A 47,774-nucleotide genomic window follows, 5' to 3' on the forward strand; every position below is an offset into this window, starting at 1 on the left:
GCTCCGTCTCGTGGGTTCGGAGATGTGTATAAGAGACGGGGGTGAGGGTGGCTCACAGGTGTCCTGTCGGGTCGTGGGTGCTGCCGAGGCAGCCGGTACCCCGCCGCAGCCGGCGTGACCGGTGCAGCGGGCAGGGGCTTCAGGGGGTCGTCATCGGGCGACCGCCGCGAGCGCCTCGCGCAGCAGCGTGGTCTGCTCCTCGTCGGCCGCGACGAGCGGCAGGCGGACGGTGGGTGTCTCGATGACGCCCTGCAGGGCCAGGGCGGCCTTGGCCATGATGGCGCCCTGCGTGACGTTCATGACGGCGTCGACGAGGGGGGTCAGGCGCCGGTGGACGCGGCGGGCGTCGTCCCAGCGCCCGTCCACGACGGCGTCGGCCAGCTCCCGGTAGGCCGCGGGCGCCACCTGCGAGGTGACGCCGACGAAGCCGACGGCACCGTTGAGGAAGTGGAACAGGTCCATCCCGTCGTCGCCGGAGTACCAGGCCAGCCCGGTGCGCTCGATGAGGTCGCCGGCGAACCACAGGTCGGCGCGGGCGTCCTTGACCGCGACGATGCGCTCGTGCTCGGCGATGCGCAGGTAGGTGTCGCGGGCGATCGAGACGATGGACCGGCCCGGGATGTCGTAGAGCATGACCGGCAGGTCGCTCGCGTCGGCGAGGGCCGTGAAGTGTGCGACGAGCCCGGCCTGCGGCGGCTTGTTGTAGTACGGGGTCACGGCGAGCACGGCGTCGGCGCCCGCCTTCGCCGCCGCCTGCACCGACTCGATGCTCTTGGCCGTGTCGTTGCTGCCCGCCCCGGCGATGACGACGGCGCGGTCACCGACCGCGTCGATGACCGCGCGCAGGAGCTCGTCCTTCTCGGCGGCGGAGGTGGTGGGCGACTCGCCGGTGGTGCCCGAGATGACGAGGCCGTCGTGTCCGGCGTCGACCAGGTGGGTGGCGAGACGCTGCGCCGCGTCGAGGTCGACGGAACCGTCGGCCCGCATGGGCGTGACCATCGCCGAGAGAACACGTCCGAGTGGGGGTGCGGCAGCCATGGGCCAAGGTTAGCGCCCGCTCCCGCGGGCGACCGACCGGCGCCCACCCGGGAGCCCCGGGCACGAGGCGAGGCGCTACTCGCTCGGGGGTCCGAGTAGCGCCTCGCACCCGGTACATCGCAGCCGCTCCCCCGCCGTTACAGCGGGCCGGCCGGGATCCGGGGCGGAACACCGTGGCGGTGAGGAGCGCCTGGTGTCAGGACGTGGCAGCGGCGCCGCGCCCGGAGCCGCGACGCTCGTAGGTCACCCACGCGAACCCGTCGTGGGGCTCGCGCGTGGTCTCGGCCCAGTCGGTGCGGTCGACCTCGGGGAAGGTGACTGCTCCCTCGGGCGCCTGGTCGACCTCGGTGACGAGCAGCCGCTGCGCGAACGGCATCGCGAGCCGGTAGACCTCTCCCCCGCCGACGACGAACACCTCGTCGGCCGGCCCGGCGAGCGCGAGCGCCTCCTCGAGCGAGTGCGCCACCTCGACGCCGGGATGGCTCCAGTCCTCCTGCCGGGTGACGACGATGCTGCGACGGCCCGGTAGGACGCCCATGGACTCGAAGGTGCGCCGTCCCATGACCATGGGGTGGCCCATCGTCATGCGCTTGAAGTACTTGAGGTCCTCGCCGATGTGCCAGGGCATCGTGCGGCCGTCACCGATGACCCCGTTGCGCCCCACGGCGACGATCATCGTCACGTTCGTCATGGCTCCAGCGTCGCAGACGCCGCCCCACGGAGGCTGCTGCGGCACGCACGCCGTTCAGACGGCGATGGGGGCCCTGATGCCCGGCTCGGCCACGTAGTCGACGAGCTCGAAGTCGTCGAGGTCGAACTCGTCGATCGAGGTCTTGCCGGGCGTGATGCGCATCGTCGGCAGCGCGTGCGGTGTGCGGGTCAGCTGCAGCCGCGCCTGCTCGAGGTGGTTGAGGTAGAGGTGGGCATCGCCGAGCGTGTGGACGAACTCGCCGGGCTCGAGGTCGGTCAGCTGCGCGACCATCTGGGTCAGGAGGGCGTAGGACGCGATGTTGAACGGCACGCCGAGGAAGATGTCGGCGCTGCGCTGGTAGAGCTGGCAGGAGAGGCGGCGCCGGCCGTCCGGGCCGGGCGGCGCGACGTAGAACTGGAACATCGTGTGGCACGGCGGCAGGGCCATGTCGTCGACGTCGGCGACGTTCCACGCGGACACGAGGAGGCGACGGCTGTCGGGGTTGGTGCGGATCTGCTCGATGACCTTGGCGACCTGGTCGACGCGTCGGCCGTCGGGCGTGGGCCACGAGCGCCACTGGTAGCCGTAGATCGGGCCGAGGTCGCCGTTCTGGTCGGCCCACTCGTCCCAGATGCTGATGCCTCGCTCCTGCAGCCAGCGCACGTTGGTGTCGCCGCGCAGGAACCAGAGCAGCTCGCCGATGATGGAGCGCAGGTGCAGCCTCTTGGTCGTCATCGCCGGGAAGCCCTCGGCGAGGTCGAACCGCATCTGGTACCCGAACGTGCTGAGGGTGCCCGTCCCGGTCCGGTCGGCCTTCTCCTGGCCGTGGGTGAGGACGTGGTCGAGGAGGTCGAGGTACTGCCGCACGCCCGCAGCCTAACCCCGGCGTGCGACAGTCCCGCGTGGACACGCAGCGGCCTGGCGCGGGGCCGGGCCGACCCGTGCATCTCGTCCGCTGGTCCGTGCGGACGACTCCGGTCCGGCGGCCCTAGTCTCGGTCGCATGTCGACCGTGCCCGACGAGGCTGGCAGCGAGGCTGCCGGCGCGCCAGGCGATGCCGGCGCGACAGGGGCGGCAGGGGCTGCAGGGACTGCGGGGGCTCCGGGGACCTCCGGGGCGGAGCACCTGCGTGAGGTCCTTCGCGCCCCGGTCTACGAAGCCGCCGTGGTGACGCCGCTGGAGGTCATGGAGTCGCTGTCGAGGCGTCTGGACAACACGGTCGAGGTCAAGCGCGAGGACCGCCAGCCGGTCCACTCGTTCAAGGTGCGCGGCGCCTACACCTTCATGCGGCAGCTGGACGAGGCGCAGCGCGCCCGTGGCGTCGTGGCCGCCTCGGCCGGCAACCACGCCCAGGGCGTCGCGCTCTCGGCCGCGATCCTCCACATCGAGGCCGACGTGGTCATGCCGAAGACGACCGCTCCGATCAAGGTCGACGCGGTCCGTGCCCACGGGGCCCGGGTGGTCCTCCACGGCGACACGTTCGACGACGCCAAGGCCGAGGCGATGCGGCTCGCCGCCGAGCGCGGACGCGTCTACGTCGCCCCCTTCGACGACCCGCTCGTCATCGCCGGCCAGGGCACGCTCGGGCTCGAGCTGCTCCAGCAGGACGCCCACCTCGACCGCATCTTCGTCCCCGTGGGCGGCGGCGGCCTCGCCGCGGGCGTGGCCACGCTCGTCAAGTACCTCATGCCGGCCGTTCAGGTCATCGGGGTCGAGCCCGACGACGCCGCCTGCCTCACGGCGGCCCTCGCCGCCGGGCGACCGGTCGAGCTGCCGGAGGTGAGCAGGTTCGCGGAGGGCGTCGCGGTCAAGCGCATCGGCGACCGCACGTTCGAGCTGTGCCGCGAGCACCTCGACGACGTCGTCACGGTCAGCTCGGACGAGATCTGCGCGGCGATCAAGGACATCTTCGAGGACGTCCGAGCCGTCGCCGAACCCGCCGGAGCCGTCGCCCTCGCCGGGCTCAAGAAGTACGTCGAGGAGCACCGCCTTCGGGGCGAGCGCCTCGCGCACGTGCTCTCCGGCGCGAACGTCAACTTCCACACGCTGCGCTACATCTCCGAACGCGCCGAGGTCGGTGAGCACCGTGAGGCCCTGCTCGGGGTGACGATCCCCGAGCGGCAGGGGTCCTTCCTCACCTTCGTCGAGGCCCTGGCGGGGCGGGCCGTGACGGAGTTCAACTACCGTCTCGACGACACCTTCGAGGCACGGATCTTCGTCGGCGTGCGGCTGGCCCGTGGGCTGGCCGAGCGCGCGGAGATCATCGCCGCGATCGCCCTGGCCGGCTACGAGGTCGTCGACCTGTCCGACGACGACACGGCCAAGACCCACGTGCGCTACATGATTGGCGGGCACCCGCCGCAGTGCCGCGAGCGCGTCTACTCGTTCGAGTTCCCCGAGCACCCGGGCGCCCTCCTGCGCTTCCTCACCGAGCTCGGCACCCGCTGGAACATCACGATGTTCCACTACCGCAGCCACGGCGCCGACTCGGGCCGCGTGCTCTGCGCCTTCGAGGGGGTGGACGACCCCGCCGACGCGGAGGACTTCCAGCGGCACGTCGAGGACCTCGGCTACCCGTGCAAGGACGTCACCGCGAGCCCGGCGCTCTCCTACTTCCTGCTGTCGCGCCCGCGCCGGCCGTCGGCCTAGGCGACGGACTCCCGGTTCCGCGTCAGCTGCTGCCGCACGGCACGCGCGGCGGCACGTCCGGCCCGGTTGGCGCCGATGGTCGATGCCGACGGTCCGTACCCGACGAAGTGCACGCGCGGGTCGGCGGTCGACGTCGTGAACGTGTGCTCGTCGAACGGGGCGACGAGGCGGATGCCGCCGTGCTCGCTCCGGAGCCGGAGGGGTCCCAGGTGCCGCACCGTCGGCCGGAAACCGGTGGCCCAGAGGATGACGTCGGCAGGCTCGAACGACCCGTCCGCCCACCGCACGCCGTCCGGCTCGATGCCCTCGAACATCGGCCGGCGTGCGTACGCGCCGAGCTCGGCAGCCCGCTGCTCCTGCGGACGCAGCAGCAGGCCGGTGACGCTGACGACGCTGCTTGGGGGCAGGCCCCGAGCCACCCGCTCCTCGACGAGAGACACGGCCCGACGCCCTGCGTCCTCGGTGAACGGCCCGGTGCGCCAGACCGGTTCACGTCGGGTCACCCAGATGGTGTGTGCGAGGGGGGCGAGCTCCCCGAGCAGCTGCACCGCCGATGCGCCCCCACCCACGACGACGACGCGCTGACCCGCGAGCTCGTCGGGGCCTCGGTAGTCGACGGTGTGCAGCTGCCGTCCGCGGAAGGTCTCGATGCCCGGGTAGTGCGGCAGGAACGGGGTCTGCCAGGTGCCGGTCGCGTTGACGACCGAGCGCGTGAGCCAGCGCCCCTGCGTCGTCTCGACCCGCAGGAGGCCGTCCGGGTCGCCGTCGAGGGGTGCGACGGACGTGACGCGCACGGGCCGCAGGACGGGACGCTCGAGGTGCTGCTCGTACTCGCCGAAGTACCGGGGGACGACGACGTTGGCCGGGTCGGCCGCATCGTGCTCGGGCACGGGCATGCCGGGCAGCTCGGCGATGCCGTGGACGTCCGACATCGTGAGGCTGTCCCAACGATGCTGCCACGCGCCGCCCGGGCGGTCGTTGGCGTCGAGCACGACGAACGGCCCGACACCGAGGCGTCCGAGGTGGTGGGCCGCCGACAGGCCGGCCTGACCGGCACCGATGACGACGACCTCCACGCGTTCCACGTCCGTTGAACGCGCCAGGGGCCGGTGCTCTTCCCCGCGCCACGCACCGGGCCGGCGCCGCCGGGCCGGAGGTCAGGCGTCGTAGTCGAGCGACACCTCGTCGGTGACGGGGTGGCTCTGACAGGCGAGGACGATGCCGGCCTCGACCTCCTCCGGCTCGAGCGCGTAGTTGCGGTCCATCCGCACCTGCCCGGAGACGAGGCGCGCCCGGCAGGTGCCGCACACACCGTTGGTGCACGAGAAAGGCGCGTCCGGCCGTGCCCGCAGGGTCGCGTCGAGGATGGACTCCTCCCTGCTCGGCATGGGGATGACGGTGGTGCGGCCGTCGAGGTTGACGGTCACCGTGGCCTCGGGCGGCGCGCCCTCCTCGACGACGACCCTGCGCCTCGGCTCGGTGCCGTCGTCGACGTGGAAGATCTCGTGGTGCACGTGGTGGACGTCGACGCCGTGCTCGCGCAGCAGCGCCTCCGCACCGGTGACCATGCCGAACGGCCCGCACAGGTACCACTCGTCGACGGTCTCGACGGGCACGAGCCGCTCGAAGATCGCCGCGAGGCGCACGGCGTCGAGCCGACCGTGGAACAGCTCGACGTCCTGGGCCTCGCGCGACAGGACGTTGACGAGGTGGAACCGGCCGGGGAAGCGGTTCTTGAGGTCCTCGAGCTCCTCGAGGAACATGATCGAGCTGGTGCGGCGGTTGCCGAACAGGAGCGTCGCCCGCGACAGCGGCTCCTCCTCGAGCGCCGTCGTCAGGAGCGACAGAACCGGGGTGATGCCCGACCCCGCCGCGATGGCGACGTGGTGGCGGGCGAGGTCCGGACGCGTCGGGCACGTGAACGAGCCCAGCGGCGTCATGACGTCGAGGACGTCCCCGGGAGCGACGACCTCGTTCATCCACGTCGACATCCGGCCCTCGGGCACGCGCGCGACCGCGACGCGGCGCAGGTGCTCCATGCCGGCAGCCCCGCGCGACTGGCAGATCGAGTACGACTGGCGCACCTCCTCGCCGTTGATGGTCGCGCGCACGGTGAGGTGCTGGCCGGCCTCGAACGCGAACTCGTCCGCAAGGTGCGGGGGCACCTCGAAGGCGACCGCGACGGCGTCGTCGGTGAGCCGCTCGACCGACGCGACACGCAGCGGGTGGAAGCGGGCCCGGTGGCGGCTGCCGGCGGGCACGGTCGAGGGCGAGGTGGTCAGGTCGGTCATTCAGAGGGCCTTGAACTCGTCGAACGGCTCGAGGCACGCGTTGCAGCGGCGCAGGGCCTTGCACGCGGTCGAGCCGAAGTGGGCGATCTCGGTCGTGTCGTCGGAGCCGCACCGCGGGCAGGCCACGACGTGCCGGCCGAGGCTCACGGGGACCGGGCCCGAGACGGTGGTACCGGAGGCCGGGCCCGGCGGCGCGATGCCGAAGCGGTGCAGCGCCTCGCGTCCCTCCTCGGTGATCCAGTCGGTGGTCCACGGGGGCGACAGTCGCGTCCGCACCGTCGCGGCGTACCCGTGTGCGTGCGCGGCGAAGACGATGCGGTCGGCGATCGCCTCCATGGCCGGGCATCCGCTGTACGTCGGGGTGACGGTGACGACGACCGCACGGGCCGACTCGTCGACCTCCACGCCGCGCAGGATGCCGAGGTCGAAGATCGTGACGACCGGCACCTCGGGGTCCGGGATCCGTGAGATCGCCTGCGCCACAGCGCTTTCGGGGAACCGGGCGGCGCCTCCGGCAGCACCGCGGTCCGTCGCCCGGTCGGTGGCCACGGCCGTCACCACGTGGCCCCGGGATGGGACCGGGCGATGTGCTGGAGCTCGGCGAGCAGGTAGCCCATCGGCCGCGAGTGGACGCCGCTGCGCCCACCGCGCGCGCGCCAGCCCGGAGCGGCCGGCACCGTCAGCCTCGCCGCGGCGAGGACCTCGTGCACGCGACGCGTCACCGGCTCCTCCAGGCCCGACGGCAGCACGCCGAAACCGGACTCCGCGACGAGGACGGCGGCGTCGTCGTCGGCGAACAGCTCAGGTACGTACGGGGCGCTGCGCTCGAGGGCGGCCTGCATCCGTTCGTGCGACTCGTCCGTGCCGTCGCCGAGGCGGCAGACCCACAGCGTGGCGTGGTCGAGGTGGTAGCGGACCTCCTTGACCGCCTTGGCCGCGACGCCGGCGACGACGTCGTCCGTGGATCCGGCCAGCCGCGTGTGCAGCTCGACCTGGCGGGCGGAGAACCACAGGAGGCGGGCCATCTCGTCGGCGAAGTCGCCGCGCTCCTGCTCGACGAGGTGGACGTTGCGCCACTGCCGCTCGTCGCGGGACATCGCGAAGTCGTCCTCGAGGCGACCGGTGCCGTCGAGGGAGCCCGCGTAGGGGTAGAGCGCGCGGGCCTGGCCGAGGAGGTCGAGCGCGATGTTGCCGAGCGCCATGTCCTCCTCGATCTGCGGCGCGTTGGTCATCCACTCGGCGAGGCGCTGGGCGTAGACGAGGGCGTCGTCGGCGAGGCCGACGAGGTAGGTGGCCCGCGGGTCGTCGGACCCGAGGGCGCGCGGGGCGGCCATGGCGTCGGTGCGGGTCACGTCGCTCACAGGTACTCGACGTCCTCGGGCACGTCGTAGAACGTCGGGTGCCGGTAGATCTTGTCGGCGGCGGGGTCGAAGAACGAGTCCTTCTCCGTCGGGCTGCTCGCCGTGATGTCCTCGGCACGCACGACCCAGATCGACACGCCCTCCTGGCGGCGCGTGTAGAGGTCGCGTCCGTTGCGCAGGGCCAGCTCGGCGTCCGGCGCGTGCAGCGACCCCACGTGCACGTGGGACAGGCCACGCTTGCCCCGCACGAAGACCTCCCAGAGCGGCCAGCTCCTCTCCGTCGAGGGTGCGACGGCGTCCGAACCTCCGCTCACGCGGCACTCTCCTTCGTCCTCGCGGCCTGCTTGGCGGCGTACGCGTTGGCGGCCTCACGGACCCAGGCGCCGTCCTCGTGCGCGCGACGGCGGTGCGCGATGCGCTCGGCGTTGCACGGGCCGTCGCCGCGCAGCACCTGCCAGAACTCGTCCCAGTCGACCTGGCCGAAGTCCCAGTGACCGCGCTCCTCGTTCCAGCGCAGCTCGGGGTCGGGCAGCGTCAGGCCGAGCTTCTGGGCCTGGGGCACCGTCATGTCGACGAACTTCTGGCGCAGGTCGTCGTTGCTGAAGCGCTTGATGCCCCACGCCATCGACTCCTCGGTGTGGCCACCCTTGACGCTCTCACCGGTGTCGGGCGGTCCGAACATCGCCAGCGCCGGCCACCACCAGCGGTTCGCGGCGTCCTGGGCCATCTCGCGCTGCGCGTCGGTGCCACGCATGAGGGTCCACAGGATCTCGAAGCCCTGCCGCTGGTGGAAGCTCTCCTCCTTGCAGACCCGGATCATGGCCCGCGCGTACGGCCCGTACGAGCAGCGGCACAGCGGCACCTGGTTCATGATCGCCGCGCCGTCCACGAGCCAGCCGATGGCGCCGCAGTCGGCCCACGTCAGCGTCGGGTAGTTGAAGATCGAGGAGTACTTCTGGGTGCCGTTGTGGAGCCGGTCGAGCAGCTCCTGGCGGTCGACGCCGAGGGTCTCGGCGGCGCTGTAGAGGTAGAGCCCGTGGCCGGCCTCGTCCTGGACCTTGGCGATGAGGATCGCCTTGCGCCGCAGGCTCGGCGCGCGGGTGATCCAGTTGCCTTCCGGCTGCATGCCGATGATCTCCGAGTGGGCGTGCTGGGCGATCTGGCGGATGAGCGTCTGGCGGTACTTGTCCGGCATCGCGTCCCGCGGCTCGATGCGCTGGTCCGCCGCGATGAGGGCCTCGAAGTCGCCGCCGTCCCCCGGACGCTGCTCGGCCTGCCGGCCCTGCTCGACCGTCGCGTCGTAGTCGGCGGTCTCGGCCGCGTTGAGCGGCTCGTTCGGGTCGATGACGTCGTTGCCATACATGTGTCCAGTATGCGAGAAGGGCGCCACCGGCGACAAAGTGGCCCCTCCGGGCGTTCCCGGCCGGCTGAGAGGATGCGGGGGTGACGCACCCGCACGACGCCGACCTTCCCGAGACGACGCCGGACCCGACGCGGCACGGGCACGGACACGGGCACGGGCACGGACACGACCACGACGCCGCGCGTGGCCCGGTGGCGGACGCGAGCGTCCGCGTGGCGCGCAGCTCGGACGCGCCCGCCGTCGGGTTCGTGCAGGCCGTCGTCTTCCGCGAGGCGTACGCCGCTGTCCTGGCGCCCGAGGTGCTCGAGCAGCTCGAGCCGAAGGTCTTCGCCGGCGCCTGGCGCGACAGCCTCGAGGGCGAGGCCGCCGGCGACGGCGTCCTGCTCGTGGCCTGCGCCGGCGACCAGGTCGTCGGCTTCGCGGCGGTCGGCGCCTCGAGCGACCCCGACGCGGGCGAGGCGACCGCCGAGCTGCTCGTGCTCGCGGTCCACCCGGACGCCCGTCGGCAGGGCCACGGGTCCCGGCTGCTCCACGCGGTCGTCGACACCGCCCGGGCCCGAGGCCGCGACCACCTCACCGCGTGGTTGCTCGCCTCGGACGACACCGTGCGGACCTTCCTCACGGCGTCGGGGCTCGAGCCCGACGGGGCGCACCGCGAGCGCGTCGTCGACGCCGACGGGCGCACCGTCCGCGAGCTGCGTCTCGCCGCGTCCGTCGCGCCGGAGCCGTCGTGACCGGTCCCGCCGCGGGGGACCGTCGGCGTCCCGCCGCGAACAGCGCCGACGCCTCTGCGGCGGAGCGGGCCGCACCGGGGGCCCTCGGCGCGCCGTCGGCCGGTCCGCTGCCACGCGCGGAGCGACGGGTCGTCGTCCGTGAGGCGCTGTCGGTCGGGCTCGCGACCGGCGCGTACGGCATCAGCTTCGGCGCGCTCGCCGTCGCCGCGGGGCTCGACGTCTGGCAGGCGATGGCGCTGTCGCTGCTCATGTTCACCGGTGGGTCGCAGTTCGCCTTCGTGGGCATCGTCGCCAACGGACTGCACGCGGCACCGGCCGCCATCGCGGCGTCGTCGCTGCTCGGCGTCCGCAACGGGCTCTACGCCCTCGAGCTGACCCAGCTGCTCACGCCCCGCGGGGTGCGACGCCTCGCGGCCGCCCACCTGACCATCGACGAGTCGACCGCCGTGGCGGTGTCCCAGGAGGACGTCCGCGCGTCGCGCGTCGGCTTCTGGCTGACCGGCGCGGCCGTCTTCTCGCTGTGGAACCTCACGACGCTCGTCGGCGCGCTCCTCGGCGACGCCCTCGGCGACCCGCGCCGGTACGGGCTCGATGCCGCGGCCTGTGCCGCCTTCACGGCGCTGCTGTGGCCGCGCCTGCGCAACCGGGACGCCGTCGCGACAGCGGGTGTGGCGGCGGTCGGGGCCGTCGTCCTCGCTCCGAGCCTGCCGGCCGGGGTGCCGGTGCTCGTGGCCGCGCTGGCCGCCCTGCTCGCCTGGCGGGCGCCCCGCAGCGACGCGGGGTCCGACCCGGGGCCGGAGGACGCAGCGGCGGACGCGGGCCGGAGCACCGACCTGCGCGAGGGGCGCGTCGCACGGGACGGGGGCCGGTGATGAGCCTGTGGGTGGCGATCCTCCTGGCAGCCGGGTTGGCGTTCGGGCTGAAGCTCGCCGGCTACCTCGTGCCCTCGAGCGTCCTCGCCGAACCGCGCGTCAAGCGTGTGACGGCCGCGCTGCCCATCGCTCTCCTCGCCGCGCTCATCGCGACGCAGACGTTCACCCTGGCCGGCGGCGCCCTGACGGTCGACGCCCGGCTCGCGGCGGTCGGCGTCGCGGTCGTGGCGCTCCTGCTGCGGGCGCCGTTCATCGTCGTCGTCGTGCTGGGGGCCTGCACGGCAGCCCTGCTGCGCGCCCTCGGCTGGGGCTGACGGCCCGGCGCCCGGGACCGCAACCGGGACCGCGACCCCGACGACGACGCCATTGGCGGCACGGCTCGGGCCCGGCGGCCGTGGGTCGGTCTGCTCAGTCCAGGCCGAGGTAGTGCTCGAGGCCGACGGTGAGGCCGGGGTGATCGGCGACGGCGCGCACGGCCGCGACGACGCCCGGCATGAAGGAGGCGCGGTCGAACGAGTCGTGGCGGAGCGTCAGCTGCTCCCCCGCGTTGCCGAGCAGCACCTCCTGGTGCGCGGTGAGCCCCCGCAGGCGGACCGAGTGCACGGGGACGCCGTCGACGCGGGCGCCGCGGGCTCCGTCGGGGTCGTGGGTCGTCGCGTCGGGACCGGGCGCCACACCCGCCCCCGCACGTGCTGCGGCGATCATCGCCGCCGTCCGGGCGGCCGTGCCGGAGGGCGCGTCGACCTTGGCGGGGTGGTGCAGCTCGATGACCTCGACCGACTCGAAGAACGGGGCCGCCTTGGCGGCGAACGCCATCATGAGCAGGGCACCGATGGCGAAGTTCGGCGCGACGAGGACGCCGACGCCGGCACCGGTCCGCGAGGGTGGCGCCTGCGCGAGCCGGCCTCGCAGCGTCTCGAGCCGGTCGTCGTCCCACCCCGTCGTGCCGACCACGACGTGGACGCCGCGCTCGACGCAGTGGGCCACGTTGCCGGGGGACGCCGCCGGCACCGTCAGCTCGACGGCGACGTCCGCGCCACCGAGGTCACCGAGATCGTCGGAGCTGCCGTACGCGCCGACGAGCCGCAGCCCCTCGGCCGCCTCGACGGCCCGGACCGCCTCGGACCCCATCCGCCCGTTCGCACCGATGACCGCCACCGCGATGGCACCGGTGGCCGCGGTGGGATCGTCACGCATCGGGCCCTCGTCGTTCGTCGTCACCACGCCTCGAGGGTAGTGGCGCCGCCACCTGCGAGGACGGCCGGTCCCACCGCGCTCCCCGGCCCGTGCCCTGAGCGAGGACCGCGGGACCGCTGGGGATGGTGGCGCGGCGGCCGGCGGAGCACACTGTCACCAGGAAGTGATCGCCATGCCGAACCGCGCCCACCCCGCCTCCTCCACCACCCTCCGACGCACCTCCGTGCTCGTCCGGACGCGCACTCCCGGCACCGCTCGCCAACGGGTCGCTGCCATGGTGGCGGCGCTCGCCCTGGCCTTCTCCTTCGGGGTGGTCACCGCGCCGACGGTCCACGCCACCGTGCTCTTCGGCAACGACATCTCCTGGCCGCAGTGCCCGACCACCCAGGGTGGTTACGGGCAGCCGATGCCGTCCGCCTCGACCCAGTTCGTCGTCGTCGGGCTCACCCACGGCCTGCCGTTCACCGAGAACCCCTGCGTGGCCTCGCAGCTGCAGTGGGTCAGGGACCACGCCACCCCCGCGCACGCCTACACGATGGCGGGCTTCCCGACCGCGGCGCAGCTGTCGACGTACGCCACGCGAGGCCCGTGGTCGAGCACGACCCGGGCCGGACGCCTGTCGAACGTCGGCTACGCCGAGGCGAGCTATGCCGCAGCGACCCTGGACCGCATCGGCTGGCGGCCGCCGGTGGTGTGGATCGACGTCGAGCCCCGGCCCGCCCAGCCGTGGCCGTCGACGACGCGGTCCCAGCGCATCGAGAACCGGTACGTCGTGGAGGGGCTCATGCGCGGCCTGCGCGACCAGGGCTACGCCTACGGCCTCTACTCCAACGCGTCCGGCTGGCAGGCGATCACCGGGTCGTGGCTGTTGCCGGGCGTGCCGGTGTGGGCGACGGCCGGCACCCTCGACTACCCGAACGAGGCGCTCGACCGGTGTACGCAGCCGAGCTTCTCGGGCGGCAGGGTCTACCTGTCGCAGTGGTGGAACACGACCACCGACTTCGACCGCACCTGCGAGCCGTACGCCTTCACGGCGCTGCCCATCCCGGCGTCGACGCTGACCGCGTCCACGGGTGACGTCGACGGCGACTGGCGCACCGACGTCGTGGCCCGGTGGGCGAGCACGGGGACGCTGCGTCTCTACTCGGGCACCGGGACAGGCAGCCTGTCGCTCGGCCGGCAGGTCGGTACGGGGTGGAGCGGCTTCGACCTCCTCGACACCGCGGGCGACCTCGACGGGACCGGAACCCTCGACGTCGTGGCCCGCCAGCGGACGACCGGCGACCTCTGGCTCTACCGCGGCGACGGCCACGGTGGCTGGACCCTGCCGGCCCTGCGCATCGGCACCGGATGGGGCGGCATGAGCGCCGTGCTCGGCCCGGGTGACCTCACCGGCGACGGACGCCCCGACCTGCTGGCCCGCCGTGCCTCCGACGGGACGGTCTGGGTGTACCCCGGCACCGGGCGAGCCTCGTTCCAGCCGCGCCTGCAGGTCGCCTCGGGATGGAACCGGTACGACCGCGTCGTGCCCGTCGGCGACGTCACCGGAGACGGCCGTCCGGACGTCATGACGCGCGAGCCCTCGACCGGGCGCCTCTGGCTGCATGCCGGCACCGGCACCGGGGGGTTCGCGGCACCGGTCGTCGTCGGGACGGGCTGGAACGGCATGACGGCGCTCGCCTCCCCCGGCGACTTCGACAGCGACCGCGTCGGCGACGTCCTCGCCCGCGACCGCGCGGGTGTCCTCTGGCTCTACCCGCGGACGGCGTCCGGCGGGTGGTCGCCGCGGCGCCAGGTCAGCACCGGGTGGAACGTCACGGACGCCATCTTCTGAGCCGCCCTTCGACGACGCGGTCAGGTGGCTCTCAGCCAAAACCCAGCCTCGGGAGCGAGCATCCGCCCGTGACGACCGACCCGGCCGCCCCGCACCGTCCTGACACCGTCGACGCCGCGCCCGTCGGCACCGTCCGCGCCGCCGTCCCCGCCGCCGTCGGGCTCGCGGACGACCCGGTCTCTGCCGCCACCCGGCGAGCCCGCGTGGGCGCGGTGGCGCTCGCGGTCGTGCTGCTCGGCTCGGCCTGCTCGGCGGTGGGCGCCGCGCCGGGCGCCGAGGCACCCAGCTCGGGGCCCACGTCAGCACCCACGTCGGGACGCACGTCGGTCCCCTCCGCCACCCCCACGACGGCGTCCACCGCGACGATGCCGGCCGGGTCGTCGCCCCACCCGTCGGGCTCGCCCTCGTCGGGGGCCACGGCCGGCCCCACGGCACCCGGCGTGGGACTCACCCCGCCGTACGCGCGCACGGGCGCCGGTGACCTCGCGCCCGCGGCCCGCGCGGCGCGGCCTCTCGTGTACGTGCCGGACCAGGTGGCGGGGCTCGTGCAGGTCATCGACCCGCGCACCTACCGGGTCGTGTCGACGCGGCGTGTCCCCGCCTCGCCGGAGCACGTCGTGCCGTCGTGGGACCTCACCCGACTGTGGGTCAACTCCGACCGGGGCAACGCCCTGACGCCGATCGACCCGCGGACGGGTGTCGTAGGCCACCCGGTCGGGGTGCGCGACCCGTACAACCTCTACTTCACCCCGGACGGCCGGTACGCGCTCGTCCTCGCCTCGCGGTTCCACGCCGTCGATGTGCGCGACGCCCGCACGATGCGCCTCGTCCGGTCGCTCCCGGTGCCGGCGTGCGCCGGGGTCAACCACGCGGACTTCACGGCCGAACTGCGGGCGTTCGTGGCCAGCTGCGAGTTCAGCGGCCGCCTGCTCGTCGTCGACGCCGCGGCCACCCGGGTGCTGAAGGTCATCGACCTCAACCACGTGCGCACCCCGGGCGCCACCCCCGCGACGGGCCCGGGGAGCATGGCGGGGCCCCGGAGTGGACTGCTCAGGGGCGCGACGGCGATGCCGCAGGACGTCCGGCTCACGCCGGACGGCCGGTGGTTCATGGTCGCCGACATGCTCCGCAACGGCGTGTGGTTCGTCGACGCGCGCACCTTCCGGCTCGACCACTTCGTCCACACCGGGCTCGGCGCGCACGGCATCTACCCCTCGCGGGACGCATCTCGGGTCTTCGTCTCCAACCGGGACGCCGGGACGGTGACGGTCATCGACGCGACGACGGACCGGCCCGTCACGACGTGGCGGCTGCCGGCGCACGCCACGCCCGACATGGGCGGCGTCAGCGCCGACGGCTCGCAGCTGTGGCTGAGCGGCCGGTACCGCTCCGAGGTCTACGTCATCGACACCGCGACCGGGCGCCTGCTGCACAGGATCCCCGTCGGCGCGGGGCCGCACGGCCTGCTCGTCTGGCCGCAGCCCGGCCGGTTCTCGCTGGGCCACACCGGGAACATGCGATGAGCACCTTCTCCCCCGCCGACCTCCTGACGGCCTGGACGCCCGACGCCGAGGGCCTCGTCCTCGTCGCGGTGGCGCTCGTGCCGTACGCGCTGCTCGTGCGGCGCGCGGCCCGAGCCGGGCTGCGTCCGTCCGGGTGGCGCGTCGCCCTCTACGTCGGCCTCGGCGTCGGCACGCTCGCGTACGCCACGTGCGGGCCGCCCGCAGTGCTCCGGGCCGACGTCTTCTGGTTGGGTGCCCTCCGGATCGGCGTGCTCGCGACCGTGACACCGGTGGGCCTGGCCCTCGGGGACCCCGTCGGCCTGCTGCGGCGGCTGCACCCCGACGGCGACCACGTGGCCCTGCGGCTGCTGCACGGACGCCTCGCGCGGGCGCTGACCTTCCCGGCCGTCAGCACCGTGCTCGCCACCGGGACCCTGCTCGTCGTCTTCGTGACACCGGTGTTCCTCCGGTCGGTGACGTCACGGCCGGTCGGGGTCGTCCTCGACCTCGTCCTGCTCGGGACGGGGCTGCTGTTCGTCGTACCCCTGCTGGCCGAGGACCTCCTGCCGGCCTGGGCGACGGCTCCGGTGCGGACCTTCCTCGCGTTCGTCGACGGCCTCCTCGACGCCGTCCCGGGCATCGTCGTCATGACCGCCCCGACGCTGCTCGCCCCGGGGTACCCCGGCTTCTCGCGCGCCGTGAGCGGGCTGGACCCGCTCCTCGACCAGCACCTCGGCGGCGGCGCGCTCCTCGCGGTGGCAGAGTCGGTGGGGCTGCCCGTCATCGCCGCGGTCTTCCTGGAGTGGGTCCGGACCGACGAGCGCGAGGCCCGCGAGGCGGACCGGCTCGCCGACGAGGCAGCCGGCGCGGGGGCGGCCCGGCTCGCCGGTGACCGGCCCGGCCTGTCCCCCGACACGTCGGCCGGACCCGCCAGAGGCTCCGCGCCCGCATCCGTCGCGACCCCCGCGACCGCTGCCACTCCGGCGGCGCCCGATGCCGGCGCCTCCGGCCTGTGGTGGGAGCAGGACGCCCGCTTCGCCGGGCGCTATCGCCGCGCCGAGCCCGCGGCGGGTCCCGACGACGTGGAGAGCTGACCGGCGGGGCTGGCGCACCCGGCACTCCCCGCACACCCGGCAGACCCCGCACACGCGAGCGGGACCGGGGCCTGGTGAGGTCAGACCTCGGCCGTCTCGGCGTCGGCCGGGGCCACGTCCGCGGCCTCCTTGGCCTCGTCGGCCCCGCCCTTGGCCTCGTCCTCGGGGAGGACGGCGCCGAGCGAGAGCTTGCCGCGGGGGTCGATCTCCTTGAGCTCGACCTGGACCTTCTGGCCGACCTTGACGACGTCGTCGACGCTGTCGATCCGCTTGCCGCCGACGAGCTTGCGCACCTCGGAGATGTGCAGCAGGCCGTCCTTGCCGGGCAGCAGCGAGACGAACGCGCCGAAGGTCGTCGTCTTGACGACGGTGCCGAGGAAGCGCTCGCCGACCTCGGGCATCTGCGGGTTCGCGATGGCGTTGATCGCCGCGCGAGCCGCCTCCGCCGACGGGCCGTCGACCGCACCGATGAACACCGTGCCGTCGTCCTCGATCGAGATGTCGGCGCCCGTGTCGTCCTGGATCTGGTTGATCATCTTGCCCTTCGGGCCGATGACCTCACCGATCTTGTCGACGGGGACCTTCACCGTGATGATGCGCGGCGCGTAGGGGCTCATCTCGTCGGGCACGTCGATGGCTTCGGCCATGACGTCGAGGATGTGCAGTCGCGCGTCGCGGGCCTGGGTCAGCGCGCCGGCCAGGACCGACGCCGGGATGCCGTCGAGCTTCGTGTCGAGCTGGATCGCCGTCACGAACTCCTTGGTGCCCGCGACCTTGAAGTCCATGTCGCCGAAGGCGTCCTCGGCGCCGAGGATGTCGGTGAGCGCGGCGTACCGCGTCTCGCCGTCGACCTCGTCGGAGACGAGACCCATCGCGATGCCGGCGACCGGCGCGCGCAGCGGCACACCGGCGTTGAGCAGCGACAGCGTCGAGGCGCACACCGAGCCCATCGACGTCGAGCCGTTCGAGCCGAGGGCCTCGGACACCTGGCGGATCGCGTACGGGAACTCCTCGCGCGTCGGCAGGACGGGCATGAGCGCCCGCTCGGCCAGCGCGCCGTGACCGATCTCGCGACGCTTCGGCGACCCGACACGACCGGTCTCACCGGTGCTGTAGGGCGGGAAGTTGTAGTTGTGCATGTAGCGCTTGCGCGTCACCGGCGAGAGCGTGTCGAGCTGCTGCTCCATCTTGAGCATGTTCAGCGTCGTCACCCCCATGATCTGGGTCTCGCCACGCTCGAAGATCGCCGAGCCGTGCACGCGCGGCAGGACCTCGACCTCGGCACCGAGGGCGCGGATGTCCTTCAGGCCCCGGCCGTCGATGCGGACCTCGTCGCGCAGGATGCGCTGACGCACCAGCTGCTTCTGCAGCGAGCGGAACGCGGCGGAGATCTCCTTCTCGCGGCCCTCGAACTGGGCGGCGAGCTGCTCCTTGACGGAGGCCTTGATCTCGTCGAGACGCTCCTCGCGCTCCTGCTTGCCGGCGATGGTCAGCGCCTGGGCGGTGTCGGCCGACACGGCGGCCTCGACGGCGGCGTAGGCGTCGTCCTCGTAGTCGAGGAAGACGGGGAACTCCTCGACCGGCTTGGCGGCCTTGGAGGCGAGCTCGGCCTGGGCCTCGCACAGCTGCTTGATGAACTTCTTGGAGGCCTCGAGGCCCTCGGCCACGACCTCCTCGGTCGGAGCCTGCTTGCCCTCGTTGCGGACGAGGTCCCACGTCGACTCGGTGGCCTCGGCCTCGACCATCATGATCGCGACGTCGTCACCATTCGAACCCGGCACCACGCGACCGGCGACGACCATGTCGAAGGTCGAGCGCTCGACGTCGGAGAAGTTCGGGAAGGCGACCCACTGGCCGTCGATGAGCGAGACCCGCACGCCACCGATGGGGCCGGAGAACGGCAGGCCGGAGATCTGCGTCGAGGCGCTCGCGGCGTTGATGGCGAGCACGTCGTACTGGTGGTCGGGGTTCAGCGAGAACACCGAGATGATGACCTGGACCTCGTTGCGCAGCCCCTTCTTGAAGGTCGGGCGCAGCGGGCGGTCGATGAGGCGGCAGGTGAGGATCGCCTCGGTCGAGGGGCGACCCTCGCGGCGGAAGAAGCTGCCGGGGATCTTGCCGATGGCGTACATCCGCTCTTCGACGTCGACCGTCAGCGGGAAGAAGTCGAACTGGTCCTTCGGCTGCTTGCCGGCCGAGGTCGTCGACAGCAGCATCGTGTCGTCGTCCAGGTAGGCGACGACGGCTCCACCGGCCTGCTTGGCCAGGCGCCCGGTCTCGAACCGGACGGTGCGGGTGCCGAAGCTGCCGTTGTCGATGACGGCCTCGGCGAAGGTGATGTCTGGACCCTCCATGTGGGCCCTCGCTTTCTTTTTCTCATGTAGCCGGTGCACATCGTCGTTGTGTGCCCGGTTTGTCTTCTGTGTACTGCCACGAGCCGGGTGGCCCGCGGGTGCGCTCGGCGTCGGAGCCCGACCCGGCCGCACCTACGACGAAAGGCGGTCACCGCGCACGCGCGGGGACCGCCTTTCGTCACATCGTCATCGACGCAGGCCGAGTCGCTTGATCAGCGAACGGTAGCGCTCGATGTCGGTGGTCTCGAGGTAGCGCAGCATCCGCTTGCGCTGGCCCACGAGCAGGAGCAGACCACGACGGCTGTGGTGGTCGTGCTTGTGCGCGCGGGCGTGCTCGGTGAGGTCCTTGATGCGCTGGGTGAGCAGCGCGACCTGCACCTCGGGGGAGCCGGTGTCGCCCTCCTTGGTGGCGTACTCGGCCATGATCTTCTTCTTGACGTCAGCGTCCAGGGGCATGGATGACCGACTCCTTCTTCACTCGTTGCGCGGTGCGCCAGGGCATGTCCACCTGGGCTCTCTCGTTCCGCGGCCGGAACACGGCGTCTCAAAGACTAACAGCGCACGCCACCGCGCACTAATCGGCGCCGGCGGGGGCCCGCTTGACCGATTCGTGACCAGTGCCTGCGTTCCTCCTGTGACCGTGCCGGGTACGACATGGTCGTCTCGGGGAAACCTCTCGTAAGGAGCGAAGCGACACCATGATCATTCTCGGACTGATCCTGCTGATCGTCGGGCTGCTCGCCAAGATCAGCATCCTCACGACGATCGGCATCATCCTGCTCGTCGTCGGCGCGGTCCTGTTCGTGCTCGGCGCCACCGGACGCGCTATCGGCGGACGCAAGCACTGGTACTGATCGGTCGCAGCAGACGTCGAAGGGCGCCCCATGGCTCACGCCGTGGGGCGCCCTTCGCGCGTCGGACGCGTCCCGTGACGGGACGCCTCGGAGGTCGAGGCCTCAGAGGTTGATCATGTGCCCCGCGATGCCCTCGATGGCCTCCTTCATGGCCTCGCTCAGGGTCGGGTGGGCGAAGACGTTGCGGGCCACCTCGTCGGCCGTGAGGTCCCACTGCTGGGCCAGCGTCAGGGCCGGGAGCAGCTCCGTGACCTCGGGGCCGATCATGTGGGCACCGAGCAGCTCGTTGTGCTCGGCGTCGGCGACGATCTTGACGAAGCCGACGCCCTCGGCCATGCCGCGTGCCTTGCCGTTGGCCGAGAAGGGGAAGCTGGCCGTCTTGACGTCGTAGCCCTTCTCCTTGGCCTGGGCCTCGGTGTATCCGAAGGAGGCGATCTGCGGCTGGCAGAAGGTCGCCCGCGGGATCATGTCGAAGTTCAGCTCCATCGTCTCGGCGTCCGCGATGGTCTCGGCGGCGACGACGCCCATGGCCTCGGCGGTGTGCGCCAGCATGAGCTTGGCGGTGACGTCACCGATGGCGAAGACGTTGGGCACGCTGGTGCGGCCGCGGCCGTCGATCGCGACGGCGCCGCGCTCGGTCATCTGCAGACCGAGGGACTCCAGGCCGTAGCCCTCGGTGCGCGGGGCGAAGCCGAAGGCGGCGAGGAACTTGTCGGCCTCGAGGACGGTCTCGTCTCCCCCGGCGGCCGGGGCCACCGTGACGCGCACGCCCGAGCCGGTGTCCTCGACGTTCTTGACGGCGGTCGAGAGCAGCACCGTGACGCCGAGCTTCTTGTACTGGCGCAGCAGCTCCTTGGACACGTCGGGGTCCTCGGTCGGCACCATGCGGTCGAGGAACTCGACGATGGTGACGTCGACGCCGAAGTTCTTCATGACGTAGGCGAACTCGACGCCGATGGCGCCCGAGCCGCCGATGACGATCGAGCCCGGCAGGTCCGCGTCGAGGATCTGCTCCTCGTAGGTGACGACGTTGTCGCTGACCTGCATGCCGGGCAGCATCCGGACCTGGGCGCCGGTGGCGATGATGAGGTTGTCGAAGGTGACCGAGCGCGACGAGCCGTCGTTGAGCGCGACGTCCATCGAGGTCGCCGACGTGATCGTGCCCCAGCCGTCGATCTCCTCGATCTTGTTCTTCTTCATGAGGTAGTGCACGCCCTTGGCGCTGGCGTCGGCCACCGAGCGGCTGCGCGAGTGCGTCGGCCCGTAGGACATCGTGGCCTCGCCCTCGATGCCGAAGGTCTTCTTCTCGTGCGTGATGATGTGCGCAATCTCCGCGTTGCGCAGCAGCGCCTTGCTCGGGATGCAGCCGACGTTGAGGCACACCCCACCCCAGTACTGCTTCTCCACGACGGCGACCTTCTTGCCCAGCTGCGCCGCGCGGATCGCCGCGACGTAGCCACCGGGACCGGCACCGAGCACAACGACATCGAAATCAGCCATGGGGGTCACCCTATCCGGGAGGCACCCTGGCCCCGACCGCGGTTCCGCCGACGCAGACCCCGAGGTCACGAACCGGGTGTCGTTCGCCAACAGTTCGGCATTCAACGGTGTCAGGGACCCCATTCCGGGGCACGCTGGGAGTACGTTCCTGACGCACGGCCGGACCGGTCCGGCCCCGACCAACGGAGGTCACCGTCGTGAGTTCCACTCCGCACCGCCACTCGGCTCCGCCGGCGAACAAGGGCCTGCTGGCCGTCGCCGGAGTTCTGCTCGCGATCCCGCTCGTCGCGCTGACGCTCGTCGGCACGTACGCCAAGGACGAGCCGCGCGTCGCCGGCTTCCCGTTCTTCATCTGGTACCAGTTCGTCTGGGTGGTCATCACCTCGGCGCTGACGTACACGGCCCACCGCCTCGTCCTCAAGGCCCGGCCGCACCGGCCGATGAACCCCGAGGGTGACGAGTACCTCGACGACGACACGACGACGGGTGGTGGGCTCCGATGAACCAGGGAGTCAACGGCATCGCCCTCGCCGTCCTCGTCTTCTTCTTCGTCGTCGTCGCAGCGGCCGGCTTCTGGGCGGCGCGCTGGCGGCGTCCGGCGAGCATGGAGAGCCTCGAGGAGTGGGGCCTCGGCGGCCGGACCTTCGGCACGTGGATCACGTGGTTCCTGCTCGGAGGCGACCTCTACACGGCGTACACGTTCGTCGCGGTTCCCGCGGCCATGTGGGCCTTCGGCGCCGTCAACGGCTTCTTCGCCGTGCCCTACACGATCGTGCTGTACCCGATCATCTTCGTCTTCATGTCCCGCCTCTGGTCCGTGTCGCACCGGCACGGCTACGTCACGCCGGCCGACTTCGTCCAGGGCCGTTCGGGTTCGCGCGTGCTGTCGCTCGCCGTGGCGGTCACCGGCTTCCTCGCGACGATGCCGTACATCGCCCTGCAGCTCGTCGGCATCCAGGCCGTCCTCGAGGTGGCGGGCGTCGGCGGCGGCGGCAACATCCTCGCCAAGGACGCGCCGATCTTCATCGCGTTCCTCGTGCTCGCGCTGTACACGTACACCTCGGGCCTGCGCGCGCCGGCGATCATCGCGTTCGTCAAGGACATCCTCATCTACCTCGTCATCATCGTCGCGGTCATCTACCTGCCCTCGAAGGTGGGCGGCTGGGGCCACATCTTCGACGCGGCCAAGCAGAAGATGACGACGACGACGAACGCCGCCACCGGCAGCCCGAACGTCTTCATCCCCGGGCCGAAGGCCTACTGGGCCTACGCGACGCTCGCCCTCGGGTCGGCGCTCGCGCTGTTCATGTACCCGCACTCGGTGACGGCCAGCCTGTCGGCCAAGAGCCGCACCACCATTCGCAAGAACGCCTCGATCCTGCCGGCGTACTCGTTCCTGCTCGGCCTCCTCGCGCTCCTCGGCTGGGTCGCGATCGCCGCCGGCACCAAGCCGGTCGGGCTCGACGGGAAGGTCAACGGACAGCTGGTGATCCCCCAGCTGTTCGAGGACATGTTCCCGTCGTGGTTCGCCGGCGTCGCTTTCGCCGCCATCGCGATCGGTGCGCTCGTTCCTGCCGCGATCATGTCGATCGCCGCCGCGAACACCTTCACGCGCAACGTCTACCGGGCCTGGCTGCGGCCGAACGCGACGATCGAGCAGGAGGCCAAGGTCAGCAAGATCACCTCGCTCGTCGTCAAGGCGTTCGCCCTGCTGTTCGTCCTCTTCCTCGACAAGAGCAACGCGATCAACTTCCAGCTCCTCGGCGGCATCTGGATCCTGCAGACCTTCCCGGCGCTCGTCTTCTACCTCTACACGCGCTGGTTCCACCGGTGGGCGCTGCTCGTCGGCTGGGCCGTGGGCATGGTGTACGGCACGCTCGCGGCGTACAACGTGACGAACAAGGCGACCGGCGCGCCCTTCGCCGGCTCGGTCGCGCAGATCCCGGTCATCGGCCAGCTGGGGTACATCGCGCTGACGGCGTTCGTCCTCAACGTCATCGTCGCCGCCGTGCTCACCCTGGTGTTCCGAGCCGCGAAGGCGCCCGAGGGGATCGACCAGACGATCCCGGCGGACTACTTCGCCGACGCCGGCGACCCGCGCGTCGAGAAGCTGCCGGCGACGCCGGAGCAGGCCGCGCAGTCCCGCTGACGGCCTCGACGCGTCGAGCAGGGAGGGCCGGGTCCGGGCGACCCGGCCCTCCCGCTGTCTTCCCGCTCTTGCCGCCGACCCGCCGAGCTCGTGGCGGCGTGGTCGAGTCGGGTGTCGCCGGGCTCAGTCGCGGTCGCGCTCGGGAGGGATCGCGGCATGGGCGTCCTCCTCGCCGAGCCCGGCCACCTGGAGCAGGTCCACGACGAGCGAGCGCAGCTGTGCCAGGACGGTCTCGGACGCGAGGCTCGACGTTCGCGGCAGCTCCCCCGTGGCCGCGGCGACCTCGAGCAGGCCGCGCAGACCGACGGAGGCGGCCGCGTTCTCGGACAGCGCCCGGGCCATGACGTCGTTGGCGTCGGCGAGGCGGCCGAGCAGCGCGCGGTAGCTGTCGGGCAGGTTCTCGCCCCGTGCCACCGAGATCGTCACCCGACGAACGAGCACGCGGGTGCTGCGCATGGCGATGTCGAGGGGCTCGACGAGCTCGGCCATGGACCGGACGCGCGGGGCGTGCCGGCGCCGCGACAGCGGTGAGCTCGTGATGACGTCAAGGCCCTCGTCGGCGGCCTGGCGCAGCTCGCGCAGCAGCGACTCCGTGCCGCGCGCCGACGCGAGTATCGAGGCCGCCGCGTCGACGTCACCCCCGGCGGCCAGGGTGGCCGCCTGCCGCAACAGCTCGCTGATCTTGGCGACGGCCTCGGAGGCCGCCACGCGGGGTCGGCGCAACGGCGCCTGCGGCACGACGACCGCGGCGACGAGAGCCACCGCACCACCGATGAGCGCGTCGGTCCAGCGTGACAGCGCCTGGCCCGGGCTCGCGGCGAGGGCGACGATGACGACGCTCTGCACGGCTGCCTGCGTCACGAGCAGCGGACCGCCGTCGAGCAGGACGGCGAAGGCCATCGAGAACAGCACGACGACGGTGATCTGCCACGGACCGCTGCCGGCGACGTGCACGAACACGTCGGCCGTGAAGACACCGACCGCCACCCCCACTGCGACCTCGAGCACGCGTCGGACCCGCTGCCCGTACGACATCCCGAGGCAGACGATGGCCACGATCGGGGCGAAGAACGGCGTCGCGTGCCCGACCAGGTCGTGCGCGACGAGCCACGCGACGCCTGCGGCCACCGAGCTCTGCAGGAGGAGGAACGCCCGGGACCGCAAGCGGGACAAGCGGGTCCGCACCGTGAGCCGGCTGCGACGCCACGCCCGGTCGAGGGCCTCGACGACGGGCGCGTCGGTCCGCAGGTAGTCGTCCACGTCGGCCTCTCGGGTCCGGGTCGGTCACATCCTCAGGGCAAGGATGGCATCGAAGATCTCACGCACGGCGGGGGCCGCGACCCGCGACCCCGAACCGCCCTGGCTCACGACGACGGCGACGACGTACCTGGGCCGGGTCGTGGGGCCGTACCCGACGAACCACGCTGTGGCCTTCTTGCCGAACACCTCGCCGGTGCCGGTCTTGCCCGCGACGGGGTACCGGTCCTGCGGGAAGCCGGCGAACGCGGTGCCGGCCGACCCGCCCGGGCGCGTCACGTCGCCGAGGGCGGCCCGGACGTACGCCCCGACGTCGCGGCGCAGCGGCACGGTGCCGACCCGTCGGGGCGCGATGGGCGTCGTGGTCCCGTCGGCCGCTCGGTAGCCGGCCGCGACCTGGGGCTGCCACAGTGTGCCGCCGTTGGCGAGCGCGGCGTACACGGTCGCCATCTGGAGCGGGGTCACGGCCGTGTCCCCTTGTCCGATCGAGAAGTTGACGGCGTCGCCGGCTCGGTACTCGTAGCCGCTCGCGCAGTTCTCCCGCGCCAGGCGGGTCAGGTAGGCAGCCCGGGCCCGGTCGGTGCGGGCGACCTCGGGGTAGCCGGTGCCGGCCCGACGACAGGTGGTCTCGCGCGTGGCGGCCCACGTCGCCTCCTTCCACTGCCGGTCGGCGACGCGTCCGGCGGACTCCCCCGGCAGGTCGACGCCGGTGCGCCGGCCGAGGCCGAACGCCCGGGCCATGGACACGAACGGGTCAGGCGCGGTCACCGGCGCGGTGAGACCACCCTGCGCGCGCCACGCCTCGTACGCCAGGCGGTAGAAGACCGTGTCGCAGGAGACGACGAGCGTCCGGTGCAGGTCGATGGGCCCGTAGCCCCGGGACTCGAAGTTGTGGAACACGTGGCCGTCGACGTCGAGGGCCGGGGAGCAGTCGTAGGTGCCGTCGAGCCGGGCACCGGACTGGACGGCGGCCGCTACCGAGATGACCTTGAAGGTCGACGCGGGCGGGAACGTCTGCGCCGTGAGCCGCGACGACAGCGGGACGCCGGCGGCCTCGCTCGTCAGCCCCGCCAGCTCGCGCGCGGTGATGCCGCCGGTGAAGAGCCCGGGATCGTAGGTCGGGTGGCTCGCGGCCGCCACCACGGCACCGTTCGTGGCGTCGAGGACGACGGCGGCGCCGGCGTCGGCCGGCAGCCTCTGCGCCCGGGCCCGCCCGACGGCCCGCGCGAGCGCGGCCTCGACCCGCGCCTGGAGGCGGGCGTCGACGTGGGTGACGACGTCACGCCCCGGCACCGGCGGGGTCCGCGAGACGATGCCCGTGACGATCCCGCGCGGGTCGACGGCGACGACCGTCGAGCCGTTCGCGCCGCGCAGCACGGCGTCGTACTGCTGCTCGAGTCCCGAGCGGCCGACGACGTCCTCGGCGTCGAGCGTGCCGCCGCTGGAGGCGACCTCGGACGCGTCGGCCCTGGCGACCCAGCCGAGCAGGTGCGGCGCGAGTGCGCCATCCGGGTGCGGGTAGCCTCGAGCCGGCTCGGCACGCACACCGACACCCGGGTACCGCTCGGGCTGCTCGAGCAGGGTGAGCGCGCGGCGCTCGTCGACGCCGCCGGCCACCGGGACGGGCACGTACGGGGAGCCGTTGAAGCAGGCCGGCGCGCGCGGCGCACCCGCCGTGCCGCAGAGCATCGTCTTGCCCCAGAGGCGGTCGAAGGGCAGGCCGAGCCCGGCGGCCACGGACGCCACGAGCCTCCTGCCGCCGTCCCCGGCGCGGGCGAGGCTGGCCCGCTCGATCGTCACCGTGGTCGTGAAGGTGGTGGACGCCAGGGGCGCGCCGGTGCGGTCGAGGATGCGGCCGCGCAGGGCGTGCTCGGTGACGGTCCGGGTGTGGGCCGTGGTGGCCGCCCGCGCCAGCTGGGGCCCCTCGACGAGCTGCAGCTCGCCGAGGCGCCCGACGAGCAGGCCGAAGAGGACGACGACGAGCACGACGACGACACCGACGACCCCGGTCCGCGGGCGGGCCCGGGGGCGCCGCGCACCGTGCGGCCGCCCCCTCACCCGAGTCTCCGGCGCACCAGTGCGCGGTCGAGGGCGATGAGGACGGGCACGGCGACGAACCCGACGGCCACGGTCGAGGCCAGGCGGGCAGCGCTGCCCGGGACGTCGACGCCGCGCTCGGCCACGAGCGCCATGACCGCGCGGACCAGGCCGACGACGGCTGCCGACGCCGCGAGTGCCGCGAGCGGCCGCAGGCCCGAGCGGGAGGCCGGGCTGGAGAAGAGGCCTGCGACGAGGCCCCCGACCGCCGTGACGAGCGGCACCAGGCCGAGCGGCGTGCCGACCGGCGGGACGAGCTGCACCGCCCACCCGGCCGCGAGGCCGACGAGGGCGCCGTGCACCGGACCCCGCAGGACGGCCGTCGTGGCGACCCCGATGAGGACGAGGTCGGGCACCCAGGCACCGGGCACCCCCAGGCCGGGCAGCACGGTCGCCGCGACGAGGGCCGCGACGGCCACGTACCCCGTCCGGAGCACCCCGAGCAGCGTCGGCCTCACGGCGCCGCTCCCGTCGCGGACGGCTGCGTTCGTGCCGCCGACGCCACCCCGACGAGCCCCGGCCTCGCGCCCGGTTGCTGCGTGGCGCGCGGGGCGGTGCGCGGTCCGGGGACGAGCACGGCGACGATGTCGACGGCGTCGAGGTCGACGGCGGGCCGGACCGTCGCCGTCACGCTCAGGCCCCCGCTCGATGGGTCGACGTCGGTGACCGTACCGACGAGCACGCCTGCGGCATAAGGGCGTTCGTCGATGCTGCCCATTGTTCGCACGACGTCGCCGACGACGGCGGTCCCCGGCCGGACCAGCGACAGGGTCAGTGACCCACGGGGGTGTGCCTCGCGGTCGGCGGTCCCCGGCGCCGCCACCGTCGCGAGCATGCCGGCCGGACCGACTCGCACGCCGACGACCGATCCCGTGGACCCGAGCACCTGCACGTCGCTGGTCCAGGGCGACACCGACACCACACGCCCGACGAGGCCTTCGGCGGCCACGACCGTGGAGTCGGTCTCGACGCCGTCACGCGACCCGACATCGATGGTGACGCGCCGGCCGCCGAGCGGGCCGAGAGCCGTGCCGACCACGCGCGCCGGCACGAAGGCGTGACCTGCAAGCGTCTCCGTCCCGAGGAGCGAACGGAGCCGGCCGAGCTCGTCGAGGGAGTGCTGCTGGTCGGCGACGACGGCCCGCAGCCGGGTGTTCTCCTCCTCGAGGCGGTCTCGGTCACTCCGCGACGGGCCCGCGAGGAGGCGCTGCACCGGCCCGAGCACGGCACCGGAGGCCCGGCGCACCGCGGCGGTCGCCGCGGAGCCGGCCAGGTCGGCGACGAGCAGCACGAGCGTCAGGGTCACGAGAGCCGCGAGGAGCCGGCGGCGAGCCGTGCCGGTCATGCTCGGGTGCTCGTCGTCACGGCCGGGCACGCGGGTCGCCGACGAGGACGCGCTCGAGGCTGGGGAAGTCGTCGACGCACCGGCCGGCGCCCCTCGCCACCGCTCGCAGGGGGTCGTCCGCGACGTGCACCGGCACGCCGAGCTCGTGCCGCATCCGCTCGTCGAGCCCGCGCAGCAGGGCTCCGCCGCCGGTCAGCGTGATGCCGCGGTCGACGATGTCGCCGGCGAGCTCGGGCGGGCAGACGTCGAGCGTGGCCCGCACCACCTCGATGATCTGCAGCACCGGTCCCTCGATGGCGCGGCGCACCTCGGCCGAGCCGACCTGGACGGTCCTGGGCAGGCCGGTGACGAGGTCGCGCCCGCGCAGGCGGGTGGTCAGCTCCTCGCGCAGCGGGAACACCGACCCGACGGCGACCTTGAGGTCCTCCGCGCTGCGCTCACCGAGCAGGAGGGAGTACTCGCTCTTGACGTGGCTGACGAGCGCCTCGTCGACCTCGTCGCCGGCGACACGCAGCGACGTCGACGTGACGATGCCGCCGAGGCTGATGACCGCGACGTCCGTCGTGCCGCCGCCGATGTCGACCACCATGCTGGCCGCCGTCTCGTGGACCGGGAGCCCGGCACCGATGGCGGCGGCCATCGGCTCCTCGACCATGTAGACCCGGCGGGCACCGCAGCGCGTCGCGGCGTCCTCGAGGGCCCGCCGCTCGACGCCGGTCACCTCGCTCGGCACGCAGAGGACCATCCGCGGCCGGACGAGACGGGACGTGCGCACCCGGTCGATGAACCAGCGCAGCATGCGCTCGGTCTCGTCGGCGTCGGACACGACGCCGTCGCGCAGGGGGCGGACGGCGCGGATGCTGCCCGGCGCGCGACCCAGCATCCCCTTGGCGCGGGCACCGGCCGCGACCAGGCGTCCGGTGCCGGTCTCGACCGCCACGACGGACGGCTCCTCGAGGACGACGCCCCGTCCGCGGACGTGGATCAGCGTGTTCGCCGTCCCGAGGTCGACCGCGAGGTCGCGTCCCAGGGGCGGCCAGGTGCTCATGGCCGGGATTGTGTCTCGCCCCGGCGGCAGGACCGAGCCCATCCGGCGAGTGTCGCCGGATGCGTGACCTGCGGGGCCAGAGGGACCTGTGGGGCTCTAGGCCCGCCGAGGGTCAGAGCCCGGGGAACCAGATGGCGACCTCGCGCGCGGCCGACTCCGGAGAGTCGGAGCCGTGCACGATGTTCTGCTGGACCTTCGTGCCCCAGTCGCGGCCGAGGTCGCCACGGATGGTGCCGGGGAGCGCCTCGGTGGGGTTGGTGGCACCGGCGAGGGCACGGAAGCCCTTGATGCAGTCCTGGCCCTCGATGACAACGGCGGCGACCGGTCCGGAGCTCATGAACTCGACGAGCGGCTCGTAGAACGGCTTTCCCTCGTGCTCGGCGTAGTGGGCGGCCAGCTGCTCGCGCGTCGGGGTGAGTACGGCGAGCCCGGCGAGGCAGTACCCCTTGGCCTCGATGCGGCGCAGCACCTCACCGGTGAGGCCACGGCGGAAGCCGTCGGGCTTGACGAGGACGAGAGAACGTTCCGAGGTCACCCGTCCACCCTATCGGCCGGGTCGGCCGCGCCCGTCGCGGCCTCCCGCTCGCGGCGGGCCATCTCCGCGTCGATCGAGGCGCCCTTGACGAGGCAGGTGACCCACAGGGCGAGGAAGAAGAGCCCGACGACGAGCATCATCGGCACGACGACCGCGCTGGCCAGGGTCAGCACCTGCACCGCCCAGCCGAGCGTCAGGCCGTACGGTCGACGCATCGAGCCGGCAGCCAGCACGCACAGCGCCGCGAGGCCGAACCCGACGACGAGGTAGGCCGTGCCTCGTCCCGGCTCGTCTGCGGCCGACGTCACGCCGCGGGCCACGAGCGCGCCGAGCAGGATGCACAGCGACTGGCCGCCCAGGACGGTGGCGAGCATGCGCCACGTGAACTTTCCGGTGGTGCCGTGCAGGCGGAGGGCGTTCATGGGTGTCGTCCTGTGTCGGTGATCGTCGGTGTCGTGGTCGGTGTCGTGGTCGGTGTCGTGGTCGGTGTCGTGGTCGGTGTCGTGGTCGGTGTCGTGGTCGATGTCGGGCGCTGAGGGAGCGGACGGAGCGGCTCAGTAGTCCTGGGCGGTGTCCCACGTGCGGATGACGGCGCGGGCCTCGGCGCCGCTCGCGCCGGTGGCCTCCGCGTAGAGGCTCATGGCGTCCTCCCGGCGGCCGGAGCGGACGAGCTCGCTGATGCGGGCCCGCGCCTCGTCGGTCAGACGGCCGTCGGTGAAGGAGGCCGCGGCATCGCGCACCCCCGGGCCCCGCCCGGGGACGAACCACTGGTCGATGGCTCGCCTGGCGTCCGTGAGCGGTGCCCCCGTCGCCTCCCGGTAGACCTTGATGGCGTTGACCCGGTGTCCCGCGCTGATCTGGCGGCTGACGGTGGCCCGCACCTCGTCGGTGAGGCCGACCACCTGGCGGTCCGGGTCGCGGCGTCCGACGACCCGCCCCCACAGCACGACGACGACCACGACGAGCGCGACGACGACCACGAGCTTGAAGAGGGGGTGCATGCGCCCAGCCTAGGTGGAGGGTCGCAGCGTCAGACGTCGGTGTGACCGAGCAGCATCCGCACCTCGCCGGCCGTGATGACCGAGCCGGTGGCGACGACTCCGCCGCCCATGCCCTCCTGCTCCGCGAGGGTCACGGCCTGCTCGAGGGCGTCGGGCAGCGACGGGACCACCGTGACCCGCGAGTCGCCGAAGAGCTCGCGCGCCAGCTCGCCGAGCCGCTCGGGGTCGAGGGCGCGCGGTGACGTGCTGCGCGACACGACGACATGGTCGAGCGCCGGCTCCAGCACCTCCAGCAGGCCGACGGCGTCCTTGTCGGCGACGATGCCGACGAGCCCGACGAGACGGGTGAAGGTGAACGACTCCTGCAGCGCTGCGACGAGGGAGCGCGCGCCGTGCGGGTTGTGCGCGGCGTCGACGAGGACGGTCGGCGAGCGACGGACCACCTCGAGACGACCGGGCGAGGTCATCGACGCGCAGGCGGTTCGCAGCACGTCGGTGTCGAGGGGCTGCGTCCCGCCGCCGAGGAACGCCTCGACCGCCGCGACGGCGGTGGCCAGGTTGCTCGCCTGGTGCGCACCGTACAGCGGCAGGAACAGGTCGGGGTGGTCACCGGCGAGGCCGCGCAGCGACACCTGCTGCCCGCCGACGGCGACCTCACGTTCGAGCACGCCGAAGTCGTTGCCCTCGAACACGATCCCTGAACCACCGACCTCCTCGACGCGGTCGAGGAGGACGCGCGCCACGTCCTCGTCCTGGACCCCGGACACCGTGAACGAGTCGGCCTTGATGATGCCGCTCTTCTCCTCCGCGATGGCGACGACGTCATCGCCGAGGATGTGGGTGTGGTCGAGGTCGACCGGTGTCACCACGGCGACCTGGCCGTCGACGACGTTCGTGGCGTCCCAGGACCCGCCCAGCCCCACCTCGATGACGGCGACGTCGACCGGCGCGTCGGCGAACGCGGCGTACGCGACGGCGACCAGCACCTCGAAGAAGTTCATCCGGCGCCCGCCGTCGGCGAGGGAGCGCGCGTCGACGATCTCGACGAGAGGCGCTACGTCGTCGTAGGCCGCGATGAACTTGTCGCGCGGGATCGGTTTGCCGGACAGCGTGATCCGCTCCCGGATGTCGTGCAGGTGCGGCGAGGTGAACCGCCCGGTCGACAGACCGGTCTCGCGCAGGATGGCGTCGATCATCCGGCTCGTCGACGTCTTGCCGTTGGTGCCGGTCAGGTGGATCGAGGGGTAGGCGCGCTGCGGGTCGCCGGCCAGCTCCATGACGGCACGGATCCGTTCGAGCGAGGGACCGATGTCGTTCTCGGGGGCACGGGCGAGGATCTCCTCCTCGATCTCGCGGACGCGCTTCATCTCCGCGAGGTTGCGCGCGGCCTCGATGGCCGCGGCGTCGGGCCGCCCGCCGCTCACGACGCGTCCTCCGTCCCGGACGGGTCCTCCACGGCGAGGTCGCGACCGTCGACCTCCGCGTCGGTGAGGTGGGCGACCTCGGCGCCGTCGGTGGTCGCTGCGGGTCTCGGCAGCGGGCGCGCCATCCAGACGCTCACCGGCATGTCCGACCCGCCGGCCTCCCGGTGCGTCTCGGTGAAGCCGTGACGCGCGTAGAAGCGCGCCGCGCCCTCGTTGCCCTCGATGTGCGACAGGACGATGCGATCGTGGCCACCCTCGACGGCCCGCTCGACGACGGCGTCGAGCAGCCGCGAGCCGATGCCGCGCCCGTGGTGGTCGGGGAGCACGTAGAGCTTCCACAGGACGAAGTCGTCGTCCTGTGGGCCGAAGGTGGCCACGCCGACGACGTCGTCGCCCTCCAAGGCGACGATGGTGCGGCCCTTGCGGATCGAGGCCGCGACGACGTCGGTCGTCCACCACTTGGCCAGGCCCATGGCGACGTACTCCGGGCCGACGAGCGGCTCGTAGGTCGCGAGCCACGTGCGGTGCCCGACCGACAGCACGCCGGACAGGTCGTCGCCGACCGCCGGGCGCACCACGATGCCCTCCACGTCCGGCATGCCCTCCACGTCCACGCGGCCCTGGCGGCCCTGGCCGAGGCCCTCGCCGCGACCACCGTGCGTGCCCGTGCCAGCCGCGATCATCGCTTCTCCACGACGATCGTCGCGGTGTGGTCGTCGCCGACCACGACCCGCGTGCCCACCCCGTCGGGCAGGGCGTGCTCCGGGCCCGCCGACGCGAACTGAACGGCGAGGGTCTCGCCGACGATGAGGTCACGGTGGTCGACGGTCGCCTCGAACACCTCGGGCGAGCCCTGGATCGTCAGGCTGATGCGGTCGCTGACGTGCAGCCCGGCGTCGCGCCGCGCCTGCTGCACGGCGCGGACGAGGTCGCGGGCCACGCCCTCGGTGGCGAGGGCCGGCGTCACCGCGGTGTCGAGCACGACGAACCCGCCGCCGGGCAGCATCGCCGTCGCCGCGCTGTCGGCGCCGTCACCGGACACCACGGTCTCGAGGGCGTACTCCCCCTCGACGAGCGCGAGGCCACCGGACGTCACGACGCCGTCGGGCGAGACGGACCAGTCACCGGACTTGCTGCCCCGGATGGCCGCCTGGACGTCCTTGCCGAGACGCGGGCCGGCGGCACGCGCGTTGACCGTGAGCCGCTGGGTCACGCCGAAGTCGGCCTCGCTCGCGGTGGCCAGGTCCACGAGCACCAGCTCCTTGACGTTGAGCTCGTCCTGCACGATGGAGCGGAACGGTTCGAGCGCCCCCGGCTCGGGCACGACGACGGTGAGGCCGCCGAGCGGCAGGCGTGCCCGCAGCTGGCGTGCCTTGCGCAGGCTCGACCCGACCGAGCAGACCTCCCGGGCCCGGTCCATGGCGAGGACGAGGTCGTGGTCGGCCGGCAGGTCGTCGACGAGCGGGTAGTCGGTCAGGTGCACCGACCGGCCGCCCGTGAGGCCACGCCAGATCTCCTCGGTGACCAGGGGCAGCAGCGGCGCGATGGCGCGCGTCACCGTCTCCAGGGCCGTGTAGAGCGTGTCGAAGGCCGCGAGGGACTCGTCGGTCTCGCCGCCCCAGAACCGGTCGCGCGAGCGCCGGATGTACCAGTTGGTCAGGACGTCGAGGAAGCCGCGCATGGTGTCGCAGGCCGCCGCGATCTCGTACGCGTCCAGCTGCTCGGTCATGTCGCCGACGAACTCGCGCAGCTTGGCGAGCAGGTAGCGGTCGAGCGCGTCGGTCGAGCCCGTCGACCACCTCGCCTCGTAGCCCTCGCCGCCGCGTGCCGTGTTGGCGTAGAGCGCGAAGAACGACCAGGCGTTCCACAGCGGGATCATCACCTGGCGGACCCCGTCGCGGATCCCCTGCTCGGTGACGACGAGGTTGCCGCCGCGCAGGATCGGGCTGCTCATGAGGAACCAGCGCATCGCGTCGGCACCGTCGCGGTCGAAGACCTCCGTGACGTCCGGGTAGTTGCGCAGCGACTTGCTCATCTTCTGCCCGTCGGAGCCGAGGACGATCCCGTGGCTGACGCACGACTTGAACGCGGGCCGGTCGAAGAGAGCCGTCGCGAGGATGTGCAGCGTGTAGAACCAGCCGCGCGTCTGCCCGATGTACTCGACGATGAAGTCGCCGGGGAAGTGGTGCTCGAACCACTCCGCGTTCTCGAACGGGTAGTGCACCTGCGCGAAGCTCATCGACCCGGAGTCGAACCAGACGTCGAAGACCTCCTCGACGCGGCGCATCGTCGACGTCCCGGTCGGGTCGTCGGGGTTGGGACGGGTCAGCGAGTCGATGAACGGGCGGTGCAGGTCGGTGACCGTGACGCCGAAGTCGCGCTCGAGCTCCTCGAAGGACCCGTAGACGTCGACGCGGGGGTACTCCGGGTTGTCCGACTTCCACACCGGGATCGGGCTGCCCCAGAAGCGGTTTCGTGAGATCGACCAGTCGCGGGCGTTGGCCAGCCACTTGCCGAACTGGCCGTCCTTGATGTGTGCGGGCGTCCACTCGATCTGCTGGTTGAGCTCGAGCATGCGCTCCTTGATCTTCGTGACCTCGACGAACCACGAGGACACCGCCATGTAGATGAGCGGCTGGCGGCAGCGCCAGCAGTGCGGGTAGCTGTGGTCGTAGGTCTCGCGACGCAGCAGCACCGTGCCGGGTGTGACCGAACCGGTGTCGCCCTCGCCGCGGGTGGCGGCCTTGAGGTGGTCGATGATGTGGGGGTTGGCGTCGAAGACGTGCATGCCCTCGTAGTCGGTGACCGGGTAGGTGAAGCGCGCCTCGGTGCTCACCGGGACGACCGGCGCGATGCCCTCGCGGTCGGTGACGAGCTTGTCCTCCTCACCGAAGGCGCCGGCGCTGTGGACCAGGCCCGTGCCGTCGGTCGTCGTGACGAAGTCGGCCTCGACGACCCGGTGTGCGCGCTCGTGGCCTTGGTAGTAGCTGAACGGCGGCGTGTACGTCCGGCCGAAGAGCTCGGATCCCTTGAGCCGCTGGACGATCCGCTGCTCGGCGTCCTCGCCCAGCTCGCGCTTGTAGGCAGCGAGCCGCGCTTCCGCGACGATGTAGCGCTCGGCGGTGCCGGTGACGTCGGACTCGACGACGACGTAGTCGATGTCGGGGTGGACCATGATCGCGAGGTTGGCCGGGAGGGTCCAGGGCGTCGTCGTCCACACGAGGGCGAGCTCGCCGGTCTCGAGGCGCAGGCCGACGGTCACGGCCGGGTCCTGACGCATCTTGTAGACGTCGTCGTCCATCCGCAGCTCGTGGTTGGACAGCGGGGTCTGGTCGTTCCAGCAGTAGGGCAGCACGCGGAAGCCCTCGTAGACCAGGCCCTTCTCCCACAGCTGCTTGAAGGCCCAGATGACCGACTCCATGTAGCCCGGCTCGAGCGTCTTGTAGTCGTTGTCGAAGTCGACCCAGCGGGCCTGGCGCGTCACGTAGTCGCGCCACTCCCCCGTGTACTTGAGCACCGAGGCACGGCACGCGTCGTTGAACGTGTCGATGCCGAGCTCGATGATGTCCTGCTTGGTCTTGAGGCCGAGCTGGCGCTGCGCCTCGAGCTCGGCGGGCAGGCCGTGGGTGTCCCAGCCGAACCGGCGCTCGACGCGGCGGCCGCGCATCGTCTGGTAGCGCGGGACGATGTCCTTGACGTAACCGGTCAGCAGGTGGCCGTAGTGCGGCAGGCCGTTGGCGAAGGGCGGCCCGTCGTAGAAGACGAACTCGTTGTCGCCGTCGGTGCCGGCGTCGCGGTTCTCCACCGAGGCGATGAAGGTGCCGTCCTCGTCCCAGTACCGGAGGACGCGCTCCTCGATCTCGGGGAAGCGCGGGTTCGACGGGACGCCGGTCGCGCGGGCGTCGTCGGGCGTCGGGGCGGACGTGGTGACCTTGGGGTAGGTCATGCTGCGGGCTCCTGGGTCGGCGGTCTCTCGGCTGGTCGTGTGCCGGGGACGACGTCACCGCCGCGGTACCACCCCGCTTGCCGCGCGGGCCCGGGGGCGCGCGACCGCTCGTTCCTGGCTGTGACGGGCCACCCGTCCGGTTCTACTGGGACGCCGCCGGCTCGCGGTGTCGGTTCTTCCGGAGGCTCGCCGCTGATGACGGCTCGAACGCCTGTGCCCGCCAGTCTAGCCTGTCGGCTGCCTCGCCCGCCCTGCACCGGCCCGGCCGGGGCCGTCTCGACCTCACGCGGGCCGCCCGGCGGGCCGTCCCCGGCGGCCGGCCGGCCGTTTGGCACTATGTGAGCCATGACGGAAGTGGAGACGACCGGTGCGTGGCTCAGCCGCGAGGACCTCGACAACGCACGTGAGCGGCTCCCGATGCTCTACGTCCACGCGGTCCCGGTCCGCGTCGACGACAAGGGACAGGTGACCCACCTGGGCCTGCTGCTGCGCGCCGACAGCGACGGCGGCATCGGCCAGGAGGTCGTCGGCGGGCGCGTCCTCTACCACGAGAAGGTGCGCGACGCGCTGCTGCGACACATCGAGAACGACCTCGGTCCCATGGCGCTGCCGCGGATCCCCTTGTCGCCGCAGCCGTTCACCGTCGCCGAGTTCTTCCCCACGCCCGGGGTCACGCCGTTCCACGACCCGCGCCAGCACGCCGTGTCGCTCGCGTTCGTCGTCGCTGTCATGGGCGACTGCCGGCCCCAGAAGGACGCCCTCGACCTGTCGTGGGTCACCCCGGACGAGGCCGTGACGATCTCGGTGTCGACCGACATGAGCAACTCGCACGGCGTCCTCGTGCGCCAGGCCCTGGCCCACGTGGGCCACCCCGTCTGAGCCGGGGCGCGAGCGCACGAGCCGGCGTCAGTGCTGGTGCTCGAGCAGCTCCTCCCGCTTGCTGCCGAGCACCGTCAGCGGCAGCAGGGTCTTGCCGGTCGGCCCGATCTCGATCTCGGTGCCCATCTGCGGGCAGACGCCGCAGTCGAAGCACGGCGTCCACCGGCAGTCGTCGACCTCGGTCTCGTCGAGGGCGTCCTGCCAGTCCTCCCAGAGCCAGTCCTTGTCGAGGCCGGAGTCGAGGTGGTCCCAGGGGAGCACCTCGGACTGGGCACGCTCGCGGGTCGTGTACCAGTCGACGTCGACGGGCAGCCCCTCGAGCGCCACCTCGGCAGCGCGCATCCAGCGCTCGTAGGAGAAGTGCTCCGACCAGCCGTCGAACCGGCCGCCGTCACGCCAGACCTGCTCGATGACCCGGCCGACGCGGCGGTCCCCGCGTGACAACAGCCCCTCGACGATGCCGGGCTGGCCGTCGTGGTAGCGGAACCCGATCGACGAGCCGTAGCGCCGGTCGGCGCGGATCGCCTCGCGCAGCTTGAGCAGGCGTGCGTCGGTGGCCTCGGCGCCGAGCTGGGCGGCCCACTGGAACGGGGTGTGCGGCTTGGGCACGAACCCGCCGATCGAGACCGTGCAGCGGATGTCGCGGCGGCCCGAGACCTGTCGGCCCGTCTCGATGACCTTCTTGGCGAGCTCGGCGATCTGCAGGACGTCCTCGTCGGTCTCGGTGGGCAGCCCGCACATGAAGTAGAGCTTGACCTGGCGCCAGCCCGCGCCGTACGCCGCGGCGACGGTCTTGATGAGGTCCTCCTCGGACACCATCTTGTTGATGACCTTGCGGATCCGCTCCGAGCCGCCCTCGGGGGCGAAGGTCAGGCCCGACCGGCGGCCGTTGCGGGTGAGCTCGTTGGCGAGGTCGATGTTGAAGGCGTCGACCCGGGTCGACGGCAGGGACAGGCCGGTCTGGGTGCCCTCGTAGCGGTCGGCCAGGCCCTTGGTGATGTCGGCGATCTCGGAGTGGTCGGCCGAGCTCAGCGACAGCAGGCCGACCTCCTCGAACCCCGTGGCGGCCAGGCCCCGCTCGACCATCTCACCGATGCCGGTGATCGACCGCTCGCGGACCGGGCGGGTGATCATGCCGGCCTGGCAGAACCGGCACCCGCGCGTGCACCCTCGGAAGATCTCGACCGACATCCGCTCGTGCACCGACTCGGCGAGCGGCACGAGCGGCTGCTTGGGGTACGGCCAGGCGTCGAGGTCCATGACGGTGTGCTTCGAGACGCGCCACGGCACGCCGTGCGCGTCGGCGGCCGGGGCGACGCGCTGGATGCGCCCGTCGGGCAGGTAGCTGACCTCGTAGAACGCCGGGACGTAGACCCCGCCGGTGCGGGCCAGGCGCAGCAGCACCTCGCGGCGCCCACCGGGGCGCCCCTGCGCCTTCCACTGCCCGACGATGTCCGTGATGGCGAGGACGGCCTCCTCGCCGTCGCCGATGACCGCGGCGTCGACGAACTCCGCGATGGGCTCGGGGTTGAACGCCGCGTGGCCCCCGGCGACGACGACGGGGTCGTCGTCACCGCGGTCGGCCGCGTGCAGCGGGATGCCGGCGAGGTCGAGCGCCGTCAGCATGTTCGTGTAGCCGAGCTCGGTGGAGAAGCTGAGGCCGAACAGGTCGAAGTCGCGCACCGAGCGGTGGCCGTCGACGGTGAACTGGGGCAGCTGGGCCGCCCGGAGCTGGGCCTCCATGTCGGGCCACACGGCGTAGGTCCGCTCGGCGAGCGCGTCGGGACGCTCGTTGAGGACCTCGTAGAGGATCATGACGCCCTGGTTCGGCACGCCGACCTCGTACGCGTCGGGGTACATCAGGGCCCAGCGGGTGGTCAGCTCCTCGCCGCCGGGGCCGTGCCCACCGACGTTCCAGTCCTTGACCGTGGAGTTGAGCTCACCACCGACGTACTGGATGGGCTTGTTGACCCGCTCCAGCAGGGGCTCGAGGGCGTTGAACAGGGACTCTCCGGGCATTGGTCCATGGTAAGCGGCCGGACGCGTCGGCCCGAATCGCGAGAGCGCTGCTCACGCGTCGGCGGCGTACATGGCGTCGAGCTCGGCGCGGTGCTTCTCGGTGACGATCTTGCGCCGCAGCTTCATGCTCGGGGTGAGGTCGCCCTCCTCGACTGTGAGGTCGTGGTCGAGGATGGTGAACTTCTTGATGGTCTCCCAGCGGTTGAGCCCGGCGTTGAGCCGGTCGACATAGCCCTGGACGAGCTCGCGCGCCTCGTCGGAGCCGGCGATCTCGGCGTAGGAGCGCCCGGCGAGCCCCTGCGTCGCCGCCCACGCGGTGATGGCGTCGGGGTCGAGCGTCACGAGCGCCGTGGCGTAGTTGTGCCCGGCGCCGTGGACGAGGAACTGGCTGACGAACGGGCACTCGCCCTTGATCTTCGCCTCGATCTCGGCCGGCGCGACGAACTTGCCGCCGGAGGTCTTGAACACGTCCTTCTTGCGGTCGGTCACGTAGAGGAAGCCGCGCTCGTCGATGCGGCCGATGTCGCCGGTGCGGAACCAGCCGTCCTCGCTGAGGACCGCCGCCGTGGCCTCGGGGTCGTTGTGGTACCCCCGCATGACGCCCGGCCCCTTGACGAGGATCTCGCCGTCCTCCTCGGCGATGCGCACCTCGGTCCCCGGCAGCGGCCAGCCCACCGAGCCGTAGCGGTACTGCCCGGGGTCCGGCGGGTTGACGGCCGTACCCGACGACGTCTCCGTCAGGCCGTAGCCCTCGCCGACGAGCAGGCCGACGGCACCGAACCACCGGGCGACGTCCGGGTCGAGGGGCGCCGAGCCGCTGATCATGAACCGGACCCGGCCGCCGAACCGCTCCTGCACCTTGGACAGGACGAGGCGGGTGGCCAGACGGTGCTGGGCGGCGAGCAGGGCCGGGGGCTGCTCCCCCACCTCGCGCAGGTCGCGCACCTTCGCACCCACGCCGAGCGCCCAGTCGATCAGGCGCTTCTTGACGCCGGTCTCCTGGCCGAGCATGAGCATGACCCGCCCGCGAGCCTTCTCGAAGATGCGGGGCGGACCGGCCATGAACGTCGGTCGGATGACCGCCATGTGCTCGACGATCTTGTCGATGCGGCCGTCGACCGCGGTGGGAAAGCCGATCTGCAGGCCGGTCGCCAGCAGCATCTTGCCGAACACGTGCGACAACGGCAGCCAGAGGAACTGGAGGTCGTCCTTCGTCAGTGTGCCGATGGCCTCGATGACGGCACCCTCGTACACGACGCTGTCCTGCGCGAGCCGCACCCCCTTGGGACGACCCGTCGTGCCGGACGTGTATATGACGACCGCCAGGTTGTCCGGGCCGAGCTGGTCGATGCGCGAGTCCACGAGGTCGGGCGTCGCCTCGAGCCACTCGGCGCCCCTCCGGGCCAGCTCGTCGGTCGTCATGACCCAGCCGTCGTCGCTGCCCGGTCCGGTGAGCGCGACGACCTGACGGACGTCGGGGATCTCGCTGCGCACCTGCCGGAGCTTGGCCACCTGGGCCTCGTCCTCGGCGAAGACGATCCCGCTGCCCGAGTCGGACAGGATGTAGGCGACGTCCTCGGCGATGGTCGTGGGGTACACCGTCGTCGTGGCGCCGCCGGCACAGATGACGGCGAGGTCGGCCAGGACCCACTCGACGCGGGTCGTCGACGCGATGGCGACGCGGTCCTCGAGCTGCACGCCGAGGCTGATGAGGCCGGCGGCCCACCGACGCACGACCTCGTCGGTCTCGCGCCACGTCAGGGTGCGGAGCATGGTGCTCTCCGGAGCGAAGAAGAGGTACGCCGGCGCGTCCGGGGAGTCGGCGACGCGGCGCCGGAACAGCTCGCCGACGTTCGGGGCCCGGTCGTCGAGCACCTCCTGTCGCACAGGCTGGTCGGCACGTGACATCAGCGGCATGGGGGCTCCTTCGTCGCCACGGCGGCCCGTCATCGGCGTCAGCGGGCCGTCGTCCTTGCCGGGATGATGTCAAGGAACCCCGGTCCAGTCACGCATCGGTGACCGAACGACACCGCACCGTGACCCGTGGGTAACCCCGGGCGAGGACCGGGGCCGGCGGGTCCGACGCGAGCGAGGCCTGCCCGCTGGGCGTCTGGCCCCACTCCCTACGACACTGCTCACTCTGGCTGAGCACTGACGTACGGGACGGGGGTGTGCTCCCGGAGAGTGGGTGCCCGCGTCGCTGCGACCCTGCTCACTCTGGCTGAGCACTGTCGTAGCGAGTGGGGGCACAGGGGCCGACGTCCTTGGCCCGACGTCAGCGCCGGGCGGTCGTCGACGCGACGTTGCCGACGATGCCGACCGCGACCCAGCTGGCGATCATGGAGGACCCGCCGTAGGAGACGAACGGCAACGGCAGGCCGGTCACCGGGGTCAGCCCGAGGTTCATGCCGATGTTCTCGAAGGACTGGACGCCGAACCAGACGGCCACACCGAGCACGACGAGCCGCCCGAAGGTGTCGGCCCGCCGTGCCACGAGGCAGGCCCGCACGACGATGAACCCGATGAGCAGCACCAGCCCGACCGCCCCGACGAAGCCCAGCTCCTCCCCCGCGACCGAGAAGACGAAGTCGGTCTCCTGGAACGGGACGAAGCCGGCCTGCGTCTGCCGGCCCTCGAAGAGGCCCTGGCCGGTGAGGCCCCCCGCCCCGATGGCGATCCGGACCTGGCGGGTCTGGTAGCCGATGCCCGATGGGTCGAGCGCCGGGTCGAGGAAGGCCCGGAGGCGGTTGCGCTGGTATCCGGCCAGGACGGGGGTGGTGAACGCTGCGACGACGGCCGCGGCGCCGGTCAGGGCCACTCCGGCGGTCCAGACGAACGGGGCCCCGGCCGCGGCGATGACGACGACGGCCATGGCCACGAGGACCAGTGCCGATCCGAGGTCCGGCTGGGCCAGGACGAGACCGACGGACACCCCTGCCACGAGCCAGGCGAGTGCGACGTCGCGATGCCGCTGGCGTCCCCCCGTGTCGCGACGGTCGGCCCGCTCCGCGAGGAGCATCGCGAGGGCGACGGCGAGAGCGACCTTGGCCAGCTCGGAGGGCTGGAGCGTGAAGCCTCCCGGCAGTCGGACCCAGGACCGTGACCCGTTGACCGTGGCCCCGAGGGGCGTCAGGACGGCCGCGAGGCCGACGATGCCCGTGAGGTACACGAGCGGAGCCAGCGCCCGCAGCACCCGGACGTCGACGCGGGTCACCCCGACCGCGGCCGCCGCCCCGAGACCTACCGCGACGAGCTGCTTGACCGCGAGGGCCGACCCGTGGTCCGCACGGGTCGCCGACCACACGAGGACGACACCGACGAGCGAGAGCCCGCCCGCGCCGATGAAGAGGCCGAGGTCCACGCCCAGCCATCCCGCCCGCCTCCGGCCGCCGGCCCGCGTCGGGCCGCCGGTCATCGGGACGCGGACCGGCGAGGTCAGGCGCGTCCCTGCGTCGGCAGTTCGGTGGGCCGCTGGGTGGGCACGATGGCCGACAGGACGGAGCGGCAGCGCTCGACATCGTTGCTCATCTGCTCGACGAGCGCGTCGATCGAGTCGAACTTCAGGGTCGGTCGCAGGTGCGACACCAGTTCGACGGCCACGCGCTCACCGTAGAGGTCGAGGTCGGTGCGGTCCAGGACATAGGCCTCGACGCGACGCTGCTGCCCGTCGAAGGTCGGGTTGGTGCCGATCGACACGGCTGCCGGCAGGGTGCGGTCGGGGTCTCGCGGGTCGAGGTCGAGGCGCAGCAGCCAGCCGGCGTAGACGCCGTCGGCCGGCACGAGACCCTCGTGGTCCTGGGACAGGTTGGCCGTCGGGTACCCGAGCTCGCGACCCCGGTGGTCGCCGTGGACCACCGTCCCGGTGACGCGGTGCGGCCGGCCGAGGATCTGGGCGGCGTGCTCGACGTTGCCGGCGAGCAGCTCGGCGCGCAGCTGGGTCGAGCTCCAGCGGGCCCCCGGCGACGAGGCGTCGGCCTGGGTCGTCTGGTGAGCCGCGCCGGTGTCGCCGATGTCCTCCAGGGCGATGACCTCGAACCCGTGCTCGGCGCCGAGCGAGCGGAGGGTCTGCACGTCCCCGGAGTTGCGCACCCCGAAGCGGGTGTCCTTGCCGACGACGACCGCGACCACGCCGAGCGCGTCGACGAACGTCGAGCGGACGAACTCCTCAGGGGTCTGCTGGGCGAAGGCCGGCGTGAACTCCAGCACCAGGGTGGCGCCGAGCCCGACCGACTCGAGGGCGTCGAGCCGCTGCCCGAGGGACATGACGGCAGCCGGGGCACGCTCCGGGTACAGCACGGCGATGGGGTGCGGGTCGAAGGTCACCGCGACCGGTGTGGCGTTCCGCTCGGCGGCCTCGCGTACAACACGCGTCAGGACCTCACGGTGCCCGCGGTGCACGCCGTCGAAGTTTCCCAGCGTGACGACCGTGGGCCCGAGGTCGCCCGGGATGTCGTCGAGTCCGAACCAGCGATGCACGGCGACCACTGTAGTGGCCGTCGTCGGGCTCCCCGCGTCGTGGTCGCGTACGCGCGTCAGACCCCTGCGGGCGCGGCGCCACCGCCCGCCGCCGCCGCAGGCCCCCCTGCTGGGGCGGGGACCTGGGCCACGGCGCCGGACCGGTCGGCCGCCGTGACGAAGACCACCCGCGAGCGGGCCAGCGGCCGGGTCTCGTCGAGGACGGCGACGAGGGTTCCGTCGGGGTCGATCGCGGCGACCGCGTCGGCACGCCTCGGCCCGCTGGGGATGCGCTGACCGTAGCCGAGGCTCGTCGCCTCGCGCGCGGTCACCTCGTGCACGGGCAGGGCGGCACGGGCGGCGTCCGCGACGGGCAGCAGGGGCAGCGCACCGGGAGCGCCTGCCTCGGCGAGCGCTTCGAGGTCGTCGAGGGTGTGCGCCGCAGACAGGTCGATGCCACCGACGCGGGTGCGGCGCAGCGCCGTCAGGTGGCCGCCGACGCCGAGCGCGGCACCGAGGTCGCGGGCCAGGGCCCGGACGTACGTCCCGGAGGACACGTCGACCTCGACCTCGACGTCGACGACGTCGATGGCAGGCCCGACCTCGGGGGCGGCCCGGCGCGGACGCACCGAGTCGACGTGGAAGCGGCTGACCGTGACGGGGCGTGCCGGCAGGTCGACCGCGTCGCCGCGGCGCACTCGGGCGTAGCTGCGCACACCGTCGACCTTGATCGCGCTGACCGCGCTCGGCACCTGCTCGATGTCACCGGTGAGCGCGGCGACGGCCTCCGGCAGGCCGTGTTCGACCGCGGCGAGGTCCTCGACGCCGAGCGCCTGGGTGGTCTCGCCCTCGGCGTCGTCGGTCACCGTCGCCATGCCGAGGCGGATCGTGGCCGTGTAGGTCTTGTCGCAGCCGACGAGGAACGTCAGCAGCTTGGTGCCGCGCTCGACGCCGAGGACCAGCACCCCCGTGGCCATGGGGTCGAGGGTGCCGGCGTGGCCGACGCGTCGCGTGCCCGCGAGCCGACGCACCCGGGCGACGACGTCGTGGCTGGTCCAGCCGGCCGGCTTGTCGACGACGAGCAGGCCGCCGGGACGTTCGCTCATCGCGCGTCCGCGTCCGCCCCTGCTTGGGCATCGAGGTCGGCATCGAGGTCGGCATCGAGCCGTTCGTCGAGGTCGGAGTCGTTCTCGCCGTCGGTCGGCTTGCGGTACGGGTCGGCGTCACCTGCGTACGAGGCGCCGGCCGCCACCCGGGCCAGCTCCGCGTCGCGGGCGCGGGTGCGGGCCAGCACGTCCTCGAGGTGCGCGGCGCCCTCCGGGAGGGCGTCGGCGATGAACTCGAGGGAGGGCGTCAGCCGGATGCCGATGCCCTTGCCGACGGCCGAGCGGATGCGACCGGTGTTGGCGGCGAGGACGTCGGCGGTGGCCTGGCGCTCCTCGTCCGTGCCGAACACGGTGTAGAAGACGCTGGCGTGCTGCAGGTCGCCGGTGACGCGGCAGTCCGTGATCGTCACGAACCCGAGCCGCTCGTCCTTCAACCGGAACTCGAGGTACTCCGCGACGATGACCTTGATCCGGTCGGCGACCTTCCGAGCGCGTGCGGGGTCGGCCATGGTGGTCTCCTTGTCCTCGATGCTGCTCCTGCAGCCGATGGTGCCGGGGTGCGGCGTCGCCGCAAGGGGCGACGATCCACCCTAACGGGCGGGCGGGGTCGCGCCACGGCCGGCGTGACGCGCCGGCGCCGGCCCCCCGGATGGGGGCCGGCGCCGGGTGCGACGACGGTGGTCGACGCGGTGGAGGGTCAGACGCGCGGCTTCTCGCGCATCTCGTAGGTGGCGATGAGGTCGCCGAGCTGCAGGTCGTTGAACGACCCGAGGTTGATACCGCACTCGTAGCCCTCGCGGACCTCGGTGACGTCGTCCTTGAAGCGCCGCAGACCGGAGATCTCGACGTTCTCGGAGACGACGACGCCCTCGCGGGTGATGCGGGCCTTGGAGCCGCGCTTGATCTCGCCGCTGCGCACGATGGATCCGGCGATGTTGCCGAACTTGCTCGAGCGGAAGATCTCGCGGATCTCCGCCGTGCCGAGCTCGACCTCCTCGAACTCCGGCTTGAGCATGCCCTTGAGCGCCGCCTCGACCTCCTCGATGGCCTGGTAGATCACCGAGTAGTAGCGGATCTCGACACCCTCGCGCTCGGCGTAGTCGGCGTTCTGCCCCTCGGCGCGAACGTTGTAGCCGATGATGATCGCGTTCGAGGCCATCGCGAGGTTGATGTTGTTCATCGTGATGGCGCCGACACCGCGGTCGATGATGCGCAGGTCGACCTCGTCGCCGACGTCGATCTTGAGCAGGGCGTCCTCGAGCGCCTCGACCGAGCCCGACACGTCACCCTTGAGGATGAGGTTGAGGGTCTCGACCTTGCCTGCTGCGAGGGCCTCGTTGAGGTCCTCGAGCGAGATGCGCTTGCGGGCCTTGGCGAGCACGGCCTGGCGGTCGGCCGCCTCACGACGCTCCGCGATCTGGCGGGCCGTGCGGTCGTCCGGCGCCACGACGAACGTGTCACCGGCGCGCGGCACCGAGCTGAGACCGAGCACCTGGACCGGACGCGAGGGGCCGGCCTCGTCGACGTTGTTGCCGTGCTCGTCGAGCATGGCGCGGACGCGGCCGTAGGCCGAGCCGGTGACGATGGAGTCACCGACGTGCAGCGTCCCGGTCTGGACGAGCACCGTCGCGGTCGCACCACGGCCACGGTCGAGGTTGGCCTCGATCGCGACGCCGCGGGCCTCCTTGTCCGGGTTGGCCCGGAGGTCGAGGGCGGCATCGGCGGTGAGCAGGACCGCGTCGAGCAGTCCGTCGATGTTCTGACCCTGGCGGGCCGAGACGTCGACGAACATCGTGTCGCCGCCGTACTCCTCGGCGATGAGGTTGTACTCGGTCAGCTGCTGACGCACCTTGGCCGGGTTGGCACCCTCGACGTCGATCTTGTTGACGGCGACGACGATCGGCACGTCCGCGGCCTGCATGTGGTTGAGCGCCTCGATGGTCTGCGGCATGACACCGTCGTCGGCAGCGACGACGAGGATCGCGATGTCGGTGACCTTCGCCCCACGGGCACGCATGGCGGTGAACGCCTCGTGACCCGGGGTGTCGATGAAGGTGATCGCGCGGTCGACGCCCTCGTGCTCACGGTGCACCTGGTAGGCACCGATGTGCTGGGTGATGCCACCGGCCTCGCCGGCCACGACGTCCTCGTTGCGGATGGCGTCGAGCAGGCGGGTCTTGCCGTGGTCGACGTGACCGACGACGGTGACGACCGGCGGGCGAGCCTCGAGGTCCTCGTCGTCCTCGCCCTCGATGCCGGTCTCGAGGTCGATGTTGAAGGAGTCGAAGAGCTCCTTCTCCTCCTCCTCCGGCGAGACGACCTGGACGTCGTAGCCCAGCTCGGCGCCGAGGAGCTTGAAGGTGTCCTCGTCGAGCGACTGCGTCGCCGTGGCCATCTCACCGAGGTGGAACAGGACGGTGACGAGCGATGCCGGGTTGGCGTTGATCTTGTCGGCGAAGTCGGTCAGCGACGAGCCCCGTCGGACGCGGATGACGGTCGAGCCGTCACCGCGCGGGACGGTGACGCCACCGATCGACGGCGCCTGCATCTGCTCGAACTCCTGGCGCTTGGCGCGCTTGGACTTGCGACCGCGGACCGGACGTCCGCCACCACGGCCGAAGGCACCGGCCGTCGAGCCGCGGCCGGCGCCGCCACCACGCGGACCACCGCCGAAGCCACCACGACCGCCACCGGCGGGGCCACCGGGACCACCACCGAAGCCGCCGCGACCGGCACCGGCGCCGGCACCCCCGGGGCCACCGCGGCCGGGACCACCGGCCGGACGCTGACCGGGACGGCCGACCGTGCTCCGCTCGGGCATCATGCCGGGCGTCGGACGGGCACCGCCGGGACGGGGCGCGCCCGGACGAGGCGCGCCACCGGGACGCGGCGCGGCCGGGGCGCCCGGACGCGGCCCGCCGGGGCGCGACTGCGGCCGGGGCATGCCCTGGCTCGAGCTGAACGGGTTGTTGCCCGGACGCGGACCGCCCTCACCGCCGGGACGCGGGGCACGGGTCTGGCCCATGCCCTGGCTCGGGGCGAACGGGTTGTTGCCCGGACGGGGCTGACCCGGACGGGGCGCGGGGCGCGGCGACGCGGGGACGCCACTGGTCTGCCGGCCGCCGTCACGCGAGGACTGCACCTGTCTCTTATACACATCTGACGCTGCCGACGACGGA

Annotated in this window: 42 protein-coding genes; 11 read left to right on the forward strand and 31 right to left on the reverse strand. The window is 72.5% G+C overall.

The window, feature by feature from the left end:
• Nucleotides 1-150 precede the first annotated feature (150 nt).
• The 3 genes from dapA to ACR9ZK_RS03970 form a co-directional block, all read right to left on the reverse strand.
• Entirely contained in the window at nucleotides 151-1,038 is an 888-nt protein-coding gene (gene dapA / locus ACR9ZK_RS03960) for a 4-hydroxy-tetrahydrodipicolinate synthase (RefSeq protein WP_481340512.1), read from the reverse strand.
• A gap of 196 nt (nucleotides 1,039-1,234) precedes the next feature.
• Nucleotides 1,235-1,729, reverse strand: a complete 495-nt coding sequence (locus ACR9ZK_RS03965; protein ID WP_481340514.1) for a dihydrofolate reductase — start codon at nucleotides 1,727-1,729, stop codon at nucleotides 1,235-1,237.
• A 54-nt stretch (nucleotides 1,730-1,783) separates the two neighbouring features.
• The gene (locus tag ACR9ZK_RS03970; protein WP_481340516.1) at nucleotides 1,784-2,596 is read right to left on the reverse strand and encodes a thymidylate synthase; all 813 of its coding nucleotides are present in this window, start codon (nucleotides 2,594-2,596) and stop codon (nucleotides 1,784-1,786) included.
• A 135-nt stretch (nucleotides 2,597-2,731) separates the two neighbouring features.
• Here ACR9ZK_RS03970 and ilvA point away from each other — a divergent pair, with 135 nt between their 5' ends.
• Complete coding sequence (ilvA, locus tag ACR9ZK_RS03975; protein ID WP_481340518.1) at nucleotides 2,732-4,378, forward strand: threonine ammonia-lyase, biosynthetic; 1,647 nt, start codon at nucleotides 2,732-2,734, stop codon at nucleotides 4,376-4,378.
• Here the strand turns inward: ilvA and ACR9ZK_RS03980 are convergent.
• The 6 genes from ACR9ZK_RS03980 to paaA all read right to left on the reverse strand — a co-directional run bounded on the left by ACR9ZK_RS03980 (nucleotide 4,375) and on the right by paaA (nucleotide 9,393).
• Entirely contained in the window at nucleotides 4,375-5,463 is a 1,089-nt protein-coding gene (locus tag ACR9ZK_RS03980; protein ID WP_481340520.1) for an NAD(P)-binding domain-containing protein, read from the reverse strand. The two genes, ilvA and ACR9ZK_RS03980, sit on opposite strands and share 4 nt — an antisense overlap.
• Nucleotides 5,464-5,535: 72 nt before the next feature.
• The gene (gene paaE, locus ACR9ZK_RS03985) at nucleotides 5,536-6,669 is read right to left on the reverse strand and encodes a 1,2-phenylacetyl-CoA epoxidase subunit PaaE (RefSeq protein ID WP_481340522.1); all 1,134 of its coding nucleotides are present in this window, start codon (nucleotides 6,667-6,669) and stop codon (nucleotides 5,536-5,538) included.
• Nucleotides 6,670-7,218 carry a 1,2-phenylacetyl-CoA epoxidase subunit PaaD gene (gene paaD / locus ACR9ZK_RS03990; RefSeq protein ID WP_481340524.1) on the reverse strand — a complete coding sequence of 183 codons (549 nt, stop codon included), beginning with the start codon at nucleotides 7,216-7,218 and terminating at the stop codon, nucleotides 6,670-6,672.
• Between the two features lie 5 nt (nucleotides 7,219-7,223).
• Nucleotides 7,224-8,003: a 1,2-phenylacetyl-CoA epoxidase subunit PaaC gene (gene paaC / locus ACR9ZK_RS03995; protein ID WP_481340586.1), complete on the reverse strand. Its 780-nt coding sequence runs from the start codon at nucleotides 8,001-8,003 to the stop codon at nucleotides 7,224-7,226.
• Between the two features lie 23 nt (nucleotides 8,004-8,026).
• Nucleotides 8,027-8,344, reverse strand: a complete 318-nt coding sequence (gene paaB, locus ACR9ZK_RS04000; protein ID WP_481340526.1) for a 1,2-phenylacetyl-CoA epoxidase subunit PaaB — start codon at nucleotides 8,342-8,344, stop codon at nucleotides 8,027-8,029.
• Nucleotides 8,341-9,393 (reverse strand): 1,2-phenylacetyl-CoA epoxidase subunit PaaA, encoded by a 1,053-nt coding sequence (gene paaA / locus ACR9ZK_RS04005; protein ID WP_481340528.1) that lies wholly within the window; start codon nucleotides 9,391-9,393, stop codon nucleotides 8,341-8,343. The genes paaB and paaA overlap by 4 nt, the downstream gene beginning before the upstream one ends.
• Before the next feature lie 80 nt (nucleotides 9,394-9,473).
• Between paaA and ACR9ZK_RS04010 the strand changes: the two genes are divergently transcribed.
• The 3 genes from ACR9ZK_RS04010 (at nucleotide 9,474) to ACR9ZK_RS04020 (ending at nucleotide 11,313) form a co-directional block, all read left to right on the forward strand.
• Nucleotides 9,474-10,127, forward strand: a complete 654-nt coding sequence (locus ACR9ZK_RS04010) for an N-acetyltransferase family protein (protein ID WP_481340530.1) — start codon at nucleotides 9,474-9,476, stop codon at nucleotides 10,125-10,127.
• Between the two features lie 107 nt (nucleotides 10,128-10,234).
• A complete protein-coding gene (locus ACR9ZK_RS04015) occupies nucleotides 10,235-10,999 on the forward strand; it encodes an AzlC family ABC transporter permease (RefSeq protein WP_481340588.1) in 765 nt (254 codons plus the stop codon).
• Nucleotides 10,999-11,313 (forward strand): AzlD domain-containing protein, encoded by a 315-nt coding sequence (locus ACR9ZK_RS04020; protein ID WP_481340532.1) that lies wholly within the window; start codon nucleotides 10,999-11,001, stop codon nucleotides 11,311-11,313. The genes ACR9ZK_RS04015 and ACR9ZK_RS04020 overlap by 1 nt, the downstream gene beginning before the upstream one ends.
• 94 nt (nucleotides 11,314-11,407) lie before the next feature.
• Here the strand turns inward: ACR9ZK_RS04020 and dapB are convergent, their stop codons facing one another.
• Nucleotides 11,408-12,196: a 4-hydroxy-tetrahydrodipicolinate reductase gene (gene dapB, locus ACR9ZK_RS04025; protein ID WP_481340590.1), complete on the reverse strand. Its 789-nt coding sequence runs from the start codon at nucleotides 12,194-12,196 to the stop codon at nucleotides 11,408-11,410.
• A gap of 172 nt (nucleotides 12,197-12,368) precedes the next feature.
• Here dapB and ACR9ZK_RS04030 point away from each other — a divergent pair, with 172 nt between their 5' ends.
• From ACR9ZK_RS04030 to ACR9ZK_RS04040, 3 genes are all read left to right on the forward strand, one after another.
• Nucleotides 12,369-14,030, forward strand: coding sequence for an FG-GAP-like repeat-containing protein (locus tag ACR9ZK_RS04030; protein ID WP_481340534.1), 1,662 nt, complete (start codon nucleotides 12,369-12,371; stop codon nucleotides 14,028-14,030).
• Nucleotides 14,031-14,098: 68 nt separating this feature from the next.
• Nucleotides 14,099-15,553 carry a YncE family protein gene (locus ACR9ZK_RS04035; protein WP_481340536.1) on the forward strand — a complete coding sequence of 485 codons (1,455 nt, stop codon included), beginning with the start codon at nucleotides 14,099-14,101 and terminating at the stop codon, nucleotides 15,551-15,553.
• Nucleotides 15,550-16,626, forward strand: a complete 1,077-nt coding sequence (locus tag ACR9ZK_RS04040) for a cytochrome c oxidase assembly protein (RefSeq protein ID WP_481340538.1) — start codon at nucleotides 15,550-15,552, stop codon at nucleotides 16,624-16,626. The genes ACR9ZK_RS04035 and ACR9ZK_RS04040 overlap by 4 nt, the downstream gene beginning before the upstream one ends.
• An 80-nt stretch (nucleotides 16,627-16,706) precedes the next feature.
• Here ACR9ZK_RS04040 and ACR9ZK_RS04045 read toward each other — a convergent pair whose 3' ends face one another.
• On the reverse strand, nucleotides 16,707-18,980 hold the full coding sequence (locus ACR9ZK_RS04045; protein WP_481340540.1) for a polyribonucleotide nucleotidyltransferase: 2,274 nt from the start codon (nucleotides 18,978-18,980) through the stop codon (nucleotides 16,707-16,709).
• Nucleotides 18,981-19,166: 186 nt separating this feature from the next.
• On the reverse strand, nucleotides 19,167-19,436 hold the full coding sequence (gene rpsO / locus ACR9ZK_RS04050) for a 30S ribosomal protein S15 (protein WP_076261108.1): 270 nt from the start codon (nucleotides 19,434-19,436) through the stop codon (nucleotides 19,167-19,169).
• Between the two features lie 242 nt (nucleotides 19,437-19,678).
• Here rpsO and ACR9ZK_RS04055 point away from each other — a divergent pair, with 242 nt between their 5' ends.
• Nucleotides 19,679-19,834 (forward strand): DUF6131 family protein, encoded by a 156-nt coding sequence (locus tag ACR9ZK_RS04055; protein ID WP_481340542.1) that lies wholly within the window; start codon nucleotides 19,679-19,681, stop codon nucleotides 19,832-19,834.
• 102 nt (nucleotides 19,835-19,936) lie between these two features.
• Here the strand turns inward: ACR9ZK_RS04055 and lpdA are convergent, their stop codons facing one another.
• Nucleotides 19,937-21,334 (reverse strand): dihydrolipoyl dehydrogenase, encoded by a 1,398-nt coding sequence (lpdA, locus tag ACR9ZK_RS04060; protein WP_481340544.1) that lies wholly within the window; start codon nucleotides 21,332-21,334, stop codon nucleotides 19,937-19,939.
• 197 nt (nucleotides 21,335-21,531) lie between these two features.
• On the opposite strand from lpdA, the gene ACR9ZK_RS04065 reads away from it, so the two are divergent.
• Together ACR9ZK_RS04065 and mctP are read left to right on the forward strand one after the other, a co-directional pair.
• Complete coding sequence (locus tag ACR9ZK_RS04065) at nucleotides 21,532-21,837, forward strand: DUF3311 domain-containing protein (protein ID WP_481340546.1); 306 nt, start codon at nucleotides 21,532-21,534, stop codon at nucleotides 21,835-21,837.
• Complete coding sequence (gene mctP, locus ACR9ZK_RS04070) at nucleotides 21,834-23,483, forward strand: monocarboxylate uptake permease MctP (protein WP_481340548.1); 1,650 nt, start codon at nucleotides 21,834-21,836, stop codon at nucleotides 23,481-23,483. Before ACR9ZK_RS04065 ends, mctP begins: the two co-directional genes overlap by 4 nt.
• A 123-nt stretch (nucleotides 23,484-23,606) precedes the next feature.
• Here the strand turns inward: mctP and ACR9ZK_RS04075 are convergent, their stop codons facing one another.
• The 11 genes from ACR9ZK_RS04075 to ileS form a co-directional block, all read right to left on the reverse strand.
• The gene (locus ACR9ZK_RS04075; RefSeq protein ID WP_481340550.1) at nucleotides 23,607-24,743 is read right to left on the reverse strand and encodes an FUSC family protein; all 1,137 of its coding nucleotides are present in this window, start codon (nucleotides 24,741-24,743) and stop codon (nucleotides 23,607-23,609) included.
• Between the two features lie 24 nt (nucleotides 24,744-24,767).
• Entirely contained in the window at nucleotides 24,768-26,798 is a 2,031-nt protein-coding gene (locus ACR9ZK_RS04080) for a peptidoglycan D,D-transpeptidase FtsI family protein (protein ID WP_481340552.1), read from the reverse strand.
• The gene (locus ACR9ZK_RS04085; protein ID WP_481340554.1) at nucleotides 26,795-27,295 is read right to left on the reverse strand and encodes a rod shape-determining protein MreD; all 501 of its coding nucleotides are present in this window, start codon (nucleotides 27,293-27,295) and stop codon (nucleotides 26,795-26,797) included. Before ACR9ZK_RS04085 ends, ACR9ZK_RS04080 begins: the two co-directional genes overlap by 4 nt.
• A complete protein-coding gene (gene mreC / locus ACR9ZK_RS04090) occupies nucleotides 27,292-28,182 on the reverse strand; it encodes a rod shape-determining protein MreC (RefSeq protein ID WP_481340556.1) in 891 nt (296 codons plus the stop codon). The genes ACR9ZK_RS04085 and mreC overlap by 4 nt, the downstream gene beginning before the upstream one ends.
• Before the next feature lie 16 nt (nucleotides 28,183-28,198).
• Nucleotides 28,199-29,230, reverse strand: a complete 1,032-nt coding sequence (gene mreB, locus ACR9ZK_RS04095; protein WP_481340558.1) for a rod shape-determining protein MreB — start codon at nucleotides 29,228-29,230, stop codon at nucleotides 28,199-28,201.
• Between the two features lie 112 nt (nucleotides 29,231-29,342).
• Complete coding sequence (ndk, locus tag ACR9ZK_RS04100) at nucleotides 29,343-29,765, reverse strand: nucleoside-diphosphate kinase (protein WP_481340560.1); 423 nt, start codon at nucleotides 29,763-29,765, stop codon at nucleotides 29,343-29,345.
• A complete protein-coding gene (locus tag ACR9ZK_RS04105; protein ID WP_481340562.1) occupies nucleotides 29,762-30,187 on the reverse strand; it encodes a DUF4233 domain-containing protein in 426 nt (141 codons plus the stop codon). Before ACR9ZK_RS04105 ends, ndk begins: the two co-directional genes overlap by 4 nt.
• 132 nt (nucleotides 30,188-30,319) lie before the next feature.
• Nucleotides 30,320-30,766, reverse strand: coding sequence for a hypothetical protein (locus ACR9ZK_RS04110; protein ID WP_481340564.1), 447 nt, complete (start codon nucleotides 30,764-30,766; stop codon nucleotides 30,320-30,322).
• Nucleotides 30,767-30,795: 29 nt separating this feature from the next.
• Nucleotides 30,796-32,133, reverse strand: a complete 1,338-nt coding sequence (locus ACR9ZK_RS04115; protein WP_481340592.1) for a bifunctional folylpolyglutamate synthase/dihydrofolate synthase — start codon at nucleotides 32,131-32,133, stop codon at nucleotides 30,796-30,798.
• 53 nt (nucleotides 32,134-32,186) lie between these two features.
• Nucleotides 32,187-32,873, reverse strand: coding sequence for an N-acetyltransferase family protein (locus tag ACR9ZK_RS04120; RefSeq protein WP_481340566.1), 687 nt, complete (start codon nucleotides 32,871-32,873; stop codon nucleotides 32,187-32,189).
• Nucleotides 32,870-36,136, reverse strand: a complete 3,267-nt coding sequence (ileS, locus tag ACR9ZK_RS04125) for an isoleucine--tRNA ligase (protein ID WP_481340568.1) — start codon at nucleotides 36,134-36,136, stop codon at nucleotides 32,870-32,872. The genes ACR9ZK_RS04120 and ileS overlap by 4 nt, the downstream gene beginning before the upstream one ends.
• A gap of 345 nt (nucleotides 36,137-36,481) precedes the next feature.
• On the opposite strand from ileS, the gene ACR9ZK_RS04130 reads away from it, so the two are divergent.
• Nucleotides 36,482-37,015 carry an NUDIX hydrolase family protein gene (locus tag ACR9ZK_RS04130; protein WP_481340570.1) on the forward strand — a complete coding sequence of 178 codons (534 nt, stop codon included), beginning with the start codon at nucleotides 36,482-36,484 and terminating at the stop codon, nucleotides 37,013-37,015.
• A gap of 27 nt (nucleotides 37,016-37,042) precedes the next feature.
• On the opposite strand, the gene ACR9ZK_RS04135 is transcribed toward ACR9ZK_RS04130, so the two are convergent.
• The 7 genes from ACR9ZK_RS04135 to infB all read right to left on the reverse strand — a co-directional run bounded on the left by ACR9ZK_RS04135 (nucleotide 37,043) and on the right by infB (nucleotide 47,752).
• On the reverse strand, nucleotides 37,043-39,034 hold the full coding sequence (locus tag ACR9ZK_RS04135) for a TIGR03960 family B12-binding radical SAM protein (protein WP_481340572.1): 1,992 nt from the start codon (nucleotides 39,032-39,034) through the stop codon (nucleotides 37,043-37,045).
• 51 nt (nucleotides 39,035-39,085) lie between these two features.
• On the reverse strand, nucleotides 39,086-40,951 hold the full coding sequence (locus ACR9ZK_RS04140) for an AMP-dependent synthetase/ligase (RefSeq protein WP_481340574.1): 1,866 nt from the start codon (nucleotides 40,949-40,951) through the stop codon (nucleotides 39,086-39,088).
• 358 nt (nucleotides 40,952-41,309) lie between these two features.
• On the reverse strand, nucleotides 41,310-42,395 hold the full coding sequence (locus ACR9ZK_RS04145; protein ID WP_481340576.1) for an FtsW/RodA/SpoVE family cell cycle protein: 1,086 nt from the start codon (nucleotides 42,393-42,395) through the stop codon (nucleotides 41,310-41,312).
• 74 nt (nucleotides 42,396-42,469) lie between these two features.
• Complete coding sequence (locus tag ACR9ZK_RS04150) at nucleotides 42,470-43,510, reverse strand: bifunctional riboflavin kinase/FAD synthetase (RefSeq protein ID WP_481340578.1); 1,041 nt, start codon at nucleotides 43,508-43,510, stop codon at nucleotides 42,470-42,472.
• A gap of 56 nt (nucleotides 43,511-43,566) precedes the next feature.
• The gene (truB, locus tag ACR9ZK_RS04155) at nucleotides 43,567-44,595 is read right to left on the reverse strand and encodes a tRNA pseudouridine(55) synthase TruB (RefSeq protein ID WP_481340580.1); all 1,029 of its coding nucleotides are present in this window, start codon (nucleotides 44,593-44,595) and stop codon (nucleotides 43,567-43,569) included.
• A complete protein-coding gene (gene rbfA, locus ACR9ZK_RS04160) occupies nucleotides 44,592-45,104 on the reverse strand; it encodes a 30S ribosome-binding factor RbfA (protein WP_481340582.1) in 513 nt (170 codons plus the stop codon). Before rbfA ends, truB begins: the two co-directional genes overlap by 4 nt.
• A gap of 188 nt (nucleotides 45,105-45,292) precedes the next feature.
• Nucleotides 45,293-47,752 carry a translation initiation factor IF-2 gene (gene infB, locus ACR9ZK_RS04165; RefSeq protein ID WP_481340584.1) on the reverse strand — a complete coding sequence of 820 codons (2,460 nt, stop codon included), beginning with the start codon at nucleotides 47,750-47,752 and terminating at the stop codon, nucleotides 45,293-45,295.
• Nucleotides 47,753-47,774 lie beyond the last annotated feature (22 nt).

Source organism: Monashia sp. HAY1-5C (assembly GCF_056755255.1).

Excerpts from the sequence above, each read along its gene's own strand:
- dapA (WP_481340512.1), bottom strand. The coding sequence starts at position 1,038 with ATGGCTGCCGCACCCCCACTCGGACGTGTTCTCTCGGCGATGGTCACG.
- ACR9ZK_RS03965 (WP_481340514.1), bottom strand. The coding sequence starts at position 1,729 with ATGACGAACGTGACGATGATCGTCGCCGTGGGGCGCAACGGGGTCATC.
- ilvA (WP_481340518.1), top strand. The coding sequence starts at position 2,732 with ATGTCGACCGTGCCCGACGAGGCTGGCAGCGAGGCTGCCGGCGCGCCA.
- paaE (WP_481340522.1), bottom strand. The coding sequence starts at position 6,669 with ATGACCGACCTGACCACCTCGCCCTCGACCGTGCCCGCCGGCAGCCGC.
- paaC (WP_481340586.1), bottom strand. The coding sequence starts at position 8,003 with ATGGCCGCCCCGCGCGCCCTCGGGTCCGACGACCCGCGGGCCACCTAC.
- paaA (WP_481340528.1), bottom strand. The coding sequence starts at position 9,393 with ATGTATGGCAACGACGTCATCGACCCGAACGAGCCGCTCAACGCGGCC.
- ACR9ZK_RS04020 (WP_481340532.1), top strand. The coding sequence starts at position 10,999 with ATGAGCCTGTGGGTGGCGATCCTCCTGGCAGCCGGGTTGGCGTTCGGG.
- dapB (WP_481340590.1), bottom strand. The coding sequence starts at position 12,196 with ATGCGTGACGATCCCACCGCGGCCACCGGTGCCATCGCGGTGGCGGTC.
- ACR9ZK_RS04030 (WP_481340534.1), top strand. The coding sequence starts at position 12,369 with ATGCCGAACCGCGCCCACCCCGCCTCCTCCACCACCCTCCGACGCACC.
- ACR9ZK_RS04040 (WP_481340538.1), top strand. The coding sequence starts at position 15,550 with ATGAGCACCTTCTCCCCCGCCGACCTCCTGACGGCCTGGACGCCCGAC.
- ACR9ZK_RS04045 (WP_481340540.1), bottom strand. The coding sequence starts at position 18,980 with ATGGAGGGTCCAGACATCACCTTCGCCGAGGCCGTCATCGACAACGGC.
- rpsO (WP_076261108.1), bottom strand. The coding sequence starts at position 19,436 with ATGCCCCTGGACGCTGACGTCAAGAAGAAGATCATGGCCGAGTACGCC.
- ACR9ZK_RS04055 (WP_481340542.1), top strand. The coding sequence starts at position 19,679 with ATGATCATTCTCGGACTGATCCTGCTGATCGTCGGGCTGCTCGCCAAG.
- lpdA (WP_481340544.1), bottom strand. The coding sequence starts at position 21,334 with ATGGCTGATTTCGATGTCGTTGTGCTCGGTGCCGGTCCCGGTGGCTAC.
- mctP (WP_481340548.1), top strand. The coding sequence starts at position 21,834 with ATGAACCAGGGAGTCAACGGCATCGCCCTCGCCGTCCTCGTCTTCTTC.
- mreC (WP_481340556.1), bottom strand. The coding sequence starts at position 28,182 with ATGACCGGCACGGCTCGCCGCCGGCTCCTCGCGGCTCTCGTGACCCTG.
- mreB (WP_481340558.1), bottom strand. The coding sequence starts at position 29,230 with ATGAGCACCTGGCCGCCCCTGGGACGCGACCTCGCGGTCGACCTCGGG.
- ACR9ZK_RS04105 (WP_481340562.1), bottom strand. The coding sequence starts at position 30,187 with ATGAACGCCCTCCGCCTGCACGGCACCACCGGAAAGTTCACGTGGCGC.
- ACR9ZK_RS04110 (WP_481340564.1), bottom strand. The coding sequence starts at position 30,766 with ATGCACCCCCTCTTCAAGCTCGTGGTCGTCGTCGCGCTCGTCGTGGTC.
- ACR9ZK_RS04115 (WP_481340592.1), bottom strand. The coding sequence starts at position 32,133 with ATGAAGCGCGTCCGCGAGATCGAGGAGGAGATCCTCGCCCGTGCCCCC.
- ACR9ZK_RS04120 (WP_481340566.1), bottom strand. The coding sequence starts at position 32,873 with ATGATCGCGGCTGGCACGGGCACGCACGGTGGTCGCGGCGAGGGCCTC.
- ileS (WP_481340568.1), bottom strand. The coding sequence starts at position 36,136 with ATGACCTACCCCAAGGTCACCACGTCCGCCCCGACGCCCGACGACGCC.
- ACR9ZK_RS04130 (WP_481340570.1), top strand. The coding sequence starts at position 36,482 with ATGACGGAAGTGGAGACGACCGGTGCGTGGCTCAGCCGCGAGGACCTC.
- ACR9ZK_RS04135 (WP_481340572.1), bottom strand. The coding sequence starts at position 39,034 with ATGCCCGGAGAGTCCCTGTTCAACGCCCTCGAGCCCCTGCTGGAGCGG.
- ACR9ZK_RS04140 (WP_481340574.1), bottom strand. The coding sequence starts at position 40,951 with ATGCCGCTGATGTCACGTGCCGACCAGCCTGTGCGACAGGAGGTGCTC.
- truB (WP_481340580.1), bottom strand. The coding sequence starts at position 44,595 with ATGAGCGAACGTCCCGGCGGCCTGCTCGTCGTCGACAAGCCGGCCGGC.
- rbfA (WP_481340582.1), bottom strand. The coding sequence starts at position 45,104 with ATGGCCGACCCCGCACGCGCTCGGAAGGTCGCCGACCGGATCAAGGTC.